The sequence below is a fragment of the Paenibacillus sp. 481 genome, from assembly GCF_021223605.1.
Lineage (GTDB): Bacteria > Bacillota > Bacilli > Paenibacillales > Paenibacillaceae > Paenibacillus_B.
The window spans coordinates 2,910,001-2,967,469 of the sequence record NZ_CP075175.1 but is presented as its reverse complement, the minus strand read 5'-3'; the positions used below and the strand labels follow the sequence as shown (position 1 = coordinate 2,967,469).

The window sequence follows — 57,469 nt, the reverse complement described above, 5'->3', positions numbered from 1 at the left end:
AGCCGCAGCTTCGCTTGCCAAACGGCCAAGCGTTTTGCCTTCAGCATCGATAACGTGCCATTGGCGTTCTACTTCAGCTGGCTTCGCCATGTATGTCGTACGCATGAAACATCCTCCTTAACATTCGCTCTTAAACTTACGTGTATATGTCGTTCATTCATCAATGTCAATTCACTAAGTGTCACATAATGTGACAACCGTGATTTCTTTCGGGGCTGTGGGAAAGCCTAAAGAAACACAAATATTATTTTACAATAGATTACGGCATTATGCAAGGTGTTTTTTAGGCTTACTAAGCTTTATAAATACCATAGTTAGCCTATCATTCACTTTCCAAGCAATCTTCCCCACCATACTCCACGCTCCACAATGTAAGAGCGTGTGGTACTGCCAAAGGCCCTGCAGCCTGGCGGTTCCGCGCATCCAAGATTGAAGGTATATCTGCGGGAGAAAATTTCCCTTCTCCTACCCAGATAAGCGTACCTGCTATAATACGCACCATATTGTAGAGGAATCCGTTGCCTGTCACGAACAAATGAATACGGCCACGTCCGGGTTCACCGTCTGCGTTCGGTTCATGTTCGATCCATGCACGATAAATGGTACGCACATTTGACGGTTTTGTCGATTTCGGCGAAGTGAAAGACGTAAAGTCATGTTCGCCCACAAGGTGGTTGAACGCTTCACGCATCGCATCGATATCGAGCGGCCGTGGATGATAAAATTCAAAGTTTCGCTGGAACACATCCGGTGTCCGCTCTGCCAGAATCGTATAACGATACGTCTTGCGCTTCGCCGAATACCGAGCATGGTACGAAGCAGATGCTTCCCACGCACTGCGAATGACAATGTCATCCGGCAAACGTGTATTCATAGCAACCATCCAACGCTCTACTGGAATCGACGATGTCGTCTGAAAATTAAATACTTGACCGTAAGCATGCACTCCAGCATCCGTACGTCCAGAAGCAAGTATAGAAACTTGTTCCTTCGTTAGCTTTTCAATCGCTTTTTCAAGTTGACCTTGAACCGTATTTAGTCCTGGCTGTACTTGAAAACCGCAGTATGCTGTACCATCATAACTTACTACCATCCCAATGTTACGCACTATATCCCTCCGGTGCCGATCCTGAACTGTTTATAGCCAAAGCTAGTAAACAGTCTGTCACGATAAAAAAGAAAAGCTCCTCAAGGGGAGCCTTCTTCCACAGCGCAATGCGCCGCTATCGTAATGAACGCGAATTGACGCGATTACGCGCGGTCAACGAGTTCCAAATACACCATAGGCGCGGAGTCGCCACGGCGTGGTCCAAGTTTCATAATACGCGTGTATCCACCCGGACGCTCTGCATAGCGCGGAGCCAGCTCCGAGAATAATTTCTGAATTGCATCCTGCTCACCGTTCAACGTTTCACGACGAACAAATGCTGCCACTTGACGACGCGCGTGCAAGTCACCGCGTTTAGCCAACGTGATCAACTTTTCAGCGATAGAACGAACTTCTTTCGCTTTCGCTTCAGTCGTTTGAATACGCTCATACAAGAACAAGTCAGTTACCATGTCGCGGAACAACGCTTTACGAGCGCTAGAATCACGACCTAACTTTTGGTATGCCATGTAGTTTCCCCTCCTTCGTTAGCAAAAGTCCCGATTAGTCTTCCATACGCAAGCCCAAACCGAGCTCTTCGAGTTTCTCTTGAACTTCTTCCAAAGACTTGCGGCCCAAGTTACGAACCTTCATCATGTCTTCTTCCGTTTTCGTGATCAACTCTTGAACGGTATTGATACCTGCGCGTTTTAAGCAGTTGTAGGAACGAACAGAGAGATCGAGCTCTTCGATTGTCATCTCAAGCACTTTCTCTTTTTTGTCTTCCTCTTTTTCAACCATGATTTCAGCATCTTTCGCTTCGTCCGTCAATCCAACAAAGAGCATCAAATGCTCAGTCAAGATTTTCGCGCCGAGGCTAACTGCTTCTTCAGGTCGAATGCTACCATCTGTCCACACTTCAAGGGTCAACTTATCGTAGTTTGTTACTTGGCCTACACGCGTATTTTCAACGCTGTAGTTTACACGCTGAATTGGCGTGTAAATCGAATCAACTGGAATTACGCCGATTGGCTGTTCTTCCTTCTTGTTTCGATCAGCTGCCACGTAACCACGACCACGATTTGCGAAAATCCTCATGTGGAGTCTGGAGCCTTGTGCTAATGTTGCAATGCGGAGATCCGGGTTCAAAATTTCCACATCGCTATCCGCACGAATATCGCCAGCCGTGATAACCCCTTCGCCTTCCGCATCGATTTCGAGAACTTTCTCTTCATCGGAGTGGATTTTCAGCGATAGGTTTTTCAAGTTCAATATAATTTCAGTTACGTCCTCATAGACTCCTGGAATAGTAGAGAACTCGTGCAGAACGCCGTCTATTTGAACGGAAGTCACTGCAGCGCCTGGCAAAGAGGAGAGCAAGATACGGCGCAGGGAGTTACCCAGCGTTGTTCCATATCCACGCTCCAGCGGTTCTACGACAAACTTGCCGTACGTACCTTCCTCATTGACATCCACGGTTTCAATCTTCGGCTTTTCGATTTCAATCACTGTATAACCCTCCTTCAAAACGTCGCTGGCGTTTATTACAGAAACACCTACGGTCGGTCGATTCATGCAGTATGCCTAAACAACCATTATTCCCAACAGGCGCTAGTTTAATACTACACGCATCGGTGTCTACACTATACGCGACGACGTTTTGGTGGACGGCAGCCGTTGTGCGGGATTGGCGTTACGTCTTTAATCATGCTGACTTCCAATCCTGCAGCTTGCAAGGAACGGATGGCAGCTTCACGGCCTGCGCCTGGGCCCTTAACCGTAACTTCAACCGATTTCATACCGTGTTCCATCGCTGCTTTAGCAGCAGTTTCCGCAGCCATTTGCGCCGCGAACGGCGTAGACTTACGGGAGCCTTTAAAGCCCATTCCGCCGGAGCTCGCCCAAGAAATTGCGTTACCGTGTGTATCCGTGATTGTTACGATCGTGTTGTTGAACGTAGAACGGATATGTGCCACACCAGTTTCAATATTTTTACGATCACGACGTTTAGTACGTACGACTTTTTTTGGTTTAGCCATTGCTACTTATCCCTCCTTACTTTTTCTTATTTGCTACCGTACGACGAGGGCCTTTGCGTGTACGAGCATTTGTTTTAGTACGTTGTCCACGAACAGGCAAACCACGACGATGACGGACACCACGATAGCATCCGATCTCGATCAAGCGCTTGATGTTCAAAGAGATTTCACGACGAAGGTCACCTTCAACCTTAACCGCTTTATCAATTGCTTCACGAACCTTGTTTACTTCCTCTTCCGACAAATCGCGTACGCGAGTATTCGGATTAACGCCAGATTCTGCGATGATCTTTTTGGATGTTGTTTTACCAATTCCGAAAATGTATGTCAAGGCGATCTCAACGCGTTTGTCACGTGGCAAGTCTACACCAGCTATACGAGCCATAGTACGCTACACCCCCTTCTTATCCTTGTTTTTGTTTATGCTTAGGATTCTCACAAATTACCATAACGTTGCCTTTGCGACGAATGACTTTGCATTTTTCGCAAATCTGCTTAACAGAAGGTCTTACCTTCATGACTGAATACCTCCCAGTTCATAAGTTGCACGTCAAACCGTCACTTGCTTCGCTGGACGGTCTGCAAGTGCGTTGCAAGCGCTACTCATCCGAGTGCTATTTCCGATATGTGATGCGACCTCTGGTCAAATCGTATGGCGACAGCTGTATGACCACTTTGTCCCCAGTCAGGATACGGATGAAGTGCATCCGCAGCTTTCCGGAAACGTGGGCAAGAATTTGATGACCGTTCTCAAGCTCAACTTTGAACATCGCATTCGGCAACGGCTCGATGACCGTTCCTTCAACCTCAATAACATCTTCTTTAGCCAACGTCATTCTCCTTTCTCAATCAGCAATGAAAGCGTCTTGTTCCTGAGCATGCTTAGATATAAAATACCGAAGCTTGCTGTTCGTAACTTGACCGCTTTCTTCTAAACTTCGGACAACTTCACTACAAATTGCAGACTGCAACTCGAGATGAAGCAAGTTTTTTCGTTTCGGCTGTTCAAACTTTCGTTTGTCCCCGTCTACGATATCGACGTAACGAGTATCTTCAACGCCAATGATGACTGCATACTTGCCGGCATCACGACCTCGAAGCACCTTGACGAATTGGCCGAGGGTTGGTATTCGAATATCATTCATCCTAATTACCTACTCATCCAGCTTCGTCAAAATTTCGCAACCGTCCGGCGTTACCGCCACCGTATGCTCAAAGTGAGCGCACAGCGTTCCATCCACCGTTACGACCGTCCAGTTGTCCGCGAGTGTCTTAACGTAACGCTCTCCGACGATAACCATAGGTTCGATCGCGAGCGTCATACCCGCTTTCAAACGTGGTCCACGGTTCGGCGGTCCGTAGTTCGGAATTTGAGGCTCCTCATGAAGAGAAGTTCCAATCCCGTGTCCAACATACTCACGTACGACAGAAAAACCTGCATCTTCGATCACGCGTTGAATCGCGTGAGATATCGTGTACAATCGCTCATCCGGCTTGACCAGTTCAAGTCCTGCATAAAGCGAACGCTCTGTTACTTCGAGCAGCTTTTGAGCGGTTTCTGAAATGGTCCCGACTCCATAAGTCCAAGCGGAGTCACCGTGATATCCGCGATATTCTGCACCGATATCAATACTAATGATGTCGCCTTCGTTTAATTTGCGATTGCCGGGAATGCCGTGCACCAACTCTTCATTGACTGAAGCGCAGATGCTGCCAGAAAAACCGTTATATCCTTTGAACGAAGGTATCGCTCCTTGGCTGCGAATGAATGTTTCTGCGATTGCGTCGAGCTCACGAGTAGTGATGCCCGCCTCAACCGAGTTAGCCATAAGACGGTGCGTTTCCGCTACAATCCGCCCAGCTTCCCTCATGAAGCCTAGTTCCACTTCGGACTTACAAATGATCATTCGTTTAACCTCGCAGTAAAGATACGATTTCAGATGTCACCGTATCGATTTCCTTCTCGCCGTCAACCTGACGCAACAAGCCTTTATTCTCGTAGTACGAAAGCAAAGGAGCTGTTTTGTTGATGTACTCATCAAGACGTGTGCCGACTTTTTCTTCGGAATCGTCCGAGCGTTGGTACAGCTCGCCTTGACATTTATCACAAACGCCCTCTTGTTGAGGCGGGTTAAAGATGACATGGTACGTCGCGCCGCAAGACTTGCAAATGCGTCGTCCGGTGAGACGTGCCAGCAACAAATCGCGGTCAACGCTCAGGTCGATGACGTGGTCGATTTTGTGACCCATCTCTGTCAACATAGCATCCAACGCCTCAGCTTGTGCCAACGTACGTGGGAAACCATCCAGCAGGAAACCTTTTGCGCAGTCTGGCTGCACGAGACGCTCTCGTACGATACCAACCGTCACGTCATCAGGAACAAGCAAACCTTGATCAATGTACTCTTTCGCCTTCAATCCGATGGGTGTGCCTTCGCCAATTGCAGCGCGAAACGCGTCGCCAGTCGAAATGTGCGGGATACCGAACTCGGTTACAATGCGCTCAGCCTGCGTTCCTTTCCCTGCCCCAGGAGGCCCCATGAATAGAATGTTCATCGAATGTCACTCCCCTTATGGTAAGCACAGGCTTAACTTCGTCGGAAGTGGATGCTTCGATGCCATTCGTTAAGCCTCTGCTCTACACGAAACAGCACAATAGGTGCCGATGAGCCGTTACCGGCCCGTCAGAACCTATTGACTATTTATTAATAAAACCTTTGTAATGACGTTTAATCAACTGGCTCTCAATTTGCTTCATCGTATCAAGTGCAACACCTACTACGATGAGCAACCCTGTTCCACCCAGTTGTACTTCACGTGGCAGCCCAGCAAGCGCCCCAAGAAATACTGGCATAACAGAGATAAGTGCCAAGAAGATCGAACCTGCTAATGTAACTCGTGTCATAACACGTGTCAAATACGTAGCAGTAGCTTTACCCGGGCGAATGCCTGGAATATAGCCACCGTTCTTCTTCATTTGATCCGCCATTTGCTGTGGATTCAACTGCACAAATGTGTAGAAGAAAGTGAAACCAATAATCATGAGCACAAACAATAACATACCAAGTGGCTTATCGTGGCTCATGTTATTAATTATCCAGTTAGCCCACGCCTTACCAGCCCAAAATTGTGCGATAGTAACCGGGAACATCAACAGCGATGAAGCGAAGATGACCGGGATAACGCCCGCAGCATTAACTTTAAGTGGAATGTGCGTGTTTTGCCCGCCGTACATTTTGTTGCCTACAACGCGCTTCGCGTATTGTACCGGAATTCGACGATTACCCTGATGGATAAAAATAATTCCGATAAGAATCAATACAACGACAAGCAAGATAATGACCATTTTCGCAATGCTTAAGAACAATTGTCCGTCAGTATTTACGAATTGGTCTTCAACTAGCGCACGAATCGTAAGAGGTAACGTTGCAATAATACCCGCGAAGATAATAATTGAAATACCGTTACCTATGCCCTTCTCGGTAATTTGTTCACCGAGCCACATCAAAAATGCCGTACCAGCTGTCAGAACAATGGCGATCAGAATATAATCTGCATAAGTCGCATTCGGAACCATTTGTGCACCGTACAAGCGGTTGAAACCAATCGCTGTACCGAATGACTGAATCAAGCCCAAAATTATCGTACCATAACGAGTAATTTGGGTGATCTTACGCTTACCTACTTCTCCTTCTTTAGCCCATTGAGCTAACTTCGGAACGACATCCATCGTTAGAAGTTGCACGATAATCGACGCCGTAATATACGGGAAGATACCAAGTGCAAAGATGGAGAATTGGAATAACGCGCCGCCAGAGAATGTGTTCATTAATCCGAACAATTCATTGCCAGCATTGTTGGTTGCCTCAAATACCGATTTATCGACACCAGGAACCGGAATAAAGGAACCTATCCGATAAATGATAAGGAGCATGAGTGTAAAAAGAATTTTACGTCTCAGGTCCTCGACTCGCCAAATATTCGAAACGGTCTTAAACATTAGATCACCTCGGATTTACCGCCGGCAGCCTCGATCTTCTCTACCGCAGTTTGAGAGAACTTGTTTGCTTTGACCGTCAATTTAACGGACAAATCACCGTTACCCAAGATCTTAATTCCGCTCAATGGGTTTTTAACGATGCCTTGTTCCATCAAAAGCTCTGGAGTAACTTCTGTACCAGCCTCGAAGCGGTTCAAATCCGTTACGTTCACAACCGCGTACTCTTTGCGAGTCGGGTTGATGAAACCGCGCTTAGGCACACGACGGTAAAGTGGATTTTGTCCACCCTCGAAGCCTGGACGCACGCCACCGCCGGAACGGGAGTTTTGACCTTTATGGCCACGACCAGCAGTCTTCCCGTTACCTGTAGCGATACCGCGACCAACGCGGTTACGCTTTTGACGAGATCCAGCTGCAGGAGAAAGTTCATTCAACTTCATCGTTCGTCGCACCTCCTTAAATATTTATGAAACACATATATATTGATTCGATCGTAATCTACGATGCGGAAGCAAGCAAGTTAGCAGTTAAGCTTAAGCTTGAACTTCTTTAACTTGAACCAAGTGGATTACTTGGTTTACCATGCCGCGAATCGCTGGGTTGTCGTTATGAACAACCGTCTGATTCAACTTACGCAAGCCCAAAGTGTTCACCGTTGTACGGTGAGTTTCTGGGCGACCGATCAGACTGCGAACGAGGGTAATTTCCAATTTTGCCATTGTAGTCCCCTCCTTATTTTAACAGTTCCTCAACGGATTTGCCGCGAAGTTTAGCTACTTGCTCAACAGTCTTCAATTGGGAAAGACCTTCGAGAGTTGCGTTAACCATGTTCATGGAGTTAGAAGAGCCTAGGGACTTCGTCAAGATGTCACCTACACCAGCCAATTCCAATACGGCACGAACTGGACCACCAGCGATAACCCCAGTACCTTCTGAAGCTGGCTTCAGAAGCACTCGGCCTGCGCCGAAGTGACCAATTACTTGGTGAGGAATTGTCGTTTTTACAAGTGGAACGTGAATCAAGTTTTTCTTAGCGTCATCGATGCCCTTGCGGATCGCGTCAGGAACTTCGGATGCTTTACCGATGCCTGCGCCAACCCAGCCCTTGCCATCGCCGACAACAACCAATGCACTAAAGCTAAAACGGCGTCCGCCTTTTACAACTTTAGATACGCGGTTAATTTGCACAACTTTTTCAGATAAATCTAATGTGTTTGGATCAACTCGCAAGTCACTTACCTCCTTCTAGATTGAATTCATTAGAATTCAAGGCCAGCTTCGCGTGCTGCGTCAGCCAACGCTTGAATACGGCCGTGATACAAGTAACCGCCGCGATCGAATACGATATTCTCGTAACCTTGTGCTTTCGCACGTTTCGCAACCAGTTCGCCCACTTTACGTGCCGACTCAACACTACCGCCGTTCTTGATGTCGCCAGAAAGTTCTTTGTCCATCGTAGATGCAGAAACGATTGTTACACCCTTCACATCATCGATCAACTGAGCGTAGATATGTTTAGAGGAACGGAATACGTTCAAACGAGGACGTGTTGTCGTTCCTTCGATTTTCTTACGGACACGAAGGTGTCTTTTAACACGAGCTTTATTCTTATCGCCTTTCGTGATCATTCGATTGTTCACTCCCTTCAGTTTAAGCGTTATGCTACAAAGGTAAGCGAGCTAGGCAAGATTACTTCTTCTTGCCAGCTTTACCTTCTTTACGAAGAATGCGTTCGCCTTCGTATTTAATACCTTTACCTTTATAAGGTTCTGGTTCACGAACGGCACGAATGTTAGCAGCATATGCACCTACGCGCTCTTTATCAATACCCTTAACGATGATCTTCGTTTGAACAGGTACTTCGAACTCGATGCCTGCTTCCGGTGTAATTTCAACCGGGTGAGAGTATCCAACGTTCAAGACAAGTTTGTCTCCAGTTTTGTTTGCGCGGTAACCGACGCCTACGAGTTCCAATGATTTGGAGAAACCTTCAGTTACTCCAGTAACCATGTTGCTCACGACGCTGCGTGTTGTACCGTGCAAAGAACGGTGAAGTTTATTTTCAGAAGGACGCTCGATCACGATTACGTTCTCTTCAATAGACACTTTCATGTCTTTGTGAAGTTCACGAGTCAATGATCCTTTAGGTCCTTTTACTGTAATAACGCTATTGTCCAAAGTAACTGTTACGTCACCTGGTACGTTAATTGGCTTGCGACCAATACGAGACATCTGTTGTTGCACCTCCAATCGTTATGACAATGGATTACCAAACGTAGCAAACTACCTCGCCGCCAGATTTAGACTGACGAGCTTCTTTATCTGTCATGACGCCCTTAGACGTCGAGATGATAGCAATACCAAGACCACCCAAAACGCGTGGTACTTCAGTGGACTTCGTGTAAACACGAAGACCTGGCTTACTGATACGCTTCAAGCCCGTAATAACGCGCTCGTTGTTTGCACCGTACTTCAAGAAGATACGGATAAGCCCTTGCTTGTTGTCATCGATATATTCTGCATCGCGGATAAAACCTTCACGCTTCAAAATTTCAGCGATTTGCTTCTTCATAGTCGAAGCAGGCACTTCCACGGTTTCGTGACGTACTGTGTTAGCATTGCGAATGCGTGTAAGCATATCTGCAATCGGATCGGACATAACCATTAGTGTAAACCTCCTTCCCGCAACAGGGTTGATTACCAGCTAGCTTTTTTAACGCCAGGAATCTGGCCTTTGTATGCCAATTCGCGGAAGCAAATTCTGCAAATTTTAAACTTACGCAATACAGAGTGCGGACGACCACAGCGCTCACAGCGTGTGTACGCCTGTACTTGAAACTTAGGCTTGCGTTGTTGCTTGACTTTCATAGAAGTCTTAGCCACGTGTTGACACCTCCTAGAAACTTGTATCCAAGTTATTCGGAACGATCACATCGCTCCGTTCTCAATAAACCGACCTTTGTGAATCTACTTCACGAAAGGCATGCCGAGTTGCGTCAACAATTCGCGGGACTCTTCGTCCGTTTTCGCCGTCGTTACGATGACGATATCCATACCGCGTACTTTATCTACCTTATCGTACTCGATTTCAGGGAAGATAATTTGCTCTTTCAATCCGAGCGTATAGTTACCGCGGCCGTCAAACGCTTTGTTCGAAATACCGCGGAAGTCGCGGACACGTGGAAGCGTAACGTTGAACAATTTGTCCAAGAAGTGGTACATGCGCTCACCGCGCAATGTCACTTTCACACCAATCGGCATTCCTTCACGAAGCTTAAAGCCCGCGATGGATTTTTTAGCACGCGTGATTACTGGCTTTTGACCTGCGATCAATTGCAATTCGGCTACTGCAACGTCCAATACTTTAGAGTTTGAAACAGCCTCACCCATACCCATGTTGATGACGACTTTTTCTACTTTAGGTACTTGCATTACCGTTGTATAGTTGAACTTCTGCATCAAAGCAGGAGTAATTTCGTTCAAGAAACGTTCTTTCATACGAGCTGCCATGTGAAATGGACCTCCTTTCCTAGCGATTAGTCAATAATTTCGCCGGAGCGTTTCGCGACGCGCACTTTTTTGCCGTTCTCGACTTTATAGCCGATGCGCGTTACTTTGCCCGACTTCGGATCCACGTGCATTACGTTGGAAACGTGAACCGGAGCTTCTTGCTCGACGATACCGCCTTGCGGGTTTTTCGCGTTAGGCTTCTGGTGTTTTTTAACCAAGTTAACGCCTTCTACGATTACACGGTTTTCACGTGGGAACGCAGCGATAACGCGGCCTTTTTTACCTTTATCTTTACCCGTGATTACGATGACAGTGTCATCCTTTTTCACGTGCAACTTGTTGTTGTGCGATTCAAGAACTTTCTTCATTCGTGGCATGTTTCACACCTCCTGGATCTTGCCTGGCTGGCAAGCTGATTAGATAACTTCCGGCGCCAGGGAAACGATTTTCATGAAGTCTTTTTCGCGAAGTTCGCGAGCGACAGGTCCGAAAATACGAGTCCCGCGTGGGCCCTTATCTTCTTTCACGATAACCGCTGCGTTCTCGTCAAACGCGATGTAGGAACCGTCTTTACGACGTACCGAACGCTTTGTACGAACGATAACCGCCTTTACAACGTCACCCTTTTTGACAACGCCGCCTGGTGTTGCTTGTTTCACGGAGCAAACGATTAAATCACCGATGTGACCTACGCGACGACCAGTACCGCCCAAAACGCGGATGCACATCAATTCTTTCGCACCAGAGTTGTCTGCCACTTTTAATCGAGTAAATGGTTGAATCATTGGATTATCCTCCTTTCGGTGAAACTAACCGTCCCTTAAACGAGTACCGCTTTTTCTACCACTTCAACGAGTCTCCAGCGCTTGTCTTTCGACAACGGACGCGTCTCCATGATTTTAACTGTATCACCGATCTTAGCTTCGTTGTTCTCATCGTGAGCTTTGAACTTCTTCGTGTACTTGATGCGTTTGTGGTACAAATCATGCTTTTTGTATGTTTCCACTGCAACTACGATAGTTTTGTCCATTTTATCGCTGACGACTTTACCGACTTGCACTTTACGAGCGTTACGTTGTTCACTCATTAGTGTTTTGCCTCCTTCCTGAAAAAACAGGATATCTATATTTCGTAACCGACATTTGTCAATTAGCTAGTAATACCCAGTTCTCTTTGACGCAGAACCGTTTTCGCACGAGCAATTGCCTTACGTACGTCGCGAATACGTGTTGGGTTGTCAAGCTGGCCAGTAGCCAATTGGAAACGGAGGTTGAAAAGTTCTTCCTTGAATCCTGCAATCTTCAGTTCGAGTTCAGCAGTGGTCAAGTTGCGGAATTCACTAGCCTTCATTTGCTTCACCACCCATTTCTTCGCGTTTCACGAACTTCGTTTTGATTGGAAGCTTGTGAGCAGCAAGACGCATTGCTTCGCGTGCTACCTCTTCAGGTACACCAGAAAGCTCAAACATAATCTTGCCTGGCTTAACTACAGCCACCCACTTCTCAACGTTACCTTTACCGCTACCCATACGAACTTCAAGCGGCTTAGCCGTAATCGGTTTGTCTGGGAAAATCTTAATCCATACTTTACCACCACGTTTGATGTAACGTGTCATCGCAATACGAGCTGCCTCGATTTGACGATTCGTGATCCAAGTAGGTTCCATTGCTTGCAAACCGTATTCACCAAAGTTAACAGTTGTGCCGCCTTTTGCGCGACCTTTCATGTTACCACGTTGTTGTTTACGGTGTTTTACACGTTTAGGTACCAACATGATTAGTTGCCTCCTTCCTCAACAGCCTTTTTCTTAGCCGTAGGAAGTACCTCTCCACGATAAATCCATACTTTTACGCCGATACGGCCGTAAGTTGTATGAGCTTCAGCTGTGCCGTAGTCGATGTCAGCGCGAAGCGTATGAAGTGGCACTGTTCCTTCGCTATAACCTTCCGAACGAGCGATTTCTGCTCCGCCCAAACGACCGCTAACCGCTGTTTTAATACCTTTCGCTCCAGAACGCATAGAGCGTTGGATCGCTTGTTTCAAAGCGCGGCGGAAAGATACGCGGCGCTCCAGTTGTTGTGCAATGCTCTCAGCAACGAGGATTGCATCCAAGTCTGGAGTTTTGATTTCCGAGATGTTGATGTGCACTTTTTTGCCGTTAGAGATTTTAGTAACCTCACGACGAAGAGCTTCAACTTCGGAACCGCCTTTACCGATTACCATACCTGGCTTAGCAGTATGAATCGTAACGTTTACGCGGTTTGCAGCACGCTCGATTTCGATGCGAGATACTGCAGAATCTTTAAGTTTGTTCTTAATGAATTCACGAATCTTTACGTCTTCGATCAGCAATGCGCCGAAATCTTTCTCAGCGTACCACTTGGATTCCCAATCACGGATAATACCGACACGAAGTCCGACTGGATTTACCTTCTGACCCACACGTTTTCCCTCCTTATTTCTCGGATACCACGAGCGTGATGTGGCTTGTTCTCTTATTGATACGGCTTGCACGTCCCATTGCGCGCGGACGGAAACGTTTCAATGTTGGTCCTTGGTTCGCGAATACTTGCTCAATAACGAGCTTGTTCACGTCCATTTGGTAGTTATGCTCTGCATTGGCAATCGCCGAATTCAACAATTTCTCAACCACTGGGGACGCCGATTTAGGCGTGTGGCGCAAAATCGCGATTGCTTCGCCCACTTGCTTGCCACGGATCAAGTCGATAACGAGCTTGATTTTACGTGGAGCGATGCGAATGTTATTCGCATGTGCTTTCGCTTGCATGGTAGTACCTCCCCTCAAATGCTAAAAGTTAAATTAACGTCTCGTTTTCTTATCGTCGTCCGAGTGACCTTTGTACGTACGTGTTGGAGCGAATTCGCCGAGCTTATGTCCAACCATATCTTCCGTTACGTACACAGGCACGTGTTTACGACCATCATATACCGCAAATGTGTGACCGATGAATTGAGGGAAAATTGTAGAACGGCGAGACCAAGTTTTGATAACAACCTTCTTGTTCGACTCGTTCAACACTTCTACTTTCTTCATCAAGTGACCATCGATGAATGGTCCTTTTTTCAAACTGCGACCCATGTGTGAATCCTCCCTTCAAGAGACCTGATATATCACTTTTACGCTGCTGCGTAATGAGCCGGATAAATATTACTTCGTGCGACGACGAACGATATATTTATCGGATTGTTTACCTTTTTTACGCGTTTTGAAGCCAAGTGTTGGTTTGCCCCAAGGGGACATAGGTGATTTGCGACCGATTGGAGCGCGACCTTCACCACCACCGTGTGGGTGATCAACAGGGTTCATTACTACACCGCGGACAGTAGGACGTTTGCCCAACCAGCGGTTACGACCTGCTTTACCGACTTTAATCAATTCGTGGTCTTCGTTACCAACGGAACCGATTGTAGCACGGCAAACACTTAGAACTTTACGAACCTCGCCGGAAGTCAAGCGAATTGTTACATAACGCTCTTCTTTACCAAGCAATTGCGCTTCCGTACCAGCGGCGCGAACCAACTGAGCACCTTTACCCGGTTTCAACTCGATGTTGTGGATAACTGTACCTACTGGAATGTTTTGAAGCGGCAATGCATTACCAATCTTGATGTCCGCAGACGGACCAGACATAATAACGTCGCCAACTTTCAAACCTTTAGGCGCGACAATGTAGCGCTTTTCTCCATCAGCATAGTTAATTAATGCGATGTTAGATGTACGGTTCGGATCATACTCAACTGTAGCAACGCGGCCTTGAATGCCATCCTTGTTACGTTTGAAGTCGATGATACGATATTTACGTTTGTGTCCGCCGCCATGGTGACGAACCGTAATTTTACCTTGGTTGTTACGGCCTGCTTTTTTGCTCAAAGGTGCAAGCAACGATTTCTCCGGCGTGCTAGTCGTGATTTCTTCGAACGTCGAAACGCTCATTGCACGACGAGCCGGGGATGTCGGTTTGTACTTTTTAATAGGCACTGTTTTCCCTCCTTACTTTAGGAATGATATATTTATACCGTCTCAAAGAATTCGAGCGGTTTGCTATCTTTAGCCAATGTTACGAATGCTTTTTTCCATTCGGACGTGTAGCCAGAGTGGCGACCGTAACGTTTTGGTTTAGCAGGAACACGAAGTGTGTTCACGTTCGCTACTTTAACTTTAAAGATTTGCTCTACAGCCTGTTTGATTTCCGTTTTATTAGCACGGATGTCAACCTCAAATACGTATTTAAGATCGTTCATCATGTCAGCTGTACGCTCAGTAATTACGGGACGCTTAATGATATCGCGAGGGTCTTTCATTATGCGAACACCTCCTCTACCTTCTGAACCGCATCTTTAGTGATGATGAGCTTCTGATGACGAAGAACGTCGTATACGTTCACACCGTCTGCTGCTACCAGCTTAACTGCTGGAAGGTTGCGAGCGGACAATGCTACGTTATCATTGTACTCAGGAATCACGACAAGAGCCTTGCGATCCACATTCAAGTTGTTCAATACAGCTGCAAATTCTTTCGTCTTCGGTGCGTTAAATGCCAACTCATCAAGAACGATGATTTGATTTTCCAACACTTTCGCGGAAAGTGCAGATTTAATTGCCAAACGACGAACTTTCTTCGGAAGCTTGTAAGCATAGCTACGTGGTGTAGGTCCAAATACTACGCCGCCGCCTTTCCATTGTGGCGAACGAATAGAACCTTGACGTGCACGGCCTGTGCCTTTTTGTTTCCAAGGTTTACGGCCACCGCCGCGTACTTCGGAACGACCTTTTACTTTGTGCGTACCTTGACGCATAGATGCAAGCTGCATAACAACTGCATCATGAAGAACGTGCTTATTCGGTTCAATACCGAACACGCTGTCAGCCAATTCGATCTCGCCGACTTGCGCACCACTGATGTTGTATACTGCTACTTTAGGCATTCTGAGCTCCTCCTTTCTTCACCAATTACATTTTTACTGCTTGTTTAACGTTAACGAAGCTATTTTTAGGTCCTGGAATGGAACCTTTAACGAGGATAACATTACGTTCTGTATCCACTTTAATAACTTCAAGGTTTTGAATTGTGATTGTCTCAGTACCCATGTGACCTGGAAGGCGTTTGCCTTTAGGTACGCGGTTCGCTTGAATGGAACCCATGGAACCTGGACCACGGTGATAACGGGATCCGTGAGCCATTGGTCCGCGGCTTTGTCCCCAACGTTTAATAACGCCGGCGAAGCCTTTACCTTTGGAAGTACCCGTTACGTCTACGAACTCACCTTCAGCAAACATGTTGGCTTTCAATTCTTGGCCAACTTCGTATTGCGAAAGATCCACACCACGAACTTCTTTAACGTAGCGCTTAGGAGTTGCGTTAGCTTTTTTTGCATGACCGATTTCCGGCTTGTTTGTACGGCTAGCTTTCTTATCAGCAAAACCGATTTGGATAGCTTCGTATCCATCGTTCTCAACGTCTTTCTTTTGAAGAACTACGCAAGGACCAGCTTCGATTACCGTTACTGGAATAACGTTACCTTCTGGAGTAAAGACTTGAGTCATACCCAATTTTTTACCTAAGATACCTTTCATGTTGACACCTCTTTTCGTTCTCAGATCCGTTCTTAATGAAGCAGAAACAAATTATTCAACTATAGTTGTGGATAACTGTTTCAAATTTCAAAGCTTACAGCTTAATTTCGATATCTACACCGGACGGCAGGTCCAGTCGCATCAACGCATCAACTGTTTGCGGCGTTGGATTCACGATGTCGATCAAGCGCTTATGAGTGCGCATTTCGAACTGCTCGCGAGAATCCTTGTACTTGTGTACCGCACGCAAAATCGTGATGATTTGCTTCTCAGTTGGCAACGGGATTGGACCGGATACACCTGCACCGGAACGTTTTGCCGTTTCAACGATTTTCTCAGCCGATTGGTCGAGAACTCTGTGATCGTACGCTTTCAAGCGAATACGAATTTTTTGCTTTGCCATTTTAGTCCCTCCTTTTTTCGCCCAATTTTGCATCGGACATACTCCGTGAAAATTTTCCGTGCACACCGCCATGGCAAAGGGGCCGGGTGTGTCGGTAACCTCTCACTTCATCGCAACGTCGACGAACAACATTCATTATTATACATAAATGTCCCGACTAATGCAAGCTTTTGTTCAAATTTCACATCTTACAAACAGAAAGAGGTTTGAACAATCGTGCACATCAATCGGGACGCCGTCGCCATCTGTAATGCTATGTCATTATATAATGAATGTTTGTAATAGATCCACGGAAATTGATGGCACTAAATTTGCAGTGCTACCTGATTTAAACGTTCTGCCGAATCCGCAACATGAGCTGTTCCATCGCCGATGTTTTTAATAGAAGAAAGCAATGTTTCCATTTCACCTTGTACATGCTTCATATGCTCAACCCCTGTATCAGCTTGCTTCAATATATCCTCGAATGTATGTATCGTCTCCTCGGCCTGAGCTTTAACAGCAGTGACATTCGTTTGTACGTTTACTATGGTATATACGACAGAGTTTGTAACTAAGTTAGAATTGCCGATTAGTTCTTCAATATCTGCTAATGTTCGTTTGGTATTGGCTGCTAACTTGCTCACTTCTTTTGCAACTACAGCAAAACCTGCTCCGTACTCACCAGCTCTAGCGGCTTCAATCGATGCATTGAGTGACAATAAATTCGTTTGTTCTGCAATTTCCTTTACCGCATCAATTATCGACCGGATTCGCATGGAGGTCTCTTTAAGGTCTTTAATTTGTGTCTGCATTTCTTGAGTTAACGCATCAATATTATGAATACGCTCAACAAACTGCGTCATCATTTTTCCGCCTTCTATAGCTTTGTCTTGATTCACCATCGCCGATTCATTTGATTCCTGCACGGAATGACTAACAGATATGCTTCGCTCAATCAATTGCTTGATTGTACCATTCGTTTCAAAAGTGAGCTGCGCCAGATTCATACTGAGCTGTGATATATTTTCCTTCAACTCACTTTTCACTTTATCGTACTGCATCTCCCGTTCAACACGTAAACGATCTTCATCGTACGCCTCAAGCACCAGTTGCTGCTCTAAATTCATCATTTTATTAATGGCATGTATAAATGGAACTCGTTCAGTTGAAGAAGAAACACATTCATGTACTTTATCTATAATGAATCTTTGTAGATTTTGAAATGCCCCCATATACCACTTGGATTCAAGTCCAATCCGTCTGTGTACTTCAGCAATTTTTACTCGCTTCTGTACATATGCCTCATCAATAACACCGTCAAACATTTCTTCAATATGATTGCGTAATGTAATTTTCAATCGATCAATGGAGCTGTTTGTTTCAATAATATCCTTTAAGTGCTCAATACTAAGAACAGTCTTATAAAAAACTTCTGTGAGTTCGTCCATATGTGGAATTAGGACTGGTTTAAGTTTTTGGAGTAATGTTAAATCCAATTCAGTTAACGCTATAATTTCCATTTGTTTACGAAGTTCATGATGAAGAGGAATGTTAATGACGCCTAAAGCAACGACCTCATTAACGCTAAATTGCGCTTGCTCATTTGTTGAATGTTTACGGTTTCGAAAGCTTTCAATCCACTTTTTTATAACCATTAGTATGTATCCCTTCAGCATGATTTATTTTATTTCCTGTTACAAAAATAAATGAATCGAGGAACAGCAACTGGGCAAATTCAATATGTAAATAATTCGAAAGAGCAATACTAATTATGAGTATGTATAAAACCCCCTATCCACATGGGATAGAGGGTCTATTCAACACTGACTTACGTCAGCGTTATTATTATTTAATGATAGATGCTACTGCGCCAGCACCAACTGTACGGCCACCTTCGCGGATCGCGAAGCGAGTACCTTCTTCAATCGCGATTGGATTGATAAGGTTAACTGTTACAGTGATGTTGTCGCCTGGCATAACCATTTCTGTGCCTTCTGGCAAGTCGATGATACCAGTTACGTCCGTTGTACGGAAGTAGAACTGTGGACGGTAGCCAGTGAAGAACGGCTTGTGACGGCCACCCTCTTCTTTAGTCAAAACGTACACTTGAGCAGAAAACTCAGTGTGTGGTTTAACTGTGCCTGGCTTAACCAATACTTGACCACGCTCGATGTTGTTGCGGTCTACACCACGAAGCAATGCGCCAACGTTGTCACCTGCTTGAGCGGAGTCAAGCAATTTACGGAACATTTCAACGCCCGTAACAACGGATTTGCGAGTTTCTTCTTGGATACCAACGATTTCGATCTCGTCGCCAACTTTGATAGTACCACGCTCTACACGACCTGTAGCAACTGTACCACGGCCAGTGATGGAGAATACGTCCTCAACAGGCATCAAGAAAGGCTTGTCAGTGTCGCGCTCTGGCGTTGGGATGTAGCTGTCGATTTGCTCGAACAATTCTACGATCTTGTCAGCCCACTCACCATCGGAGTTTTGCAACGCTTCGCGAGCAGAACCACGGATGATTGGAGTGTCGTCGCCTGGGAATTCGTACTCGGACAACAAGTCACGAACTTCCATTTCTACCAACTCAAGCAACTCTTCGTCCTCAACCATGTCGCATTTGTTCAAGAATACAACGATGTAAGGAACGCCTACTTGGCGGGAAAGCAAGATGTGCTCACGTGTTTGTGGCATTGGACCGTCAGCTGCAGATACAACCAAGATCGCGCCGTCCATTTGAGCAGCACCTGTAATCATGTTCTTAACGTAGTCAGCGTGACCTGGGCAGTCTACGTGTGCGTAGTGACGGCTTGGAGTCTCATACTCAACGTGTGCAGTAGAGATTGTGATACCGCGCTCGCGCTCTTCAGGAGCTTTATCGATTTGGTCGAATGCTACAGCAGCACCACCGTATTTTTTAGATAATACTGTTGTGATTGCAGCAGTCAATGTTGTTTTACCGTGGTCAACGTGACCGATAGTACCGATGTTAACATGCGGTTTATTACGTTCAAACTTAGCCTTTGCCATTGGAACTAGTTCCTCCTTCAATAAGTGGAATATTTATGGTTTGGCTGAAGCACATGAACAAGTCATGTGCTTCAGCCTGTATTAATGAGTTAAGCGTCAAATGATTAGTATCAATTAAGCGCCTTTGCTCTTAGAGATAATCTCTTCCGCGATGCTGCGTGGAACTTCTTCATAGTGAGAAAGTTCCATTGCGAATACACCACGGCCTTGAGTACCGGAACGAAGTGTTGTGGAGTAACCGAACATTTCCGCCAAAGGTACCTTAGCACGGATAATTTGTGCACCTGCACGGCTATCCATACCTTCGATACGTCCACGACGGGAGTTCAACATACCCATAACGTCGCCCATGTACTCTTCAGGAACAGTAACTTCAACTTTCATGATTGGCTCAAGCAAGACAGGATTACACTTCTCTTTAGCTGCTTTAAGTGCCATGGAACCAGCAATCTTAAACGCCATTTCACTGGAGTCAACATCATGATAAGATCCGTCGAAAATAGTCGCCTTAATATCAACGAGCGGGAAGCCAGCAATTACGCCGTTCTTCATCGACTCTTCGATACCAGCTTGAACTGGAGCGATGTATTCACGAGGAACAACACCACCGACAACTTTATTTTCGAACACAAAGCCTGTACCTGGTTCTTGTGGTTCGAAGTTAATCCAAACGTGACCGTATTGACCACGACCACCGGATTGACGAACAAATTTACCTTCTACTTTAGCAGCAGATTTGAACGTTTCACGGTAAGCAACCTGAGGTTTACCTACGTTTGTTTCTACTTTGAACTCACGACGCATACGGTCAACGATGATCTCCAAGTGAAGCTCACCCATACCAGCCAAGATTGTTTGGCCAGTTTCTTCGTCCGTATGTGCACGCAATGTTGGGTCTTCCTCTGTCAACTTGGACAAAGCTACACCCATTTTATCTTGGTCAGCCTTAGTCTTAGGCTCAACTGCGATTTGGATAACCGGATCAGGGAAGTTCATGGACTCCAAGATAACCGGGTTCTTCTCCTCACAAAGTGTATCACCTGTACCTGTATCTTTCAAACCTACAGCAGCTGCGATGTCACCGGAATATACAGTGTCGATTTCTTCGCGGCTGTTTGCATGCATTTGAAGGATACGGCCGATACGCTCACGTTTGCCTTTTGTTGCGTTCAATACGTAAGATCCGGAGTTCAATACACCAGAGTATACGCGGAAGAACGTCAACTTACCAACGTAAGGATCCGTCATAATCTTAAACGCTAGAGCCGAAAACGGCTCAGAGTCAGAGGATTTACGGATTGCTTCTGTACCATCTTCAAGAGTACCTTTAATGTCAGGTACATCAATTGGAGCTGGCAAGTAGTCAATAACTGCATCCAACATAAGTTGAACACCTTTATTTTTGTAAGAAGATCCACAGATAACTGGGAAGATTTGAACGTTTACTACACCTTTACGGAGACCAGCTTTGATTTCTTCAATCGTCAGCTCTTCACCTTCGAGGTATTTCATCATCAATTCTTCGTCAAGTTCGGAAACCTTCTCGACCAATTCCATACGAAGTTCAGCAACTTGCTCTTTGAACTCTTCTGGAACTTCTACAATGTCAACATCACGGCCAAGGTCATCTTTGAAGATGTGAGCTTTTTGCTCTACCAAGTCAATAATACCCGTGAAGTCGTTCTCTGCGCCGATTGGCAATTGAATTGCTACAGCGTTCGCTTGCAAACGGTCTTTCATGGACTGGATAACGTTGAGGTAATCAGCGCCAATGATGTCCATTTTGTTTACGTAAGCAATACGAGGTACGCCGTAACGGTCAGCTTGACGCCAAACCGTCTCGGATTGAGGCTCAACGCCTTCTTTAGCAGAGAATACACCTACTGCTCCGTCCAATACGCGCAAGGAACGCTCAACCTCTACCGTAAAGTCAACGTGACCCGGAGTATCGATAATGTTAACACGGTGTTCTTTCCAAGCTGCTGTTGTAGCAGCGGAAGTAATCGTGATACCACGCTCTTGCTCTTGTTCCATCCAGTCCATAGTTGCTGCACCTTCGTGCACCTCACCAATCTTGTGAGTACGGCCTGTGTAGAACAAGATACGCTCCGTAGTTGTTGTTTTACCGGCATCGATGTGAGCCATGATTCCGATGTTACGCGTATTTTTCAAGGAGAACTGTCTAGCCATTGTTGGGAGTCTCCCTTCAAATATAAAAGTTCGCTGAAACGAACTACAAATTCGTTAATCCTACCAACGGTAGTGTGCAAACGCTTTGTTTGCTTCAGCCATTTTGTGCGTATCTTCACGTTTCTTAACTGCTGCACCAGTGTTGTTGGAAGCATCGATAATCTCTGCTGCCAAACGCTCTTGCATAGTTTTTTCTCCGCGGTTACGCGAGTAGTTAACCAACCAGCGCAATCCTAAGGATGTGCGGCGTTCTGGTTTAACTTCGATCGGCACTTGATAGTTAGCACCACCTACACGGCGAGCTTTAACTTCAAGTACTGGCATGATATTTTTAATTGCTGCTTCAAACACTTCCATAGGCTCTTTGCCTGTACGCTCATTGATAAGGCTGAATGCATCGTACAAAATTGTTTGAGCAACACCACGTTTACCGTCAAGCATAATGCGGTTGATTAAACGAGTAACCAACTTGCTGTTATATACCGGATCCGGCAATACGTCACGTTTTGTAACTGGACCTTTGCGTGGCATGTGTATCCCCCTTTCCAAAATCATTTATGATGAAAAAATATTATTTTTTCACTTTAGGACGCTTCGTACCGTATTTGGAACGAGCTTGCATACGGTTGTTCACACCAGCAGTGTCTAATGCACCGCGAACGATATGGTAGCGAACACCCGGAAGGTCTTTTACACGACCTCCACGTACGAGAACGACGCTGTGCTCTTGCAAGTTATGACCGATACCACCGATGTAAGCCGTTACTTCAATACGGTTCGTCAAACGTACACGAGCGTATTTACGAAGTGCGGAGTTCGGTTTTTTCGGAGTCATAGTACCTACACGAGTGCAGACACCGCGTTTTTGAGGCGCGCTTAAATCCGTTTCAACACGATGCAACGCGTTGAATCCTTTCTGCAATGCAGGGGACTTGGATTTAGTAACTTTAGCTTTACGGCCTTTACGTACCAATTGGTTAATTGTTGGCATTGATGCCACCCCCTTCCCATGATAATAACACCTTCATATTTCATTCAATTCATGCCCTTAAATCCAGGTTTTTAAGTCCACAGATCCAGGTGGTTCATAAATGAACAAATGAAAAGTTTTTGTATCGAATATTCATCAAGTGTAACATCCTTAACAAAAACATGGGTTAAAATTATTCATCTTCAATGACAGCTGCTGTAGCCGCTCCAACTTCAATGTTGCATGCTTTGCCAAGTTCCAGCATTGTACTTACATAAGTAAGCTTAACGCCTTGCTTCTGACAAAGTGCAATGACTTTGGAAGTGACTTTTGGTTCAGCATCTTCTGCCACAAACACCTGAATGGCTTTGCCTAGCTCCACCATTTTCAAGGTCTGCTTGGCCCCGATTCTGACATTAGAATCCTGAATCCCTTTATCATTCCACATAGTTAAGTTCCTCCCTATGTTCCTTATAAAGTACAGGCTAACGTCTCGGGCACACTACGATATATTAGCACTTCGAAAAATTAATGTCAAGCGTGAATTTTACTATATCTATTTTAATTTTGGTCTTATTTGATCTCTTTAATACTAGATCTGCTCGCGTAGAACACGATAACTAGTGAAATTAATGCTGATATTAAAAAATATATTTAATTTTTATGTATTCTCCCATTAGACCGTCAACGCTAAATGACAGTGGTGTCGCCATTTTATAACTATTGAAGATGCGCCTGCAACTTCACCTAGTAGATGCTTAGGTGTCGATTGCTATCTGAAAGTTAAGTAAAAATATAAATTATGCTGAGAAAATAAGCTCATTATGAAACCTTTTGCGAGCGCATAAACATTTTAAGATACAAAAAGAATCATTTGGCTTTCTCTTGGTTATCCAAACACAAAATCATAATCCTCCCCAATATATTTAATGACATTAAACATAAACGTTTGTATTGTGTTGATTTTCCGATATGGATATAAATAATAATATTGGATGACACCTGATTTAGGGAAAAAGTATAAAGCAAAAAGCCGACAGTGCGCATTACTTTACGTAATACGCGCCTGTCGGCTTTTTTAATAGGCTTAACTAATGTTATAGCCCTAGTTTATGCAGTTTACTCAGCTACGCCTACAGCAGCAGAATCCACTAGTTCTTCGGTTTCTTCCTCATGCAACGGATTAATAATCTTAACGCTGCGATATCGGTTCATACCTGTACCAGCTGGAATCAACTTACCGATAATAACATTTTCCTTCAAGCCGAGCAATTTGTCGACTTTACCTTTGATAGCTGCGTCCGTCAAGACACGAGTTGTCTCTTGGAAGGATGCCGCTGACAAGAAGGAATCTGTCTCAAGCGATGCTTTTGTAATACCAAGCAATACTGGCTTCGCAACAGCCGGCTCGTTGCCGGACAAGATTGCTTCCTTGTTCGCTGCTTCGTATTCGTGAATATCTGCAAACGAACCTGGTAGAAGCGTCGTGTCACCCGCATCGACGATGCGAATTTTACGCAACATTTGCTTGATCATAACTTCAACGTGCTTGTCGTTGATTTCTACGCCCTGGTTACGGTAAACGCGCTGAACTTCTTGCAAGATATAGTTCTGCACGCCACGAATACCTTTAATGCGTAGCATTTCTTTCGGATCGATCGAACCGTCCGTAATTTCGTCACCAGCTTCAAGTACTTGGCCTTCGTATACACGGATACGTGATCCGTAAGTAACGGAGTAGACTTTCGTCTCTGCTTCACCTTGTACTTCGACTTCGCGACGATCTTTAGCCTCACGAATTTCTTTCACGACACCGTCGATTTCAGAAATAATCGCTTGACCTTTCGGATTACGCGCTTCGAACAACTCTTGGATACGCGGCAAACCTTGTGTAATATCGTCTCCCGCAACACCACCGGTATGGAACGTACGCATCGTCAACTGTGTACCTGGTTCACCGATCGATTGCGCTGCGATAATACCAACAGCTTCACCGATCTCAACGTGTTTACCAGTTGCCAAGTTGCGTCCGTAACATTTCTTACAAACCCCGTGACGAGCACGGCAGCTGAGTACGGAACGAATTTGCAAACGTTCAACGCCAGCTTCCACGATCGCATCCGCTTTGTCGGAATCGATCAGCTCATTGCGGTGAGCAATAATGTCACCTGTTTCCGGGTGGCGAACAGTCTCGAAGCAGTAGCGACCTTCAATACGGTCGTACAAGCCCTCGATAACCTCTTTGCCGTCCGTAATGTTGGAAACGGTAAAGCCTTTATCTGTGCCACAATCTTCTTCTCGTACGATAACGTCTTGTGCAACGTCAACGAGACGACGAGTCAAGTAACCCGAGTCCGCTGTACGAAGCGCCGTATCTGCGAGACCTTTCCGCGCTCCGTGAGTGGAGATAAAGTACTCCAAGACCGTCAGACCATCGCGGAAGTTAGATTTGATTGGCAATTCGATAATACGACCAGACGGGTTGGCCATGAGACCACGCATACCGCCCAGCTGTGTAATCTGCGATTTGTTACCCCGTGCTTTGGAGTCTACCATCATCATGATGGAGTTGAAACGATCCATGGATTTCATCAAAATACCTGTGATCTTGTCTTTTGACTCGGACCATACTTCAATAACACGGTCATAACGCTCTTCGTTCGTGATAAGACCACGACGATATTGGTTCATAATCACTCTAACTCTTTCGTCGGATTCCCTCAGAATTTCATCCTTCTCTGGAGGAACGACAACGTCTGCCACAGCGATTGTAATACCAGAACGAGTGGAGTACGTAAAGCCTAACTGCTTGATATCGTCCAAAATAATCGACGTTTTTGTCGTATGGTACGTTTCAAAGCAGCGCGCGATAATTTGACCAAGATAATCTTTGCCAACTGCCCCAGTTTCAGGTAGAGTTTGCAAGATCTCTTTAATATTCGCGCCTTTTTCATATATGAAATATTGATCAGGTGTTCCCTCAAACAAGTTACGCTTTGTCGGCTCATTGATGTAAGGGAAGTTCTCTGGGAATATTTCGTTGAAAATGATGCGTCCTACCGTTGTTACGATAAGCGCGCCTTGTTGTTTTTCTGTAAAGCAAGTCTTACCAAGCTCTTTAGCCGGAATGACACAACGTGCATGCAGCGATGCTGCGCCGCGTTGGTATGCGGACACGGCTTCGTTTACAGATGCAAAGATTGTACCAGAACCGAGTGCATCCTTGTTGTCCACCGTCAAATAATACGATCCTAAAACCATATCCTGAGATGGTGTAACGACAGGCTTACCGTCTTTAGGGTTCAAGATATTACCGGATGCCAACATGAGCAAGCGAGCTTCTGCTTGTGCTTCTGCGGACAACGGTACGTGAACCGCCATCTGGTCACCGTCGAAGTCAGCGTTATACGCTGTACAAACGAGCGGATGCAACTTAATTGCGCGACCTTCTACCAAAATCGGTTCAAATGCTTGAATACCGAGACGGTGAAGAGTTGGTGCGCGGTTAAGAAGAACTGGGTGTTCACGGATAACTTCCTCTAGAACGTCCCATACCTCAGGGCTTACGCGCTCAACTTTACGTTTCGCGCTCTTGATGTTGTGTGCCAAACCTTTGTTCACGAGTTCTTTCATCACGAACGGTTTGAACAACTCCAACGCCATTTCCTTCGGCAAACCACATTGGTACATTTTCAAGCTAGGACCAACTACGATAACCGAACGGCCAGAGTAGTCTACACGCTTACCTAGCAAGTTCTGACGGAAACGTCCTTGCTTACCTTTCAACATGTGGCTAAGCGATTTCAACGGACGGTTACCTGGACCCGTTACTGGGCGACCACGGCGACCGTTGTCGATGAGCGCATCCACAGCTTCTTGGAGCATACGTTTCTCGTTCTGTACGATAATGTCCGGTGCGCCCAAGTCAAGCAAACGCTTCAGACGGTTGTTACGGTTAATGACACGACGGTACAAATCATTCAAGTCGGAAGTCGCGAAACGACCGCCATCCAGCTGTACCATTGGACGCAATTCCGGTGGAATAACCGGCAATACGTCAAGTATCATCCAATCCGGGCTATTGCCAGAGTTACGGAACGCCTCAATAACTTCCAAGCGCTTAATCGCACGGTTACGACGTTGACCTTGAGCTGTACGAAGTTCCTCTTTGAGGTGTACAAGTTCTTTATCTACGTCCAAGTCTTGCAAAAGCTTCTTAACAGCCTCTGCACCCATACCCGCTTGGAATGCGTGTCCGTATTTCTCACGATAGCTGCGGTACTCTTTCTCCGACAGCAATTGTTTCTTTTCCAATGGCGTGTCGCCTGGATCTGTTACCACGTAGGAAGCGAAGTAAATGATCTCTTCCAAAGAACGCGGTGACATATCAAGCCCCAAGCCCATACGGCTTGGAATACCTTTGAAATACCAAATGTGCGATACTGGAGCAGCCAATTCAATATGGCCCATCCGTTCGCGACGTACTTTTTGGCGTGTTACTTCAACGCCGCATCGATCACATACTACACCTTTGTAACGAACGCGTTTATATTTACCGCAATGACACTCCCAGTCTTTTGTCGGTCCGAAAATTTTCTCACAGAACAAGCCTTCTTTCTCAGGCTTGAGTGTACGATAGTTTATCGTCTCCGGCTTTTTGACTTCGCCACGCGACCAAGAACGAATCTTCTCGGGAGAGGCCAGCCCAATTTTCATAAATTCAAAATTGTTGACGTCCATCAAGGAGCAACCTCCTTAATTTGTACTTGAGTTCACCGCCATGCACGCAGAGGACGGATTAGAATGTTTGATACGTTAACTGAAACAAAGTTATCTATATGGATTGACGATGATCAGTGACAGTCGCCACTGATCATCGTCACAACTATATTTGAGCTGTCATCTTATGCGCTTATTCAGCGTCAGCAGCAACAGTTCCCTCTTCCAAGTCAAGATTCAGCTTGTCTTGCGGAACTTCGTCGTCTTCGTCGTATTCACGCATTTCGATTTCTTCTTCGTTCTCAGTAAGGATTTTAACGTCCATACCTAAACTTTGAAGCTCTTTGATCAATACTTTGAACGACTCAGGAACACCTGGTTCTGGTACGTTCTCGCCTTTAACGATTGACTCGTACGTCTTCACGCGGCCAACAACGTCATCAGACTTAACCGTAAGGATCTCCTGCAACGTGTAGGCAGCACCGTATGCTTCGAGTGCCCACACCTCCATCTCACCGAAGCGCTGACCACCAAATTGAGCTTTACCACCCAATGGCTGTTGCGTAACGAGTGAGTATGGTCCTGTAGAACGAGCGTGAATCTTATCGTCGACCATGTGCGCCAGTTTGATCATGTACATGACACCGACTGTAACTTCACGTTCAAACATTTCACCTGTACGTCCATCGTAGAGGCGTGTTTTACCGTTGCGTTGCATACCTGCTTCTTCCATCGTATCGAATACGTTGAACTCAGTTGCACCGTCGAATACTGGCGTCGCCATGTGCATACCAAGGTAACGCGCAGCCATACCTAAGTGTACTTCCAACACCTGACCGATGTTCATACGAGAAGGTACGCCCAATGGGTTCAATACAACTTGAACAGGTGTGCCATCTGGCAAGAACGGCATATCTTCTTCAGGCAAAATACGTGCGATGACACCCTTGTTACCGTGGCGTCCCGCCATTTTATCGCCTTCAGAGATTTTACGTTTTTGCGCAATGTAGCAACGTACGAGCTGATTAACGCCTGGCGGCAATTCGTCGCCATTGTCGCGTGTGAATACTTTTACGTCAACAACGATACCGTCAGTACCGTGTGGAACGCGCAAGGACGTGTCACGAACTTCACGCGCTTTTTCTCCGAAGATTGCGTGCAAGAGACGCTCTTCAGCAGTCAATTCCGTAACACCCTTAGGCGTTACTTTACCAACGAGGATATCGCCTGCTTTAATCTCAGCACCAACACGGATAATACCGCGCTCGTCGAGGTTCTTCAGCGCTTCTTCGCCGACATTCGGAATGTCGCGTGTAATTTCTTCAGGTCCAAGCTTCGTATCACGAGCTTCAGACTCATATTCTTCAATGTGAATGGACGTATAAACGTCCTCTTTCACCATTTTTTCGGATAGCAAAATCGCATCCTCATAGTTGTAGCCTTCCCACGTCATAAACGCAACGACAACGTTACGACCGAGTGCAATTTCACCCATCTCAGTGGAAGGACCGTCCGCTAGAATATCGCCTGGTTTGACGATTTCACCTTTTCTGGCAAGTGGACGTTGGTTAATGCAAGTTCCTTGGTTGGAACGCATAAACTTCTGCAACTTATGTTTAACGAGATCGCCTTTAACTTCTTTACCGTCAACATTTTCGATACGGCGAACTTGAATTTCATTCGCTGTAACTCGCTCAACAACACCATCGACTTTGGATACAATACATACACCAGAGTCTTTAGCTGATTTGTGTTCCATACCTGTACCAACGAATGGCGCCTGCGGTATCAACAACGGTACCGCCTGCCGCTGCATGTTTGATCCCATGAGCGCGCGGTTGGAGTCATCGTTTTCCAAGAATGGAATAAGCGCTGTTGCAACGGATACAACCTGTTTCGGCGAAACGTCCATGTAGTCTACACGTTCCGTCGGCATGGTCAAGATGTTATCCGATTGTTTATTGTAACGAACGATAACCGTGTCATCTCTAAATGAATTGTCATCATTCAAAGGCGCATTTGCTTGTGCGATAACATAGTTATCTTCTTCGTCTGCTGTCAAGTAATCGATATTCTCTGTTACTTGACCCGTCTTCGGATCAACCCAACGATATGGTGCTTCAATGAAGCCGTACTCGTTCACACGTGCAAACGTGGACAAGGAGTTGATCAAACCGATGTTCGGACCCTCTGGAGTCTCGATCGGGCACATACGACCATAGTGTGAGTGGTGAACGTCTCGAACTTCAAAGCCCGCGCGCTCACGCGTCAAACCACCAGGTCCGAGTGCAGACAGACGACGTTTGTGCGTCAGCTCTGCCAATGGATTCGTCTGGTCCATAAACTGCGACAACTGGGAGCTTCCGAAGAACTCCTTGATCGAAGCGATAACTGGACGAATATTGATCAGGGCTTGCGGTGTAATCACATTCGCATCTTGAATGGACATACGCTCACGCACAACACGTTCCATACGGGATAAACCGATACGGAATTGGTTTTGCAACAACTCACCTACGGAACGTAGACGACGGTTACCAAGATGGTCAATATCGTCTGTGCTTCCGATGCCGTGCAGCAAGTTGATGAAATAGTTGATGGACGAGATAATGTCCGCCGATGTAATGTGCTTCACGTTTTTGTCGATAATACCGTTAGCAATCAACTTGGTAACTTTATTATCTTCAAGCGGTGAGTACACACTAATTGTTTGCAACGGAATGTCATCTGCATCCAATACGCCGCCAGCAACGTGGTAAGTCTTGAACCCAACATTGCTTTCCAGACGCGGCAAAATTTCGTCGAGCAAACGACGGTCAATCATTTGACCCTCTTCTGCGAGAATTTCTCCCGTATCCGGATCAACGAGCGTTTCCGCCAAACGTTGATTGAACAAGCGGTTTTTGATGTGAAGCTTTTTATTAATTTTGTAACGACCGACGTTCGCCAAGTCGTAGCGCTTCGGGTCGAAGAAACGAGCAATCAGTAAGCTCTTAGCATTCTCCAACGTCGGTGGCTCGCCTGGACGCAAACGCTCATAAATCTCGATGAGCGCTTTCTCTGTCGAATCTGTATTGTCTTTATCTAGGGTATTGCGAATATATTCGTCATGACCGAGCAAATCTAAGATTTGTTCGTCTGTGCCAAATCCGAGTGCACGCAGCAATACTGTGACTGGAATTTTACGTGTGCGATCAATACGAACATAAATGATGTCCTTCGCATCCGTCTCCAACTCCAACCATGCTCCGCGGTTCGGAATTACCGTCGCCGTATATGTCTTCTTCCCGTTCTTGTCAACTTTAGTGCTGAAATAGACACTTGGGGAGCGGACCAACTGGCTGACGATGACGCGTTCTGCACCGTTGATAATGAATGTCCCGGTTTCCGTCATGAGTGGGAAATCACCCATAAACACTTCCTGTTCTTTCACTTCACCGGTCTCTTTATTGAGCAGGCGAACTTTAACGCGAAGTGGTGCTGCATAAGTAACGTCGCGTTCCTTCGATTCATCAACCGAATATTTTGGTTCACCTAAGCTGTAATCGACAAACTCCAGAACCAAATTACCTGTGAAATCCATAATCGGCGAAATGTCTTGGAACATTTCACGCAATCCTTCGTCCAAAAACCATTCGTACGATTTCTGTTGGATTTCTATCAAGTTCGGAACTTCGAGTACCTCTTTGATGCGCGCATAGCTGCGCCGAGTGCGTCGACCATACTGAACAAGATGTCCTGCCAACTTAAACTCACCCCTCATGTCTACTCAAAAATATGGATTGCGAATCCTTTTCGGTATCCTTTATAATAAAGTCCTCGAAAGAGACTCCAAAACAGTATAAAATGTAAAAACCGCGACAAAAAGAAAAACGCACGCTCACGGCAAAAACATCTATCCAGATGGACGCCGTTTCCCCGTGCCGTCGTTTCGAGTTGTCATTCCACCTTCATAACGATAGATTTGCCCAAAATGTAAACATTATACGTCAAGTGACGAAAATATATGCATCCTTTTCAAAAAAAGGCTTGACATTTTAGCGAAATAAAGACATGAAGGCCATCCTAATACTGACATTCTATAATATTATCATATTGGTCATATGAAGTCAACAAAAAATCATTTTTGCGCTCTGAAAATACGATAACCTTTATCTTTTGTTACTTCTTCTACAGACTCTTCCCCAAACAACGCGATCAATTTTGCCTCCGCGGAGGGTGCACCTTGTTTCTTTTGAATAACGATCCACAAGGAACCACCTTGTTGCAAATGAGTGTAGGATTGTTCAAAAATACGGTGTACAACTTCTTTACCTGCACGAATTGGCGGGTTCGTTAGAATAACATCGAACATTTCTCCATCCAACGCAGCCAACCCATCACTCTCACGGATGACCACGTTTGTGACGCCGTTCAAAGCTGCATTTTCACGAGCTAGGTCTAATGCACGTTCATTCACATCAACCATAACGACCTCACCAGCTGTCGCTAGCTTTGCAGCTGTTATGCCAATAGGACCATAACCGCAGCCAACGTCTAGCACTCGCGCTTGTTCTGGTATATCCATAGCATCAATGAGCACACGGCTTCCATAATCAATGTCACTCTTTGAAAATACACCCGCATCAGAGTTGAAACGCAATGTAAAACCACGCAACTCCATTTGAAGCAATTTACGATCATTTGCTACGCTTGGCTGTTTGCTATAATAATGATTAGCCATTCGTAAACCTCCATTTCAGCTCTATCGTGTGCTGTCGTTCATTGTCTAGCATGCGCTAGTCAAAGTGACTTCATCACAAGTCGAATCTGATGTCGTATCCTAGACAACGAACCCCTTGAAGTAACTTCAAGGGGTTCGCACATCGAGAAGCTGAAATTACTTCACTTCTACAGTCGCGCCAGCTTCTTCAAGCTTCGCTTTTACTGCTTCTGCTTCTTCTTTGCTTACTTTTTCTTTCAACGCTTTAGGAGCGTTGTCTACCAAGTCTTTCGCTTCTTTCAGGCCAAGACCTGTGATTTCGCGAACTACTTTGATTACGTTGATTTTGCCAGCGCCAGCGCTGTTCAAAATTACGTCGAATTCAGTTTGCTCAGCAGCTTCAACAGCACCGCCAGCTACTACTGCAACTGGAGCTGCAGCTGTTACGCCGAATTCTTCTTCGATTGCTTTAACAAGATCGTTCAATTCCAATACGGACATGCCTTTGATGGCTTCCAAGATTTGCTCTTTGCTCATGGTTGAACCTCCATATTAATGATTTAATAGTATTTTGCATAACGTTCCATCGCTGAAACGGTATAATTATTGAGCTTCCGCTTCTTTCTTTTCGCCGACTGCTTTGACAGCCAAAGCGAAGTTGCGAACAGGTGCTTGAAGCACGCTGAGCAACATAGACAACAAACCATCGCGTGAAGGCAATGCTGCCAACTCTTGAATTTGCGCTACATCAACTACGCGACCTTCTACGATACCACCCTTAATTTCAAGAGCGTCGTTTTTCTTCGCGAAGTCAGCCAAAATTTTCGCAGGAGCTACTGCGTCCTCACGGCTGAATGCAATCGCCGTCGGACCAGTCAACGCACTGTCCAATTCCGTCAACTCTGCTTGCTCAGTTGCACGACGTACCAAAGAGTTTTTCAACACTTGGAATTCGATGCCTGCCTCGCGCAATTGCTTACGGAGTTCAGTCACTTGCGAAACGTTCAATCCACGGTAATCAGCAACAACTGTTGTTACGCTACCGCGCAATTTGTCAGCAATTTCTTGAACTGCTTGTTGTTTAGATTCGATTACTTTTGCGTTTGCCACTTGTTCCACCTCCTACAAGTATGGTTCACAACCGCATCTTGTGTTCGTCATCCTACGCGAGCATAAGAAAAGCCTCTGTATGAAGTACAGAGGCATTACGAAAGCGAATGGTGTACGGCCACGTCTTATGACGTACACCATCGCACTCAGTCTATTCGAACACCTCGGTAGGAGATTAAGCCTTTCGGCGCCTACTGTCTACGGTATGATTATTCAATGTTTAGTACACGCTGCTTTCAGCAACTCCATAAGGATAGCATAAATGGTCGAACAATGTCAACTCATCCCTTTACTTACCAAATGGCTAAGTGAATCTTAGCGGAAAGATGCTGTGTTAACGCGTGCTGCAGGGCCCATCGTCGATGATACCGAGATGTTCTTCATGTAAACGCCCTTAGCCGCTGCCGGCTTCGCACGGTTCAAAGCGTCGATCAATGCTGTCATGTTGTCGTTCAACTTGTCAGCGTCGAAAGATACTTTACCGATTGGCGCATGAATTTGACCTGCTTTGTCTAGACGGTACTCGATTTTACCAGCTTTGATTTCTTGAACAGCTTTAGTAACATCAAAAGTAACCGTACCAGCTTTAGGGTTTGGCATGAGACCTTTACCACCAAGGATACGTCCCAATTTACCAACTTCGCTCATCATGTCTGGCGTAGCTACGCAGACATCGAACTCGAACCAGCCTTGTTGAATTTTGTTGATAAGATCTTGATCACCAACAAAGTCAGCACCTGCTGCTTCTGCTTCTTTAGCTTTATCGCCTTTAGCGAATACAAGCACGCGCTTCGTTTTACCTGTGCCGTGAGGCAGTACAACGACGCCACGAACTGCTTGGTCTTGTTTACGTGGGTCTACACCCAAACGAACTGCTACTTCAACAGTTTCGTCGAATTTAGCTGTTGCCGCTTTTTTCACCAATTCAATGGCTTCAGCTGGCTCATAAGTTGCTTCTTTATCGAACAACTTAGCAGCTTCGATATATTTCTTGCCGTGTTTTGCCATGTTATTTCCTCCTCATGTGGTATTAGCGGATTAACCTCCCACTAACGTCAAGAAGACTAAGAATTAGTCTTCAACGACGATGCCCATGCTGCGGGCTGTGCCTTCGATCATGAGCATAGCTGCCTCAACGGAAGCTGCGTTCAAGTCAGGCATTTTTTGTTCAGCGATTTCACGAACAACAGAACGTTTAACAGTAGCAACCTTCTTCTTGTTCGGCTCACCGGAACCTTTTTCAACCTTAGTTGCAACTTTCAGCAATACAGCTGCAGGTGGAGTTTTCGTGATGAACGTAAAGGAGCGGTCTTCAAATACAGTGATTTCAACCGGGATAATCAAACCCGCTTGATCAGCTGTTTTTGCGTTGAACTCTTTACAGAACGCCATGATGTTAACGCCTGCTTGACCCAATGCAGGACCTACTGGAGGTGCTGGATTCGCTTTACCTGCTGGAATTTGCAATTTAACCATTTTAATGACCTTTTTTGCCATGTGGTACACCCCCTTGCGCTAATAATATGGATTCTAAATGCGGCAAACCGCATTTTAATCCATAAAGAAACCTCAAAGATTAAATCTTCTCTACTTGGTGGTAATCCAACTCAAGTGGGGTTTCTCGTCCAAACATGTTTACGTGGACCTTCAACTTCTCTCTGTCTAGTACGATTTCTTCAATCGTACCGACGAAGTTGGCGAAAGGTCCTACCATAATACGTACCGATTCCTTCAGTTCGAACTCAATCGTGGTCTTCGGCTGTTCCATACCCATTGTTTTCAGAATCTGTTCAACTTCATCTGGCAACAATGCAGTAGGTTTAGAACCGGAACCAGTAGAGCCAACGAACCCTGTGACCCCTGGCGTGTTGCGAACAACATACCAAGATTCATCAGTTTGAATCATTTCGACAAGAACATATCCCGGGTAAACTTTACGCATGACAGTCTTTTTCTTACCGTCTTTGTTTACGATTTCTTCTTCCATCGGAACAAGAACGCGGAATATCTTGTCTTCCATGCCCATAGATTCGACACGTTTTTCCAAATTGGCTTTCACCTTGTTCTCATAACCTGAGTAGGTATGAACAACGTACCATCTTTTTTCCATATTCAAGCCACCTTGGGACTTTATTAAATAATCGCTTCGACAATCGCGGAAATCCCGATGTCAAGGACCCAGAAATAGAACGTCATAAAGATGACCGTGGCTAATACGACGATCGTGTAGCTTGTCAGTTCTTTACGATTGGGCCAGCGAACCTTTTTCAATTCGCCCCAGCTGTCGCCGAAAAAGGAAAACATTGAACCGAAACTTTGTTTCAGTTTCCCGAAGAAAGCCACGGACTACACCTCCATCAGACTTATCTTGTTTCGCGATGAGAAGTATGCTCGTTGCAGAACTTGCAGAATTTCTTCAACTCGATGCGGTCTGGGTGATTGCGTTTATTCTTCGTTGTTGTATAGTTGCGCTGTTTGCAACCCGTGCAAGCCATCGTAACGATTACCCGCATGTTGTACACCTCCTGAAGACACCTTTTGATAAGAAGCGTCGTAATTCAACCTAAAAAACGTCGCATATTTAGGGCTACCCAAACACTTTATCATACGGGTCATTTCATGTCAATGAAAAGATGTTGACGCCGTGGGGGTTTATGCCCTTTAATCTATCACATAGGCAGCTGGTTTGACAAAGGAAATGATCGCTAAGCGATAGCTTAATAACTAGTATAGAACAGTTCCAATAGAACTAAACGTCAACTTGTTTTTACTCTATTACTTCAGCATTACAAAAGGCGCTAGCAATCACACTGTTATACAACAATTCCGAATACAATAAAATGCCCGTCATCCGTATTCAACGGCTACGAGCATCTTTTATTGTTATAGCGGTTTAACCACAACGTTAGCTTTCTTCTTCATCACGTAGTTCTAAGTAACGCTCCAACTTACGCTTAACTCGCTGTAATGCATTGTCGATTGATTTTACGTGTCTGTCTAAATCAACGGCAATTTCCTGATAGGAACGACCATCTAAATAAAGCATAAGCACTTTACGTTCTAAATCACTTAATATTTCGGCCATCTTATCTTCGAGTCCGATAAACTCTTCCTGATTAATAATCAACTCTTCAGGATCGGATACACGAGAACTGCCGATAACATCAAGCAACGTACGGTCGGAATCTTCATCATAAATAGGCCTGTCCAATGAGACGTATGAGTTGAGTGGAATATGCTTCTGACGCGTGGCCGTCTTAATGGCCGTAATAATCTGACGTGTTATACATAATTCCGCAAACGCCTTGAACGACGCTAACTTATCTCCTTTGAAGTCACGAATTGATTTATATAAACCAATCATGCCTTCTTGTACGATATCCTCACGGTCAGCTCCTATTAAAAAATAAGAACGTGCCTTCGCCCGTACGAAATTGCGATATTTATTAATTAAGTATTCAAGCGCTTCATTGTCACCCTCACGGACCGAGTCGACTAATAGTTCATCTGTCAACCGATCATATGGGGAAGTGCTCAATACTTTGAGGTCGACACTCACTAGCAATCCCTCCGGCCTGCAACGCAATCCACCCGTTACATCACAAATGATAGATTCAGTATATATGAATTGGTCTAGCAGCGTCAACCGAAGGAATCCTTATTGCAGAGCGGATTTTCGGCATTTTAATCAAAAAAATTGTTGTCGAAAAAAATGAAAACGAAGGCTAAACATCTAGTTTGTGTAAATATATGACGGCATTTGTCGAAGTACCCTGTTATAAAACAGTTTAAACACAATGTAATTAGCTGTCTTTGTCGAATCGTTCTCCTCGACGCATACGCTCCATTATTTTTAATTGTTCCAGACTAAGCTTGCCCTCAATAGGGTTTTTCTTAATCGGAAATAACGTTTGTTCGCGAATACGCACTTCGACCTCTTTGCGTGCTTGTTCTATGATAATGAGTAGCTCACGTGCTGAAATACGCAGTGCCCCATGGCCAAAGGCGACATGTTGCTCGGTACTGTCAGAAGTCGCCACATAAATTTGACGGCGGCGATGTGTCAGTTCCTTAACTAAACGCTCAATACATTCATCCGCCGTCTCTTTTTCTTTTGTAAAATAAACACTCACTTTACCTTGCGAGTATTTCACTCCAAGCCCTGGCACAAGATACGCATCAAATACTACAACGACACGACGTCCAGAATAAGCTTGATAATCAGCTAGCATATGAAGCAATCGGTCACGCGCCTCTTCCAGCCCACTATCAGCCAGCTGACTTAGCTCCGGCCAAGCGCCGATCATGTTGTAGCCGTCGACCAATAACACGTCGCGCCAATCCTGCTGCTTCATTCATGTACTCCTTAACCGCGACGACGGCGTACAACCTCGTACATGAAAATGCCAGCGGCTACCGACGCATTTAATGAATTAATTTGCCCGGACATCGGCAATTTTAATAATACGTCGCATTTTTCGCGTACAAGACGCCCCATCCCTTTGTTCTCGTTACCGATGACGAGTGCGACCGGAAGATTGAATACGTCCGCATCATAAATGTCTTGCTTAGCAGACACGTCTGTGCCGACGATCCAAACTCCGCGCTCTTTTAGTTGCTCCATCGTTTGCGCCAAGTTCGTAACGCGTGCGACTGGAACATATTCTACGGCACCTGCCGATATTTTGGATACTGTTGCGGTCAAGCCTACCGCACGACGCTTCGGAATCACAACACCGTGTACGCCTGTGCAATCTGCTGAACGTAAGATCGATCCCAAATTGTGTGGGTCCTCGATTTCATCAAGCAGTAGGATAAACGGCGTCTCGCCTTTTTGTTCTGCACGTGCCAAAATATCTTCCAGCTCAACATAGGCATAGGCTGCAACTTGTGCGACAACACCTTGGTGTTGAACGCCTTCAACCATTTGGTCCAACTTACGCTTGTCAGCCGTTTGGACGATGACACCCACTTTTTTCGCTTCAGCGATAATAGGCAGCGTCAAATGTTTTTGCGCGTTGTCAGCGATCCATATTTTATTAATTGCTCTACCAGAGCGAAGCGCCTCGGTGACCGAGTGCTTTCCGGCAATGTATTCTGCTTCTTCGTGGTTCTCTTGCATACGATTATTGTCCTCCTGTTAAAACAACCTGCTTTATGCCACATTGCTGCGATAATAAATGATTTGGCTGTAGTGGTATTGTTCTATTGATGTTTGTTGTGATTAAATTTTAAGACATAGGTACCATTGTTGTCACTGCGTCATGACTCCTGATCTTCGGTAACTTGTGTAACTGCCTGATCCTGCTCCTCATCACTGTGGACAATGATATCCAGCAACTCACGTAGACGTTCATGGCGACGGCTAAAGTATAAGTAGCCAATCAACGACTCTAATGCTGTTGCTTGGCGGTACTCGCTCATATTAGCACTTCTCGGCACACTCGATTTCGTGTTGCGGCCTTGTCTCACGACGTCCGCTTCCTCTTCAGTGAGAAGCGGTGTGATCCGCATCAAAAATCGTGCTTGAGCTTTGGCTGACACATAACGTGTCGCTTCGCGATGCAAATGGTGTGGCCGATGATTCGCCTTAGAAATTAAATATTGGCGAATCGCTGTCTCATAAATGGCATCGCCCATGTAGGCGAGCACGATAGGATGCAGCAAATGTGCATCCTTCTTCGGCGCAAATGGAAAGAGCCAGTCTGCTGACTCTTCCCCTTCTTTATTGTGACTAAGTTGCAGTTGATTATCTTCCTTTTTCATTCCTGCTGCTAACGCTCCTCTCATTTCCGGCGCCAGCGCAAACCTTGTGGCGTATCCTCCAGCAAAATCCCTTGCTCGGTCAGCAAATCGCGAATCTCATCTGCACGCGCCCAATTTTTCGAATTGCGTGCATCTGTGCGCTCTTGAATCAGTCGATCCACATCGGCATCCAACAATTGCTGCTCCTGTTCACTTACAAGCCCTAGCACTTCGTTCATTGCGTCAAATGCGTCCAACAACGCCTGCAGATCTGCGGCGCTAAACGATTGTGTTGCTGTTCCTTTTTGCAAATAAACATTCGCCTCGCTCACCCAATCAAACAGCGCGGTAATCGCATCCGCTGTATTGAAATCGTCCTGCATTTTAGCATCGAACTGATCTAGGATTTCAGCCAATTTCGCTTGCAGCTCTTCGTTCGGCTCAAGGTTCAGGCTTAGGCCTAACAGCTCATCATGTTCAGCATTCGCATCCGAACGTACCGGATCGCTACTTGCTTCCAACGCGGACTGTAACGCATGCTTCACATTGGCTACCGCATTGGCAATTCGTTCAACACTTTTTTCAGCCTGCTTGAGTGCCTCTTCGCTGAAATTAAGTGGATTCCGATAATGGGAAGAAAGGATAAAGTAGCGAATCGCGTCCGGATTATACGTTTGACGCAAATCTTTAACTAACCAGCCGTTGCCCAATGACTTCGACATTTTCTCATTATCTATATTGATGAATCCGTTGTGCATCCATACATTTGCAAACGGCTTACCTGTTAATGACTCAGACTGGGCCACTTCACATTCGTGGTGCGGGAATTGCAAATCTTGTCCGCCGCCATGAATATCAAGCGTATCTCCTAAGTACTTACGCGCCATCGCAGAGCACTCAATGTGCCAGCCTGGGCGTCCTTCCCCCCAAGGGCTAGCCCATGCAATTTCGCCTGGCTTCGCGCCTTTCCAAAGGACAAAGTCTTCTGGCTGCTCTTTACGCGCATCTACTTCAATACGGATACCGAATTGAAGCTCTTCCAAGTTCTGCTGCGACAACTTGCCGTACTCAGCGAACTTCTTGGTACGGAAGTAAACGTCACCGCCCGATTCATAAGCAAAGCCACGCTCTTCCAAATCCGCGATAAAGCGGATAATCTCTTCCATGTGCTCGGTAACACGCGGGTTCATCGTTGCACGGCGAATGCCGAGCCCATCAGTATCAGCATTGAAAGCTTCAATAAACAAGTCAGCTGCTTCTGGCACCGTTATGTTCATTTCTGCTGCCTTGCGAATCAGCTTATCATCAACATCTGTAAAGTTTACGATGTAGTTAACTTCATAACCTGTCGTCTCTAAATAACGACGCACGACATCAAAGACCATCATCGGCCTTGCGTTTCCAATATGAATATAACCATAAACCGTAGGACCGCATACATACATGCTTACCTGTCCTGATTTTATAGGCTGAAACTCCTCTTTACTGCGTGTCATCGTGTTGTAAATGTGTAACGTCATGCACGCTACCTCCTCATCATTTAATAAACTTATACTTTGACTGCTACTTTATTTCTCTGCGAACTATCCTCGTCATCAGCTTCGCCACTGCTCTCACTATGCGAGAAGGAGTCTGAACGACCCGACTCTGTTCCCGCTCCATCTGTAGAACGATTCGAAGAAGAAGTAGAAGAGCTTTCCCTTATTCTTGGTAATGCTCCAACGGTCCCAGTTCCAGCACCGGTTGACTTGTTGTTTCTGTCCACCTTCATCTGTTCCATTTCAGCCTTTAGACGATCGATCTCCGTCTGCATCGAGCGAAACATATCGATCACTGGATCGGGTAGCTGTCCGTGATTCAACCTATCAATACGAATGCCATCCTGCTTCACTATTCGCCCTGGTATACCTACCACTGTACAGTGCGGAGGCACTTCACGAAGCACAACCGAATTCGCACCGATATTCGAATGTTCCCCTACTTGGAAGGAACCAAGTACTTTGGCCCCGGAAGCAATAACGACGTTGTTGCCGATAGTCGGGTGCCGCTTGCCTTTTTCCTTGCCCGTTCCCCCCAATGTCACTCCTTGATAAATCACGACGTCATCACCGATTTCACACGTTTCCCCAACAACTACACCCATGCCGTGATCTATAAACAAACGCTGTCCAATGCGTGCACCAGGATGAATTTCAATCCCTGTCATAAAGCGACTTACTTGTGAAATAAGACGCGCTGGCGCAAACCATTTTCGCTTATAGAACCAATGAGCTACACGATGAGCCCAGATCGCATGAAGTCCTGAATACGTAAAAATGACCTCTAACCGACTGCGCGCAGCCGGGTCATTGTCGAACACCGCTTGCACATCTGATTGCATTTGTTTAATGATGCGCCGCATGACCGGTTCCCCCCTAGGAACATAGTAATAATAGTGCTGCGTTAGTTGTAAGCTCTAATTCAGTAAACTGTTGTGCTTATTCTCGTTGATTAGGTCGTGTCCTGCTAAAAAGTTCTGCTGTGTAGTTCTGTTGTGTAGTTCTGTTATATAGCCCTTCTATGAAGTCCCTCTATAAAAGCGAAAAAACGCCTCCGCAGCCGTAGCTGCAGAGGCGCTGTGCGCGGTCCCACTCTGCTTGAATCACAGACCAATATACACATGCAGCTAAATGCATGCCTATACAGATGTAATCCCTCTAACGTTCGATAACGTGAACGAAACGTTATTCTCTACCCGCATGTTGACATGCGCTCAAGAACAAAGCTACCGGGCGCAGTGCGTTCGACTCGAAACGGAACGACTTTCAGCCTATGCGCAAGGGCTCTGCTACGTTCGCTACCCCGTGGTGTCACGGCGAGCAGCATCGACGTATCCTTAAGATACGGATAGCCTTACGCATCGGTCGTTCTCTCTGTGCAATTTCTCACCGTCAAACGCTCTCCCGTTTAACGCCGTTACTATATTGTATGCTTAGTATACTGAATGCGCGCAACCATTGGCAAGGCTGACAGCACAAGCAGCTATTGTCCTATAAGCTGAAAAGCAGCTTATTGCGCATGTGCACGCAAGCGTGACAACACTTTGTCTTGACCGAGCAGCACAATCGTTTCGTTCAAATCACGTCCGTGCATTTGACCAGAAACGGCTACGCGAACAGGCATAAACAAACCTTTGCCCTTCACGCCAGTTTCCTTCTGCACTTCCTTAAGTGCTGCTTTCACCATGTCAACGCTCCATGCGTCAGCCGCTTCCAGCTTCGCAAGCAATGCGCTTAACACGATTGGAGCCTGCTCTTCGTTCACAACGGCTTGCGCTTCATCGTCCAACGTCAGTTCTTCACGGAAGAACACGTCAGACAGCTCAACGATATCAGAAGCACAGTTCATTTGCTCCTGATACAGTTTCACTAATGCTTTAGCCCAATCAAGCTGATCCTCGCTCAACGTCGTTGGCAACTGACCTGCTTTTTGCAAATGCGGGATAGCCATATCCGCGACAAGCTCTAGATCGGCTTTTTTCATATACGTATTGTTAAAATGCGACAGCTTATTCGTATCGAATACAGCTGGGCTCTTTGATAGACGATTTGTATCAAAAATGCGGATAATCTCTTCACGAGAGAAGATTTCCTCTTCTCCTTCTGGCGACCAGCCCAGTAGAGCGATATAGTTGAACAAGGCTTCAGGCAAATATCCAAGCTGATCATATTGCTCGATAAACTGGATAATCGACTCATCGCGTTTGCTTAGCTTTTTGCGATTCTCGTTAACGATCAGCGTCATATGACCAAACGTTGGTGGCTGCCAATCGAGTGCTTCATAAATCATAAGCTGACGCAATGTGTTTGTAATATGGTCCTCGCCACGAAGTACGTGTGAGATGCGCATCAAATAATCATCGATAACGACCGCAAAGTTGTAAGTCGCAATGCCATCCTTTTTCACGATTACCCAATCGCCTGTCGTTTCGGACTCGAACGTAATTTCGTTCTTAACGACATCATTAAATGTATAAGAACGATTGTTCGGCACACGGAAACGAATGCTCGATTGGCGGCCTTCTGCCGCAAGCTTCGCCTGCTCTTCCGCACTCAGACCAAAGCATTTGCCCGAGTACTTCGGTGTCTCGCCTTTTTCCATTTGTGCTTCGCGCTCTGCTTCCAGCTCTTGCTCCGTACAGAAGCAGCGATAAGCCAACCCGCGATCCATCAAATCTTGTGCATGCTTCATATAAATATCAAGACGCTCTGTTTGACGATACGGGCCATACTCGCCACCCACGTCGACACTTTCATCCCATTCGATGCCGAGCCATTTCAAATATTTAAATTGGCTCTCTTCCCCGCCCTCGATATTACGCTTGATGTCTGTATCTTCAATACGAACAATAAATTTACCGCCATGATGGCGGGCAAATAAGTAATTGAATAATGCCGTACGCGCGTTGCCGATATGCAAATGTCCGGTTGGACTTGGCGCGTAGCGCACGCGAATTTCGTTACTCATAATCGTTCCCTCCCAAGTTGAAACGGCCGTGCCAGTCAGTTTCTATCGAGTTATCATACCATATCTCGAATTAAGCATACAACAGCTTGTGCCGCGATACCTTCGCCGCGTCCTGTGAAACCGAGCTGTTCCGTCGTTGTTGCTTTTACATTTACTTGCGACTGCTCTGCTTCCAATATGCGCGCAATATTCGCAACCATCGCTGGAATATGCGGTAGCATTTTAGGCTTCTGCGCAATGATCGTGCAATCAACGTTGCCTAAACGATAACCGCGTTCCTTAGCCAACGCCCACACATGCTCCATGAGCTTCACACTGTCTGCATCTTTGAATGCAGGATCCGTGTCCGGAAAATGCTTGCCGATGTCACCAAGCGCCAATGCCCCTAGCACGGCATCGCTTATCGTATGTAGCAACACATCAGCATCTGAATGACCTAGCAACCCTTTTTCATAAGGTATCGTAACGCCACCAATGATACACGGACGTCCTTCTACTAATTGATGAACGTCAAACCCTTGCCCGATTCGAATCACGCCATTCCTCTCCCCATATACCTTATTAAGATTTACGCTTGGACAAATTCCAGAGAGCCAGATCCAAATCATCCGGCGTCGTCAACTTTACGTTCGTGTAATCCCCTTCCACGACATGTACAAGTTGTCCCATACGCTCAACGAGCATCGCATCATCTGTCCCAAGCACCTGCTGCTCCTGTGCATGTTCATGCGCACGTATCACATCCGAAAGACGAAAAGCTTGTGGGGTCTGAATCGCCCACAAGCTGCGTCGGTCCGGTGTTGCTGTGATCACACCGTCTCCGTTCACTTGCTTAATCGTATCTTTAACAGGAACAGCCAACACCGCCGCTCCGTACTGCCTTGCAGCGTCGAAACACGCAATCACTTTATCCCGCTCCACAAATGGTCGTACACCGTCGTGAATAAGCACATAATCCAAGCCGCGCTGTTGAATGGCCTGTAACCCAGCATACACGGAATGCTGACGCTCTGCCCCTCCGGCAACAACATCAGTCACTTTCTGTAGACCATATTCGGCTATCCATGCAGCACAACGTGCGTGGTCCTGCGGCGCAGTAACTAAAGCAATGGCCGCACACTCCGGCATCGCCTCAAAGCGCTCCAACGTATGAACAATAACTGGCTTGTCCTCTAGCATAAGAAATTGCTTACTCTCACGCGTGCCCATACGCGTCCCTCGTCCTGCCGCGACAATAATAAGGCCGAAGCGTTGCTCCATCGCTGCCAACCCCCTGATGGTTTCCTTTTACTATCCCCATCATACCTGTTTATTGGGCTTTTTCCAACAGTTTTGGCTTTGCGAAAATCATTCTTCCTGCCGATGTTTGCAACACACTCGTCACGAGAACTTCCATCGTCATTCCGATAAAATCACGCCCGCCTTCAACGACAATCATTGTACCGTCATCCAAATAAGCCACACCTTGTCCGTGTTCCTTACCATCCTTAATGACTTGCACTACAATTTCCTCGCCTGGCAACACAACAGGTTTGACTGCATTAGCCAAATCATTAATATTTAACACTGATACACCTTGTAACTCACACACTTTATTCAAGTTAAAATCATTCGTTACGACTTTTCCTTTTAATACTTTTGCCAGTCTTACAAGCTTGCTATCTACTTCGGATATTTCTTCGAAATCCCCTTCATAAATGAGCACTTTTACTTCCAGTTCTTTTTGAATTTTGTTTAAAATGTCGAGACCTCTACGCCCCCGATTTCGCTTCAATAAATCCGAAGAATCTGCAATATGCTGCAACTCTTCCAGCACAAACTCTGGGATGACAATCGTTCCTTCAATAAATCCCGTCTTGCAAATGTCTGCAATCCGACCGTCTATGATGACACTTGTGTCTAAAATTTTGTGTTCTTCAAACCGATACTCCGACTCCTCTGCCTGATTATCGCTGCGGCGCAACGATTCGAGCCATGAACGCAGTTGATTCTGCTTCATTAAAGTCAATTGCATACCAGCTGCACCGCTTAACACGACTAACAATAACGAAAACATATGTCCAAACGTTCCAAAGTCATGAAGCAGCGGCATTAACAGTGCAGCAAAACAAAGGCCAAGTAATGTGCCGCCAATACGAGCGGCTAGTTCCATCGTAGGCATTTGAGCGATATGTTCCTTCCAACGATTACACACACGAGTGCATGGAACGAACATCGCATTAAACAAGGCAATAAAAATAAATGCTCCACCGATCGTCCAAAATAAACGTCCAAAAGCCGAACTACCGTTTATCCCAGCGAACTCTATTGTACGCGCATACCACGAAGTGTATAATTCGCTCCCGCACCACGCGCCGAGCACCCCAGAGACACCTAACATGATCCGTTTAAACACGTTCGCTCACCTCCTTACTCTATTTTCATTTCATTACAATTATGGCCCAACGAAACCGCTCCTAATCCCTCATTTCATATTTTTACCTGTTTTTCAGTTGAAAAGTGGCATTTGATAACCGTATAATATTCCTGAATAATCGAGGAGCGAACTGCGAAATAGATGAAGTTGCGCCAAAACAATGAATGGGGTGAACGGAACGATGAGCAAACCAAATTTGCAAACGCTGCAAGACCAAGTATCCGGATTGCTGCTTAGGCATCGCAGCTTATTGGATGTCTTATCAAAACACAGTCAAGCTAATGCCTCAGTAAATCGTGCTGTTACTAAAGCGATTACCGAATGCGGATGCCTTGAACTGCATGCCAAAAGACAACCATATAACTCTGAAATGGATGTCGAACAAGCAAAAGAACGATTAGAAAGTCATGTTCAAGGTCAGCTTTGCGAGCATTGCAATGAGGTTATTCGTACCGAATTAGGTAGACATTTGTTCTATATGTCCGCGCTATGCAACTCATTGAATATTCCGTTGAACGAAGTTGTGACAGAGGAATCCAGTAAATGCAGTACGCTAGGTATTTTCAACTTGTCGTAAATGAAATATAATTTTCAAAATCTGAACCTACACCGTTTATGCCTGTACGTGCGTAGAGGAACATTTATTCAAGTTCCTTTACGCCGTTCACATGTCATCCGTGCTGGGTTCGTTTTTTGTGTATAAAAAAAAGCATTTGCTCCAATGTGGGAGCAAATGCTTTCGTTGTTCGCTTATATGCTAGTCCGTACTAGGCACTACGTGGTATCACGTGCTATCCATTACCTACCCCGTATTACGAGTGTTTGGAATGGATATAGTCCTCGTCTCGATTTTTACGACGGCGGTTTAGCATTCTAACGTTTTTTTTTATGCCGAGCAGCGCGTACAAGACGAGCGGCACGAATATTAGTTTAGGCGTCTGTTCTGGCTTCCACAATGCGATTCCAACTGCCACCGCGATTACGATTGGCGTGATCCACAAAGCTTTTTTCGGAATGCCTACTTTTTTGAAATTCGGGTATTTAACTGTACTAACCATTAAGTACGACACAAGCAGCATTGCGATAATTAAGTACACCGGTGGAATGCTTTCATGGAACAGGGCTAGCGTACACACTACGCCACCTGCAGCAGGAATAGGCAAGCCGATAAAGTACCCTGGAGCGCCCTCAATAACATTGAAACGCGCTAGACGAAGCGCACCACAAATCGGGAAAATCGCTGTCACGACCCAAGCCAATGCAGGGTTCAGTTCTGTAAATGCCACTACGTACATAATAAATGCCGGCGCAACGCCGAACGAAATAACATCAGATAAAGAGTCCAACTCTTTACCGAAATCACTCTGCGCATTTAATGCACGGGCTAGACGTCCATCTAAACCGTCAAGAAGCATCGCAATAATAATCATTAGCGCAGCTAAATTGTACTTTTCCTCAAACGCTAGCATGATAGCTATAATTCCGAGAAACAAGTTACCGATGGTAAACAGGTTCGGAATGGACTTTGTAATCATAGGTTCACCTCTAAATTTACTATGCCCAACGTTCGCACATTGCTTACAAGTAGATTACACAAATGACTTCCTGTTTGCAAATGTACGTTAAATCATATCTGTCGGTCAATAAATACTTGCTCCTGAATACGTTTCAATCCTTCTTTAATCGTACGCGCTCGGACTTCGCCAATACCATCAACATCATCCAATTCCTCAATCGTAGCCATCATGACATGTGGCAAGTAACGGAATTGCTCCACCAAATTATGAATAATAACGTTTGGCAAACGCGGAATCTTACTTAACACACGATATCCTCGTGGAGAAATAGACTCGTCATGCGCCGTGCTTGTCGCTGGATAACCGAGCAGTCGAATAATATGTTGCACATCAAGCAGCTCGTCAGCTGAGCATTTTTTAAGCTGGTTCAAAATTTCACGGATTTTGTCGTCACTATCGTCGCGAGCATAATCCTTAAGCAATAGCCAAGCCTCTTCTTCTGTGTTGCTCACTAGCTCTTCCAGCTGCATACTAATTAGACGGCCTTCAGTACCTAGTTCGTTAATATATCTCTTTATCTCCATCTTAATACGTAACACCATCTCATTACGTTGCACAACATTTACAACCTCAGACAATGTCACAAGCTCTTCGAACTCTGAAGCCGTTAAATTCGTCAGTCCTTGTGTTAGAACTGCCTTGTAGCGCTCCAGCGTTTGTATCGCTTGGTTAGCCTTCGTCAATATAACGCCCATTTCTTTCAGCGCATATCTTAGACTGCCCTGATATAGCGTAATTACATTGCGTCGCTGTGAAATCGATACGACAAGTTTACCCGTTTGCTTTGCTACCCGCTCCGCAGTACGGTGACGAATTCCTGTCTCAATCGACGGTATAGACGAATCAGGAATGAGCTGCGTATTAGCATACAGAATGCGCTTAACGTCCTCACTCAATATAATAGCGCCATCCATCTTCGCCAACTCATACAAATAGCTTGGAGAGAAGTCGCAGTTGATGGAAAATCCACCGTCGACAACATCCATTACTTCTGGACTGTAGCCAACTACGAGTAGCGCTCCCGTCTTCGCTCTAAGTACGTTCTCCAGCCCGTCACGGAAAGGAGTCCCTGGTGCGACTAATTTCAGCAAATCATTCATAATATCTTGCTGACTTTCTTTCATTCTGTATCTATGCCCCCTAACCTAACGCCACTGCTAAAGCTTGCGCTACCGTATTCACGCCAACAATCTCAATATGTGCAGGCGGTTTCCAGCCTCGTAAACTGCTCTCTGGCATAATAATGCGCTTGAATCCAAGCTTCTCTGCCTCTTTAACACGTTGTTCAGCACGCGATACGGCGCGAACTTCTCCAGTCAGCCCGATTTCGCCAAATACAGCGTCGAATGGCTGAGTAGACACATCGCGGAAGCTCGACGCGATGGCGACAGCTATCGCCAAGTCAACAGCCGGCTCATCCAGCTTCATGCCACCTGCTACATTCACATAAGCATCTTGATTTTGCAGGAACATGCCCATTCGCTTCTCAAGCACAGCGATGATAAGAGCAAGCCTATGATGGTCAATTCCCGTAGCCATGCGCCTTGGAGACGGGAAATTAGTAGCCGAGACAAGTGCCTGCATTTCAACTAGCACTGGTCGCGTCCCTTCTATGCTGGCAACAACGGTAGAACCAGCTACGCCAAGCGGACGCTCTTGTAAAAACATCTCGGATGGGTTCTTTACTTCAACGAGACCGCCTTCACCCATCTCAAAAATGCCGATCTCATTCGTAGAGCCGAATCGATTTTTAACAGCGCGCAATATGCGATACGAATGGTGCCGCTCACCTTCAAAATAAAGCACGCAGTCAACCATATGCTCCAACATGCGCGGTCCAGCGATAGCGCCTTCTTTGGTCACATGTCCAACCAATACAGTAGCGATACCTTTTCCTTTGGATACGCGCATAAAAGCACTCGTACACTCACGCACTTGAGCTACGCTGCCTGGTGCAGACTCAACTGATGGCTGATAAACAGTTTGTATAGAATCAATTACGAGGAAATCGGGCTGCATAGCCTCGATGGCTTCCTCAATAAAATGCAGATTCGTCTCGCTTAGAACGAACAAACGTTCTGATAAAGCACCCAAACGATCAGCACGCAGCTTCGTCTGACGCATCGACTCCTCACCAGACACATACAGTACTTTTAAACCACTTGTTGCAAGTGCATTTGAGGTTTGCAACAGCAAAGTGGACTTACCAATACCCGGATCTCCACCTACAAGAATGAGCGAGCCAGGTACAACTCCACCGCCTAATACGCGGTTCAGTTCGCTTAACGTTGTTGATATGCGCGGTTCGCGCCCACTTTCTATGTGTATGATCGATTGTGGCTTTTCTTTCGCCGTAAACAAGGAAGATTGTACGCCCGCAGTCTTTACAATCGTTTCCCGTTCTTCAACCATCGTGTTCCATTGATTGCAGCCAGGACATTTTCCCATCCACTTCGCTGTTTCATATCCACATTCTGTGCAATTGAACTTCGTCTTTACTTTGGCCATCTCAGCCAACAACTCCTAGCTTGTCAATAATCCTTAACTTATTATATACGCGATAAACAGCTTGTCGTTTCGATCATGACCGCATTTTCGCAAGCAATGACTTGATAACCTTCACCGCATACTTATAAGTTTACCATTTTTAAGAAAGAGGATAAAGGTGTTACGCTTGGAATTATGTTTGCTAATTGTTATTTCTTATCGGTTGGACAGTAAAAAATATGAAGAGACGCGATTTTATATATGTTTCCCCGTTTTGCTAGTTCCATGATCACCTTCCCGATAGCCGCATAAAATGAAAAGGCACATCCCCTGTAATACACAAGGAATGTGCCTTTTTCTTAAATCTATGCGCAATTGGCATCAATTATAGCGATTAAGCGTTAGCTGTCTCTTCATTGCCTAGACTGCTGTCACTGTTATCATTGTTGCTACTGCTGCTACCACTGTTAATCACAATGAGTTGCCCGTCTTGCTCATCAATCGTAACTGAATCGCCTTTGCTAATTTGACCTCTTAGCAACTCTTCGGACAAGCGATCCTCGATATGCTTCTGAATAGCACGACGCAGCGGGCGTGCACCGTAAGCCGGGTCATACCCTTCCTTAGCGAGGAAGGCTTTCGCCGTATCCGTTAATTGGAAGTCCACATCTTGCTCTTTTAGGCGCTTGCGCAATTCGTCTGCCATAAGCGTAACGATTTCCGCAATGTGTTTCTTTTCGAGCGAGTGGAAGACGATAATTTCGTCAATCCGGTTCAGGAACTCTGGACGGAAGCTCTTCTTAAGTTCACCCATCACTTTGTCTTTCATGTTGTTGTAATCGCGACCGGAATCCTCTGTTGCCGTGAATCCAAGCGTAGAATTACGCTTAATCGCTTCAGCACCAACGTTAGACGTTAGGATAATAAGCGTGTTGCGGAAATCAACAACTCTGCCTTTCGAATCGGTCAAGCGTCCATCTTCCAGCACTTGCAGCAAAATGTTGAACACTTCTGGGTGCGCCTTCTCGATTTCGTCCAGCAAGACGACCGAATACGGCTTGCGGCGTACTTTTTCGGTAAGCTGGCCGCCCTCTTCATAACCAACATAGCCTGGAGGCGCTCCGACGAGACGAGCTGTCGAATGCTTCTCCATATATTCGGACATATCGATGCGGATAACTGCATTGTCATCACCGAATAAGGCTTCAGCAAGCGCACGTGCCAATTCTGTCTTACCGACACCTGTAGGGCCGAGGAAAATAAACGAACCCATTGGGCGCTTCGGATCTTTCAATCCCGCACGCGCACGACGAATCGCACGGCTAACTGCCTTAACTGCTTCATCCTGACCGATTACGCGCTCATGGAGAATCTCCTCCATTTTCAACAAGCGCTCCGTTTCTTCTTCCTTCAGCTTGAGTACCGGAATACCCGTCCAGCTTGCCACTACATGTGCAATATCTTCTGGCGTAACCTCAGAGTCCATACGCCCCTGCTTTTCTTTCCATTGGTTACGAACTGTATCCAGTTCTTCGCGCATCTTTTGCTCTGTATCACGTAAAGCAGCTGCTTTTTCAAATTCTTGGCTCTGTACAGAAGCATCCTTTTCCTTACGAATATCTTCTAAGCGAGCTTCAAGATCTTTTAAGTTAGGCGGTACTGTGTATGAGTTCAAACGCACTTTTGAGCTTGCTTCGTCAATCAAATCAATAGCCTTATCTGGCAAAAAGCGATCTGGAATATAGCGGTCCGATAATTTCACCGCAGCATCAATGGATTCATCGGTAATTTTGACCCGATGATGCGCTTCATAACGGTCACGCAGCCCTTTTAGAATAAGCACCGCTTCTTCTGGCGTAGGCTGGTCAACCGTAATCGGTTGGAATCGACGTTCCAACGCAGCGTCTTTTTCAATATATTTGCGGTATTCGTCCAACGTTGTCGCACCGATACATTGCAATTCACCACGCGCAAGCGATGGCTTCAATATATTCGAAGCGTCAATTGCACCTTCCGCTCCTCCTGCCCCGATAAGCGTATGCAGCTCATCAATGAAGAGGACGATGTTACCGGCTTGACGAATCTCGTCCATAATCTTTTTCAAGCGGTCTTCAAACTCACCGCGATACTTAGTACCTGCTACGACTGAGCCCATATCGAGCGTCATTACACGCTTATCGCGCAGCGTTTCCGGAATTTCATTATTAATAATTCGTTGTGCTAATCCTTCTGCGATAGCCGTTTTACCTACACCTGGCTCACCAATGAGTACAGGGTTGTTTTTCGTACGGCGGCTAAGCACTTGAATAACTCGTTCGATTTCTTTACTGCGTCCAATAACGGGATCCAGGTTGCCCTCTTTCGCGTATGCCGTCAAATCGCGTGCCAAGCTATCAAGTGTTGGCGTGCTCACATTTTGCGAAGAGCCATGATGGCTTGATACTGCCTCACTGCTGCCGAGCAATTGCAATACTTGTTGACGGGCTTTGTTCAAGCTAATACCTAAGTTGTTAAGGACGCGTGCCGCAACTCCCTCACCTTCACGAATAAGGCCAAGCAAAATATGCTCTGTACCTACATACGTATGGCCTAGCTTGCGAGCCTCGTCCATGGACAGTTCAATCACTTTTTTCGCTCGTGGCGTGTAAGCGATATTAGTTGGCTGTTCTTGTCCGCGACCAATCAACGACTCCACTTCGTCCTGAATCTTTTCCAAGCCTAAGCCAAGCCCAACAAGCGCTTTAGCGGCTATGCCTTCTCCTTCACGAATCAGACCGAGTAAAATATGCTCTGTCCCAATATTATTATGCCCCAATCGAACAGCTTCCTCTTGAGCTAAAGCCAACACCTTTTGCGCACGTTCTGTGAATCTACCGAACATCATTTTCTTGCACCTCCACATTAAAGTTAGGATTTTGATTTTGTTAAGGACTCCCGTATGAGACGAGCCCGATATACGTCCCGTTCATCCGCTTGTAGCGGCTTATTGAAAATGTGTTGCAAAAAACCTGGCTGCGTCATCACTAACAATTCGTTCAATATTGGAGCTGAAATATCGTGCAAAATACCAATATCAGAGCCCAATCGAATGTCGGATAAGCGCTGTGCAGCCTCTTTTGTATCCATTATAGCAGCATGTTTCAAAATACCGTATGAGCGACACACTCGATCGGTCAATCTCGTCCGATTATCTGTGAGGAGTTGCTCACGTGCTGCCTTCTCATGCTCAATAATTTGCTTCACGACGCTGTACAAGTTGTCGATAATTTCATCTTCAGATTGGCCAAGCGTAATCTGGTTCGATACTTGAAACAGATTACCTATCGCTTCGCTGCCTTCACCGTACAATCCTCTCACGGCTAATCCAACCTGCGTCACCGCTTGCAAAATACGGTTTATTTGCTGATTTAGCACTAATCCAGGCAGATGCATCATCACGGATGCACGAATACCTGTACCCACATTTGTCGGGCAACTTGTTAGATAACCACGTCTCTCATGGAAAGCGTAATCTACATGTGCCTCGAACACATCATCGATACGGTTAGCCTGTGCCCATGCTTCGCGTATTTGCAGACCAGGGTATAAACATTGTATTCGCAAATGGTCCTCTTCGTTTACCATGATGCTAACAGCTTCATTGTCGCTTAAAATGACCGCACCGTTACGAGCTTCGTTTGCCAAGTTCGGTGAAATCAAATGTTTCTCCACAAGAACTTGCTTCTCCGTTTCATTCATATCAACGAGACGAATACTTTGAAACGACCCGAGTGATATAAAACCTTGCTCATTCAAGACAGAAGACAGACGTTGCAGCACTTCTGCAGATTGCTGGTTTGTCGCTAAGAGCGGAAACGGCAATGCGCTAAGATTCCGTGCGATGCGTATACGGCTGCTGATGACGATATCGGAGTCCGGTCCGGTACCACGCATCCAGTCACTTAACGGTTGCTCCATAAAATGATAATTAGACATGTCACCATCTCCTTTCCTTGTCCTGAATTAATCCGAGCTCTCGGAAGAATGTTGTTCAATCTCTCGAATACGGTCGCGTAGCTGTGCTGCATGTTCAAACTGCTCATTCATAATGCTGTATTGTAATTGCCTCTTAAGTTCATCTAATTCACGGCGGCGTTGGATAACTCCTCCTCCACGTCGAGGAATTTTACCGATGTGCACCGTATTGCCATGCACACGCTTCAAGAGCGGATCCAAACGTTCGCCAAAAAAATTGTAACATTCATCACAACCAAAACGGCCTAGTTTGCTAAACTGTGCAAACGTAAGTCCACACCTGTCACAACGCGTGGATTGCGGTTTAGGAGGAACAGGAGGGCCTCCACCAGTCATCATTCCGCCGCCTGCGGCTAAATCGAAATCAAGCAATCCAGACAACAAATTATGAATTGAGAAGCCATTCGTTGTACCAGGAATCCATTCTCCTTTTTCCCGTGCGCACGATTCACATATGTGAAACTCTGTCTTTTGGCCATTAACGATTTTCGTAAAATGCAGCGTGGCTGGCTTTTGACCGCACTGTTGACATATCATCTCCGTTCCTCCTTCTTCATCATATAAATAATTGCAATGTTGTTAAAATTGATTACTTACTAAGTAGTGCAACGAGCATTGCTCGCATTAATCGTGCTCTTACTTCATCCCTAAGCGGGAGCTTCATCGCTAAATTATCGCGTGAAACAACAGCCCTAAGTAAGTTTGCCTCACGTCGGGAGATGACTTTCGCTTCTTCCAGCTGATAAATGAGCCCTTCTGCAGCAGATTGACCAATTCGTTCACCAATGTTATCGCATAAATGGTTCTGGATTGCTAAATGTGAAGGAAGCTCAATCCGTTGAATACGGATATACCCACCGCCACCACGTTTGCTCTCCACGACGTAACCTTTTTCCAACGAAAAACGAGTGCTAATAACATAATTAATTTGTGAAGGTACACATGAGAACTTATCCGCTAACTCATTTCGCTGAATTTCTACCGTTCCTTCTGGACTGTCAACTAGCATATGCTTCAAGTAATGCTCAATTAAGTCAGAAATATTGCGCATCTTCTCCCTCCCTTCAGCGCTTCTTATATTAGGTTTAACCCATTTTAACTGTCAAATATTCGTGTTGTTGACTTTGACTTTCTTTGACTTTAACTATATTATATGCATTTCTTCTCAATTTGCCAATACCCCTTCTTACAATAAACAGTTGTAAACTTGTACAAAGTGGTTTCTCCCGAACCATTGTCAACGAAAAAGCATTAAATTTCTACTAACTAACATACAGTATTCCGGTTAAAAGCGCATATTAAACATTTTTATCGTGATATATCTTAATATTACGTTGAAATATTATGGAATTATACTGGAGTCTTAATGATTAACGTGGTTATTAATTAATGCTATAAGTAATATACAGAGGTAATTAAGTGCGAAATACAATCTAAAATCACAAAAAAGCCCACCGACATATCGTCAGTGGGCTTTGCTGCTTGGCAACGTCCTACTCTCCCAGGACCCTGCGGTCCAAGTACCATCGGCGCTGGAGGGCTTAACGGTCGTGTTCGGTATGGGAACGCGTGGAACCCCTCCGCCATCATCACCAGACAGCTTGGCTCGTTAATACTCGCCAATATTTTGTTCAGGCCAGCACCGCCAAGTGCTGTGCGCTACCGATTCCACCAAACTTGTTGGCTTCTTCAGCATTTGCACCCTGAAAACTGATCGTGAAAGGTAAATCGTTATTTCGAATCATCTTGCTTATTTAGGATAAGCCCTCGACCTATTAGTATTCGTCAGCTCCATACATTACTGTACTTCCACCCCGAACCTATCAACCTCGTCGTCTTCAAGGGGTCTTACCAAAAGTGGGAAATCTCATCTTGAGGGGGGCTTCACGCTTAGATGCTTTCAGCGCTTATCCCTTCCATACTTGGCTACCCAGCGATGCTCTTGGCAGAACAACTGGTACACCAGCGGTATGTCCATCCCGGTCCTCTCGTACTAAGGACAGCTCCTCTCAAATTTCCTACGCCCGCGACAGATAGGGACCGAACTGTCTCACGACGTTCTGAACCCAGCTCGCGTACCGCTTTAATGGGCGAACAGCCCAACCCTTGGGACCTACTTCAGCCCCAGGATGCGATGAGCCGACATCGAGGTGCCAAACCTCCCCGTCGATGTGGACTCTTGGGGGAGATAAGCCTGTTATCCCCAGGGTAGCTTTTATCCGTTGAGCGATGGCCCTTCCATGCGGTACCACCGGATCACTAAGCCCGACTTTCGTCCCTGCTCGACTTGTAGGTCTCGCAGTCAAGCTCCCTTATGCCTTTGCACTCTTCGAATGATTTCCAACCATTCTGAGGGAACCTTGGGGCGCCTCCGTTACTCTTTAGGAGGCGACCGCCCCAGTCAAACTACCCACCTGACACTGTCCCCGAACCGGGTAACGGTCCTAGGTTAGAACTCCGATACGAACAGGGTGGTATCCCAACGGTGCCTCCACCTAAGCTGGCGCTCAGGTTTCTAAGGCTCCCACCTATCCTGTACAGTCCGTACCAAAGTCCAATATCAAGCTGTAGTAAAGCTCCATGGGGTCTTTCCGTCTTGTCGCGGGTAACCTGCATCTTCACAGGTATTAAAATTTCACCGGATCTCTCGTTGAGACAGCGCCCAATTCGTTACGCCATTCGTGCGGGTCAGAATTTACCTGACAAGGAATTTCGCTACCTTAGGACCGTTATAGTTACGGCCGCCGTTTACTGGGGCTTCGGTTCATAGCTTCGCCTTGCGGCTAACCACTCCCCTTAACCTTCCAGCACCGGGCAGGCGTCAGCCCGTATACTTCGCCTTGCGGCTTCGCACAGACCTGTGTTTTTGCTAAACAGTCGATTGGGCCTATTCACTGCGGCCCCCTCGGGCTATTAACCCTACCGAGGCACCCCTTCTCCCTAAGTTACGGGGTCATTTTGCCGAGTTCCTTAACGAGAGTTCTTCCGCGCGCCTTAGAATTCTCTTCTCGCCTACCTGTGTCGGTTTGCGGTACGGGCACCTTCTCCCTGGCTAGAGGCTTTTCTCGGCAGCATGAAATCAAGACCTTCGGTACTATAAATTTCCCTCCCCATCACAGCCCAGCCTTAATGATGTGCGGATTTGCCTACACATCGGCCTCACTGCTTGGACGAACTATTCCATCAGTTCGCGTCCCTATCCTTCTGCGTCACCCCATTGCTCATAACGGTTCACGGTGGTACAGGAATTTCAACCTGTTGTCCTTCGACTACGCCTTTCGGCCTCGCCTTAGGTCCCGACTTACCCTGGGCGGACGAGCCTTCCCCAGGAACCCTTAGGCTTTCGGCGGACATGATTCTCACATGTCTTTTCGTTACTCA

The 57,469-nt window shown here is 45.9% G+C and carries 66 protein-coding genes, 2 rRNA genes, 1 pseudogene and 1 other annotated feature (2 of these 70 running past the window's edge); of the genes and pseudogenes, 1 reads left to right on the top strand and 68 read right to left on the bottom strand.

What is annotated here, in order from left to right; all coding sequences use genetic code 11:
* From rplM to KIK04_RS12730, 59 genes and pseudogenes are all read right to left on the bottom strand, one after another.
* Positions 1-105, bottom strand: the start of a protein-coding gene (gene rplM, locus KIK04_RS13020; RefSeq protein ID WP_232274135.1) for a 50S ribosomal protein L13. It extends 333 nt beyond the left edge of the window; only the first 105 of its 438 coding nucleotides appear in the window; its start codon is at positions 103-105; its stop codon lies beyond the left edge, outside the window.
* 217 nt (positions 106-322) lie between these two features.
* Positions 323-1,108: a tRNA pseudouridine(38-40) synthase TruA gene (truA, locus tag KIK04_RS13015; RefSeq protein WP_232274134.1), complete on the bottom strand. Its 786-nt coding sequence runs from the start codon at positions 1,106-1,108 to the stop codon at positions 323-325.
* 143 nt (positions 1,109-1,251) lie between these two features.
* Positions 1,252-1,617 carry a 50S ribosomal protein L17 gene (gene rplQ, locus KIK04_RS13010; RefSeq protein ID WP_232274133.1) on the bottom strand — a complete coding sequence of 122 codons (366 nt, stop codon included), beginning with the start codon at positions 1,615-1,617 and terminating at the stop codon, positions 1,252-1,254.
* Positions 1,618-1,651: 34 nt separating this feature from the next.
* Positions 1,652-2,596, bottom strand: coding sequence for a DNA-directed RNA polymerase subunit alpha (locus tag KIK04_RS13005; RefSeq protein ID WP_232274132.1), 945 nt, complete (start codon positions 2,594-2,596; stop codon positions 1,652-1,654).
* A 134-nt stretch (positions 2,597-2,730) separates the two neighbouring features.
* The gene (gene rpsK, locus KIK04_RS13000; protein WP_232274131.1) at positions 2,731-3,126 is read right to left on the bottom strand and encodes a 30S ribosomal protein S11; all 396 of its coding nucleotides are present in this window, start codon (positions 3,124-3,126) and stop codon (positions 2,731-2,733) included.
* A 16-nt stretch (positions 3,127-3,142) separates the two neighbouring features.
* On the bottom strand, positions 3,143-3,511 hold the full coding sequence (rpsM, locus tag KIK04_RS12995) for a 30S ribosomal protein S13 (RefSeq protein ID WP_232274130.1): 369 nt from the start codon (positions 3,509-3,511) through the stop codon (positions 3,143-3,145).
* Positions 3,512-3,530: 19 nt separating this feature from the next.
* Complete coding sequence (rpmJ, locus tag KIK04_RS12990; protein ID WP_232274129.1) at positions 3,531-3,644, bottom strand: 50S ribosomal protein L36; 114 nt, start codon at positions 3,642-3,644, stop codon at positions 3,531-3,533.
* A gap of 96 nt (positions 3,645-3,740) precedes the next feature.
* Positions 3,741-3,956, bottom strand: coding sequence for a translation initiation factor IF-1 (infA, locus tag KIK04_RS12985; RefSeq protein ID WP_035121186.1), 216 nt, complete (start codon positions 3,954-3,956; stop codon positions 3,741-3,743).
* Positions 3,957-3,971: 15 nt separating this feature from the next.
* Positions 3,972-4,271, bottom strand: coding sequence for a KOW domain-containing RNA-binding protein (locus KIK04_RS12980; protein WP_232274128.1), 300 nt, complete (start codon positions 4,269-4,271; stop codon positions 3,972-3,974).
* 9 nt (positions 4,272-4,280) lie between these two features.
* A complete protein-coding gene (map, locus tag KIK04_RS12975) occupies positions 4,281-5,033 on the bottom strand; it encodes a type I methionyl aminopeptidase (RefSeq protein WP_232274127.1) in 753 nt (250 codons plus the stop codon).
* 4 nt (positions 5,034-5,037) lie between these two features.
* Positions 5,038-5,682, bottom strand: a complete 645-nt coding sequence (locus KIK04_RS12970) for an adenylate kinase (protein ID WP_232274126.1) — start codon at positions 5,680-5,682, stop codon at positions 5,038-5,040.
* A 142-nt stretch (positions 5,683-5,824) separates the two neighbouring features.
* Entirely contained in the window at positions 5,825-7,126 is a 1,302-nt protein-coding gene (secY, locus tag KIK04_RS12965; RefSeq protein WP_232274125.1) for a preprotein translocase subunit SecY, read from the bottom strand.
* Positions 7,126-7,566, bottom strand: a complete 441-nt coding sequence (gene rplO, locus KIK04_RS12960) for a 50S ribosomal protein L15 (RefSeq protein WP_232274124.1) — start codon at positions 7,564-7,566, stop codon at positions 7,126-7,128. The genes secY and rplO overlap by 1 nt, the downstream gene beginning before the upstream one ends.
* Before the next feature lie 93 nt (positions 7,567-7,659).
* Entirely contained in the window at positions 7,660-7,845 is a 186-nt protein-coding gene (gene rpmD / locus KIK04_RS12955; protein WP_232274123.1) for a 50S ribosomal protein L30, read from the bottom strand.
* 13 nt (positions 7,846-7,858) lie between these two features.
* Positions 7,859-8,356: a 30S ribosomal protein S5 gene (rpsE, locus tag KIK04_RS12950; RefSeq protein WP_232274122.1), complete on the bottom strand. Its 498-nt coding sequence runs from the start codon at positions 8,354-8,356 to the stop codon at positions 7,859-7,861.
* A 29-nt stretch (positions 8,357-8,385) separates the two neighbouring features.
* Positions 8,386-8,754: a 50S ribosomal protein L18 gene (rplR, locus tag KIK04_RS12945; protein ID WP_232274121.1), complete on the bottom strand. Its 369-nt coding sequence runs from the start codon at positions 8,752-8,754 to the stop codon at positions 8,386-8,388.
* Positions 8,755-8,815: 61 nt separating this feature from the next.
* On the bottom strand, positions 8,816-9,358 hold the full coding sequence (gene rplF, locus KIK04_RS12940; RefSeq protein WP_232274120.1) for a 50S ribosomal protein L6: 543 nt from the start codon (positions 9,356-9,358) through the stop codon (positions 8,816-8,818).
* A gap of 34 nt (positions 9,359-9,392) precedes the next feature.
* Positions 9,393-9,791, bottom strand: a complete 399-nt coding sequence (gene rpsH / locus KIK04_RS12935; protein ID WP_232274119.1) for a 30S ribosomal protein S8 — start codon at positions 9,789-9,791, stop codon at positions 9,393-9,395.
* 32 nt (positions 9,792-9,823) lie between these two features.
* On the bottom strand, positions 9,824-10,009 hold the full coding sequence (locus KIK04_RS12930; RefSeq protein WP_232274118.1) for a type Z 30S ribosomal protein S14: 186 nt from the start codon (positions 10,007-10,009) through the stop codon (positions 9,824-9,826).
* Positions 10,010-10,093: 84 nt separating this feature from the next.
* Entirely contained in the window at positions 10,094-10,636 is a 543-nt protein-coding gene (gene rplE / locus KIK04_RS12925; protein WP_232274117.1) for a 50S ribosomal protein L5, read from the bottom strand.
* Between the two features lie 26 nt (positions 10,637-10,662).
* Entirely contained in the window at positions 10,663-11,013 is a 351-nt protein-coding gene (rplX, locus tag KIK04_RS12920) for a 50S ribosomal protein L24 (protein WP_232274116.1), read from the bottom strand.
* A gap of 39 nt (positions 11,014-11,052) precedes the next feature.
* Positions 11,053-11,421 carry a 50S ribosomal protein L14 gene (gene rplN / locus KIK04_RS12915; protein ID WP_028595138.1) on the bottom strand — a complete coding sequence of 123 codons (369 nt, stop codon included), beginning with the start codon at positions 11,419-11,421 and terminating at the stop codon, positions 11,053-11,055.
* 35 nt (positions 11,422-11,456) lie between these two features.
* Positions 11,457-11,723 carry a 30S ribosomal protein S17 gene (rpsQ, locus tag KIK04_RS12910; protein ID WP_232274115.1) on the bottom strand — a complete coding sequence of 89 codons (267 nt, stop codon included), beginning with the start codon at positions 11,721-11,723 and terminating at the stop codon, positions 11,457-11,459.
* 62 nt (positions 11,724-11,785) lie between these two features.
* Positions 11,786-11,986: a 50S ribosomal protein L29 gene (gene rpmC, locus KIK04_RS12905; RefSeq protein ID WP_232274114.1), complete on the bottom strand. Its 201-nt coding sequence runs from the start codon at positions 11,984-11,986 to the stop codon at positions 11,786-11,788.
* Positions 11,976-12,410, bottom strand: coding sequence for a 50S ribosomal protein L16 (gene rplP, locus KIK04_RS12900; RefSeq protein ID WP_232274113.1), 435 nt, complete (start codon positions 12,408-12,410; stop codon positions 11,976-11,978). The genes rpmC and rplP overlap by 11 nt, the downstream gene beginning before the upstream one ends.
* Before the next feature lie 2 nt (positions 12,411-12,412).
* Positions 12,413-13,078 (bottom strand): 30S ribosomal protein S3, encoded by a 666-nt coding sequence (rpsC, locus tag KIK04_RS12895; RefSeq protein ID WP_232274112.1) that lies wholly within the window; start codon positions 13,076-13,078, stop codon positions 12,413-12,415.
* A 13-nt stretch (positions 13,079-13,091) separates the two neighbouring features.
* Positions 13,092-13,424 (bottom strand): 50S ribosomal protein L22, encoded by a 333-nt coding sequence (rplV, locus tag KIK04_RS12890; RefSeq protein WP_232274111.1) that lies wholly within the window; start codon positions 13,422-13,424, stop codon positions 13,092-13,094.
* 33 nt (positions 13,425-13,457) lie between these two features.
* Positions 13,458-13,736 (bottom strand): 30S ribosomal protein S19, encoded by a 279-nt coding sequence (gene rpsS / locus KIK04_RS12885; RefSeq protein ID WP_232274110.1) that lies wholly within the window; start codon positions 13,734-13,736, stop codon positions 13,458-13,460.
* A gap of 69 nt (positions 13,737-13,805) precedes the next feature.
* Positions 13,806-14,636, bottom strand: coding sequence for a 50S ribosomal protein L2 (rplB, locus tag KIK04_RS12880; protein WP_232274109.1), 831 nt, complete (start codon positions 14,634-14,636; stop codon positions 13,806-13,808).
* A gap of 32 nt (positions 14,637-14,668) precedes the next feature.
* Positions 14,669-14,959, bottom strand: coding sequence for a 50S ribosomal protein L23 (gene rplW / locus KIK04_RS12875; RefSeq protein WP_232274108.1), 291 nt, complete (start codon positions 14,957-14,959; stop codon positions 14,669-14,671).
* Positions 14,959-15,582, bottom strand: coding sequence for a 50S ribosomal protein L4 (rplD, locus tag KIK04_RS12870; RefSeq protein WP_232274107.1), 624 nt, complete (start codon positions 15,580-15,582; stop codon positions 14,959-14,961). Before rplD ends, rplW begins: the two co-directional genes overlap by 1 nt.
* 25 nt (positions 15,583-15,607) lie before the next feature.
* Entirely contained in the window at positions 15,608-16,231 is a 624-nt protein-coding gene (gene rplC / locus KIK04_RS12865) for a 50S ribosomal protein L3 (RefSeq protein WP_232274106.1), read from the bottom strand.
* Positions 16,232-16,325: 94 nt separating this feature from the next.
* Positions 16,326-16,634 carry a 30S ribosomal protein S10 gene (rpsJ, locus tag KIK04_RS12860; RefSeq protein WP_006212922.1) on the bottom strand — a complete coding sequence of 103 codons (309 nt, stop codon included), beginning with the start codon at positions 16,632-16,634 and terminating at the stop codon, positions 16,326-16,328.
* A 305-nt stretch (positions 16,635-16,939) separates the two neighbouring features.
* Entirely contained in the window at positions 16,940-18,271 is a 1,332-nt protein-coding gene (locus KIK04_RS12855; RefSeq protein WP_232274105.1) for a globin-coupled sensor protein, read from the bottom strand.
* A 190-nt stretch (positions 18,272-18,461) separates the two neighbouring features.
* Complete coding sequence (tuf, locus tag KIK04_RS12850) at positions 18,462-19,652, bottom strand: elongation factor Tu (protein ID WP_232274104.1); 1,191 nt, start codon at positions 19,650-19,652, stop codon at positions 18,462-18,464.
* A gap of 114 nt (positions 19,653-19,766) precedes the next feature.
* The gene (gene fusA, locus KIK04_RS12845) at positions 19,767-21,842 is read right to left on the bottom strand and encodes an elongation factor G (protein ID WP_232274103.1); all 2,076 of its coding nucleotides are present in this window, start codon (positions 21,840-21,842) and stop codon (positions 19,767-19,769) included.
* Between the two features lie 60 nt (positions 21,843-21,902).
* Entirely contained in the window at positions 21,903-22,373 is a 471-nt protein-coding gene (gene rpsG / locus KIK04_RS12840) for a 30S ribosomal protein S7 (RefSeq protein WP_232274102.1), read from the bottom strand.
* A gap of 40 nt (positions 22,374-22,413) precedes the next feature.
* A complete protein-coding gene (rpsL, locus tag KIK04_RS12835; RefSeq protein WP_232274101.1) occupies positions 22,414-22,833 on the bottom strand; it encodes a 30S ribosomal protein S12 in 420 nt (139 codons plus the stop codon).
* Positions 22,834-23,005: 172 nt separating this feature from the next.
* Positions 23,006-23,260 carry a ribosomal L7Ae/L30e/S12e/Gadd45 family protein gene (locus KIK04_RS12830; protein WP_232274100.1) on the bottom strand — a complete coding sequence of 85 codons (255 nt, stop codon included), beginning with the start codon at positions 23,258-23,260 and terminating at the stop codon, positions 23,006-23,008.
* A 671-nt stretch (positions 23,261-23,931) separates the two neighbouring features.
* Entirely contained in the window at positions 23,932-27,552 is a 3,621-nt protein-coding gene (rpoC, locus tag KIK04_RS12825) for a DNA-directed RNA polymerase subunit beta' (protein WP_232274099.1), read from the bottom strand.
* A 172-nt stretch (positions 27,553-27,724) separates the two neighbouring features.
* A complete protein-coding gene (gene rpoB / locus KIK04_RS12820) occupies positions 27,725-31,294 on the bottom strand; it encodes a DNA-directed RNA polymerase subunit beta (RefSeq protein ID WP_232274098.1) in 3,570 nt (1,189 codons plus the stop codon).
* A gap of 357 nt (positions 31,295-31,651) precedes the next feature.
* Positions 31,652-32,254: a class I SAM-dependent methyltransferase gene (locus KIK04_RS12815; protein ID WP_232274097.1), complete on the bottom strand. Its 603-nt coding sequence runs from the start codon at positions 32,252-32,254 to the stop codon at positions 31,652-31,654.
* 156 nt (positions 32,255-32,410) lie between these two features.
* The gene (gene rplL / locus KIK04_RS12810) at positions 32,411-32,770 is read right to left on the bottom strand and encodes a 50S ribosomal protein L7/L12 (protein ID WP_232274096.1); all 360 of its coding nucleotides are present in this window, start codon (positions 32,768-32,770) and stop codon (positions 32,411-32,413) included.
* A 66-nt stretch (positions 32,771-32,836) separates the two neighbouring features.
* Positions 32,837-33,343: a 50S ribosomal protein L10 gene (gene rplJ, locus KIK04_RS12805; RefSeq protein ID WP_232274095.1), complete on the bottom strand. Its 507-nt coding sequence runs from the start codon at positions 33,341-33,343 to the stop codon at positions 32,837-32,839.
* 56 nt (positions 33,344-33,399) lie between these two features.
* Positions 33,400-33,565: a sequence feature (ribosomal protein L10 leader region), on the bottom strand.
* A 93-nt stretch (positions 33,566-33,658) separates the two neighbouring features.
* On the bottom strand, positions 33,659-34,351 hold the full coding sequence (gene rplA / locus KIK04_RS12800) for a 50S ribosomal protein L1 (RefSeq protein ID WP_232274094.1): 693 nt from the start codon (positions 34,349-34,351) through the stop codon (positions 33,659-33,661).
* A gap of 63 nt (positions 34,352-34,414) precedes the next feature.
* Complete coding sequence (gene rplK / locus KIK04_RS12795) at positions 34,415-34,840, bottom strand: 50S ribosomal protein L11 (RefSeq protein WP_232274093.1); 426 nt, start codon at positions 34,838-34,840, stop codon at positions 34,415-34,417.
* Positions 34,841-34,919: 79 nt separating this feature from the next.
* Positions 34,920-35,453, bottom strand: coding sequence for a transcription termination/antitermination protein NusG (nusG, locus tag KIK04_RS12790; protein WP_232274092.1), 534 nt, complete (start codon positions 35,451-35,453; stop codon positions 34,920-34,922).
* A gap of 23 nt (positions 35,454-35,476) precedes the next feature.
* Positions 35,477-35,668 carry a preprotein translocase subunit SecE gene (secE, locus tag KIK04_RS12785; RefSeq protein ID WP_232278718.1) on the bottom strand — a complete coding sequence of 64 codons (192 nt, stop codon included), beginning with the start codon at positions 35,666-35,668 and terminating at the stop codon, positions 35,477-35,479.
* Between the two features lie 38 nt (positions 35,669-35,706).
* Positions 35,707-35,856: a 50S ribosomal protein L33 gene (gene rpmG / locus KIK04_RS12780; protein ID WP_028543492.1), complete on the bottom strand. Its 150-nt coding sequence runs from the start codon at positions 35,854-35,856 to the stop codon at positions 35,707-35,709.
* A 392-nt stretch (positions 35,857-36,248) separates the two neighbouring features.
* The gene (gene sigH, locus KIK04_RS12775) at positions 36,249-36,902 is read right to left on the bottom strand and encodes an RNA polymerase sporulation sigma factor SigH (protein WP_232274091.1); all 654 of its coding nucleotides are present in this window, start codon (positions 36,900-36,902) and stop codon (positions 36,249-36,251) included.
* 244 nt (positions 36,903-37,146) lie between these two features.
* Positions 37,147-37,698, bottom strand: a complete 552-nt coding sequence (locus tag KIK04_RS12770; RefSeq protein WP_232274090.1) for an NYN domain-containing protein — start codon at positions 37,696-37,698, stop codon at positions 37,147-37,149.
* 11 nt (positions 37,699-37,709) lie between these two features.
* Positions 37,710-38,465: a 23S rRNA (guanosine(2251)-2'-O)-methyltransferase RlmB gene (gene rlmB / locus KIK04_RS12765; RefSeq protein WP_232274089.1), complete on the bottom strand. Its 756-nt coding sequence runs from the start codon at positions 38,463-38,465 to the stop codon at positions 37,710-37,712.
* Between the two features lie 140 nt (positions 38,466-38,605).
* Positions 38,606-39,133: a Mini-ribonuclease 3 gene (locus KIK04_RS12760; protein ID WP_232274088.1), complete on the bottom strand. Its 528-nt coding sequence runs from the start codon at positions 39,131-39,133 to the stop codon at positions 38,606-38,608.
* Positions 39,130-40,608, bottom strand: coding sequence for a cysteine--tRNA ligase (gene cysS / locus KIK04_RS12755; protein WP_232274087.1), 1,479 nt, complete (start codon positions 40,606-40,608; stop codon positions 39,130-39,132). Before cysS ends, KIK04_RS12760 begins: the two co-directional genes overlap by 4 nt.
* Positions 40,609-40,841: 233 nt before the next feature.
* A pseudogene (cysE, locus tag KIK04_RS12750) lies at positions 40,842-41,489 on the bottom strand (serine O-acetyltransferase); the annotation flags it as partial.
* 647 nt (positions 41,490-42,136) lie between these two features.
* Complete coding sequence (gene gltX, locus KIK04_RS12745) at positions 42,137-43,594, bottom strand: glutamate--tRNA ligase (RefSeq protein WP_232274086.1); 1,458 nt, start codon at positions 43,592-43,594, stop codon at positions 42,137-42,139.
* A gap of 53 nt (positions 43,595-43,647) precedes the next feature.
* Positions 43,648-44,130: a 2-C-methyl-D-erythritol 2,4-cyclodiphosphate synthase gene (ispF, locus tag KIK04_RS12740; protein WP_232274085.1), complete on the bottom strand. Its 483-nt coding sequence runs from the start codon at positions 44,128-44,130 to the stop codon at positions 43,648-43,650.
* Between the two features lie 25 nt (positions 44,131-44,155).
* Positions 44,156-44,854 (bottom strand): 2-C-methyl-D-erythritol 4-phosphate cytidylyltransferase, encoded by a 699-nt coding sequence (gene ispD / locus KIK04_RS12735; RefSeq protein ID WP_232274084.1) that lies wholly within the window; start codon positions 44,852-44,854, stop codon positions 44,156-44,158.
* Positions 44,855-44,903: 49 nt separating this feature from the next.
* Positions 44,904-45,989, bottom strand: a complete 1,086-nt coding sequence (locus KIK04_RS12730; RefSeq protein WP_232274083.1) for a PIN/TRAM domain-containing protein — start codon at positions 45,987-45,989, stop codon at positions 44,904-44,906.
* A gap of 202 nt (positions 45,990-46,191) precedes the next feature.
* Here KIK04_RS12730 and KIK04_RS12725 point away from each other — a divergent pair, with 202 nt between their 5' ends.
* Positions 46,192-46,587, top strand: coding sequence for a nucleoside triphosphate pyrophosphohydrolase family protein (locus KIK04_RS12725; RefSeq protein WP_232274082.1), 396 nt, complete (start codon positions 46,192-46,194; stop codon positions 46,585-46,587).
* Between the two features lie 235 nt (positions 46,588-46,822).
* Here KIK04_RS12725 and pssA read toward each other — a convergent pair whose 3' ends face one another.
* From pssA to KIK04_RS12680, 9 genes are all read right to left on the bottom strand, one after another.
* Complete coding sequence (gene pssA / locus KIK04_RS12720) at positions 46,823-47,545, bottom strand: CDP-diacylglycerol--serine O-phosphatidyltransferase (protein ID WP_232274081.1); 723 nt, start codon at positions 47,543-47,545, stop codon at positions 46,823-46,825.
* A gap of 92 nt (positions 47,546-47,637) precedes the next feature.
* Positions 47,638-48,711: a DNA integrity scanning diadenylate cyclase DisA gene (gene disA, locus KIK04_RS12715; RefSeq protein ID WP_232274080.1), complete on the bottom strand. Its 1,074-nt coding sequence runs from the start codon at positions 48,709-48,711 to the stop codon at positions 47,638-47,640.
* A gap of 16 nt (positions 48,712-48,727) precedes the next feature.
* The gene (gene radA / locus KIK04_RS12710) at positions 48,728-50,095 is read right to left on the bottom strand and encodes a DNA repair protein RadA (RefSeq protein ID WP_232274079.1); all 1,368 of its coding nucleotides are present in this window, start codon (positions 50,093-50,095) and stop codon (positions 48,728-48,730) included.
* A gap of 373 nt (positions 50,096-50,468) precedes the next feature.
* Positions 50,469-52,958, bottom strand: a complete 2,490-nt coding sequence (clpC, locus tag KIK04_RS12705) for an ATP-dependent protease ATP-binding subunit ClpC (protein ID WP_232274078.1) — start codon at positions 52,956-52,958, stop codon at positions 50,469-50,471.
* 23 nt (positions 52,959-52,981) lie between these two features.
* The gene (locus KIK04_RS12700) at positions 52,982-54,049 is read right to left on the bottom strand and encodes a protein-arginine kinase McsB (RefSeq protein WP_232274077.1); all 1,068 of its coding nucleotides are present in this window, start codon (positions 54,047-54,049) and stop codon (positions 52,982-52,984) included.
* Between the two features lie 27 nt (positions 54,050-54,076).
* Entirely contained in the window at positions 54,077-54,625 is a 549-nt protein-coding gene (locus KIK04_RS12695) for a protein-arginine kinase activator protein McsA (protein ID WP_232274076.1), read from the bottom strand.
* Between the two features lie 52 nt (positions 54,626-54,677).
* Positions 54,678-55,139, bottom strand: coding sequence for a CtsR family transcriptional regulator (locus KIK04_RS12690; RefSeq protein ID WP_232274075.1), 462 nt, complete (start codon positions 55,137-55,139; stop codon positions 54,678-54,680).
* A gap of 429 nt (positions 55,140-55,568) precedes the next feature.
* Positions 55,569-55,685: ribosomal RNA gene (gene rrf / locus KIK04_RS12685) — 5S ribosomal RNA — on the bottom strand.
* A 158-nt stretch (positions 55,686-55,843) separates the two neighbouring features.
* Positions 55,844-57,469 (bottom strand): 23S ribosomal RNA (locus tag KIK04_RS12680) (it continues 1,308 nt past the right edge of the window).

Bases quoted from the DNA above. Each gene is read 5' to 3' on its own strand.
- rplQ (WP_232274133.1), bottom strand. From the start codon at position 1,617: ATGGCATACCAAAAGTTAGGTCGTGATTCTAGCGCTCGTAAAGCGTTG.
- rpsK (WP_232274131.1), bottom strand. From the start codon at position 3,126: ATGGCTAAACCAAAAAAAGTCGTACGTACTAAACGTCGTGATCGTAAA.
- rpsM (WP_232274130.1), bottom strand. From the start codon at position 3,511: ATGGCTCGTATAGCTGGTGTAGACTTGCCACGTGACAAACGCGTTGAG.
- rpmJ (WP_232274129.1), bottom strand. From the start codon at position 3,644: ATGAAGGTAAGACCTTCTGTTAAGCAGATTTGCGAAAAATGCAAAGTC.
- KIK04_RS12980 (WP_232274128.1), bottom strand. From the start codon at position 4,271: ATGAATGATATTCGAATACCAACCCTCGGCCAATTCGTCAAGGTGCTT.
- map (WP_232274127.1), bottom strand. From the start codon at position 5,033: ATGATCATTTGTAAGTCCGAAGTGGAACTAGGCTTCATGAGGGAAGCT.
- KIK04_RS12970 (WP_232274126.1), bottom strand. From the start codon at position 5,682: ATGAACATTCTATTCATGGGGCCTCCTGGGGCAGGGAAAGGAACGCAG.
- secY (WP_232274125.1), bottom strand. From the start codon at position 7,126: ATGTTTAAGACCGTTTCGAATATTTGGCGAGTCGAGGACCTGAGACGT.
- rplO (WP_232274124.1), bottom strand. From the start codon at position 7,566: ATGAAGTTGAATGAACTTTCTCCTGCAGCTGGATCTCGTCAAAAGCGT.
- rpmD (WP_232274123.1), bottom strand. From the start codon at position 7,845: ATGGCAAAATTGGAAATTACCCTCGTTCGCAGTCTGATCGGTCGCCCA.
- rplR (WP_232274121.1), bottom strand. From the start codon at position 8,754: ATGATCACGAAAGGCGATAAGAATAAAGCTCGTGTTAAAAGACACCTT.
- rplF (WP_232274120.1), bottom strand. From the start codon at position 9,358: ATGTCTCGTATTGGTCGCAAGCCAATTAACGTACCAGGTGACGTAACA.
- rpsH (WP_232274119.1), bottom strand. From the start codon at position 9,791: ATGGTTATGTCCGATCCGATTGCAGATATGCTTACACGCATTCGCAAT.
- rplE (WP_232274117.1), bottom strand. From the start codon at position 10,636: ATGGCAGCTCGTATGAAAGAACGTTTCTTGAACGAAATTACTCCTGCT.
- rplX (WP_232274116.1), bottom strand. From the start codon at position 11,013: ATGCCACGAATGAAGAAAGTTCTTGAATCGCACAACAACAAGTTGCAC.
- rplN (WP_028595138.1), bottom strand. From the start codon at position 11,421: ATGATTCAACCATTTACTCGATTAAAAGTGGCAGACAACTCTGGTGCG.
- rpsQ (WP_232274115.1), bottom strand. From the start codon at position 11,723: ATGAGTGAACAACGTAACGCTCGTAAAGTGCAAGTCGGTAAAGTCGTC.
- rpmC (WP_232274114.1), bottom strand. From the start codon at position 11,986: ATGAAGGCTAGTGAATTCCGCAACTTGACCACTGCTGAACTCGAACTG.
- rplP (WP_232274113.1), bottom strand. From the start codon at position 12,410: ATGTTGGTACCTAAACGTGTAAAACACCGTAAACAACAACGTGGTAAC.
- rplV (WP_232274111.1), bottom strand. From the start codon at position 13,424: ATGCAAGCGAAAGCACATGCGAATAACATTCGCATCGCTCCACGTAAA.
- rpsS (WP_232274110.1), bottom strand. From the start codon at position 13,736: ATGGGTCGCAGTTTGAAAAAAGGACCATTCATCGATGGTCACTTGATG.
- rplW (WP_232274108.1), bottom strand. From the start codon at position 14,959: ATGAAAGACCCTCGCGATATCATTAAGCGTCCCGTAATTACTGAGCGT.
- rplD (WP_232274107.1), bottom strand. From the start codon at position 15,582: ATGCCTAAAGTAGCAGTATACAACATCAGTGGTGCGCAAGTCGGCGAG.
- rplC (WP_232274106.1), bottom strand. From the start codon at position 16,231: ATGAAAGGTATCTTAGGTAAAAAATTGGGTATGACTCAAGTCTTTACT.
- rpsJ (WP_006212922.1), bottom strand. From the start codon at position 16,634: ATGGCAAAGCAAAAAATTCGTATTCGCTTGAAAGCGTACGATCACAGA.
- KIK04_RS12855 (WP_232274105.1), bottom strand. From the start codon at position 18,271: ATGGTTATAAAAAAGTGGATTGAAAGCTTTCGAAACCGTAAACATTCA.
- tuf (WP_232274104.1), bottom strand. From the start codon at position 19,652: ATGGCAAAGGCTAAGTTTGAACGTAATAAACCGCATGTTAACATCGGT.
- fusA (WP_232274103.1), bottom strand. From the start codon at position 21,842: ATGGCTAGACAGTTCTCCTTGAAAAATACGCGTAACATCGGAATCATG.
- rpsG (WP_232274102.1), bottom strand. From the start codon at position 22,373: ATGCCACGCAAAGGTCCAGTTACAAAACGTGACGTATTGCCGGATCCG.
- rpsL (WP_232274101.1), bottom strand. From the start codon at position 22,833: ATGCCAACAATTAACCAATTGGTACGTAAAGGCCGTAAAGCTAAAGTT.
- KIK04_RS12830 (WP_232274100.1), bottom strand. From the start codon at position 23,260: ATGTGGAATGATAAAGGGATTCAGGATTCTAATGTCAGAATCGGGGCC.
- rpoC (WP_232274099.1), bottom strand. From the start codon at position 27,552: ATGGACGTCAACAATTTTGAATTTATGAAAATTGGGCTGGCCTCTCCC.
- rpoB (WP_232274098.1), bottom strand. From the start codon at position 31,294: ATGAGGGGTGAGTTTAAGTTGGCAGGACATCTTGTTCAGTATGGTCGA.
- KIK04_RS12815 (WP_232274097.1), bottom strand. From the start codon at position 32,254: ATGGCTAATCATTATTATAGCAAACAGCCAAGCGTAGCAAATGATCGT.
- rplL (WP_232274096.1), bottom strand. From the start codon at position 32,770: ATGAGCAAAGAGCAAATCTTGGAAGCCATCAAAGGCATGTCCGTATTG.
- rplA (WP_232274094.1), bottom strand. From the start codon at position 34,351: ATGGCAAAACACGGCAAGAAATATATCGAAGCTGCTAAGTTGTTCGAT.
- rplK (WP_232274093.1), bottom strand. From the start codon at position 34,840: ATGGCAAAAAAGGTCATTAAAATGGTTAAATTGCAAATTCCAGCAGGT.
- nusG (WP_232274092.1), bottom strand. From the start codon at position 35,453: ATGGAAAAAAGATGGTACGTTGTTCATACCTACTCAGGTTATGAGAAC.
- rpmG (WP_028543492.1), bottom strand. From the start codon at position 35,856: ATGCGGGTAATCGTTACGATGGCTTGCACGGGTTGCAAACAGCGCAAC.
- KIK04_RS12770 (WP_232274090.1), bottom strand. From the start codon at position 37,698: ATGAAGCAGCAGGATTGGCGCGACGTGTTATTGGTCGACGGCTACAAC.
- rlmB (WP_232274089.1), bottom strand. From the start codon at position 38,465: ATGCAAGAGAACCACGAAGAAGCAGAATACATTGCCGGAAAGCACTCG.
- KIK04_RS12760 (WP_232274088.1), bottom strand. From the start codon at position 39,133: ATGAGAGGAGCGTTAGCAGCAGGAATGAAAAAGGAAGATAATCAACTG.
- cysS (WP_232274087.1), bottom strand. From the start codon at position 40,608: ATGACGTTACACATTTACAACACGATGACACGCAGTAAAGAGGAGTTT.
- gltX (WP_232274086.1), bottom strand. From the start codon at position 43,594: ATGAGTAACGAAATTCGCGTGCGCTACGCGCCAAGTCCAACCGGACAT.
- ispD (WP_232274084.1), bottom strand. From the start codon at position 44,854: ATGGAGCAACGCTTCGGCCTTATTATTGTCGCGGCAGGACGAGGGACG.
- KIK04_RS12725 (WP_232274082.1), top strand. From the start codon at position 46,192: ATGAGCAAACCAAATTTGCAAACGCTGCAAGACCAAGTATCCGGATTG.
- pssA (WP_232274081.1), bottom strand. From the start codon at position 47,545: ATGATTACAAAGTCCATTCCGAACCTGTTTACCATCGGTAACTTGTTT.
- disA (WP_232274080.1), bottom strand. From the start codon at position 48,711: ATGAAAGAAAGTCAGCAAGATATTATGAATGATTTGCTGAAATTAGTC.
- radA (WP_232274079.1), bottom strand. From the start codon at position 50,095: ATGGCCAAAGTAAAGACGAAGTTCAATTGCACAGAATGTGGATATGAA.
- clpC (WP_232274078.1), bottom strand. From the start codon at position 52,958: ATGATGTTCGGTAGATTCACAGAACGTGCGCAAAAGGTGTTGGCTTTA.
- KIK04_RS12700 (WP_232274077.1), bottom strand. From the start codon at position 54,049: ATGTCTAATTATCATTTTATGGAGCAACCGTTAAGTGACTGGATGCGT.
- KIK04_RS12695 (WP_232274076.1), bottom strand. From the start codon at position 54,625: ATGATATGTCAACAGTGCGGTCAAAAGCCAGCCACGCTGCATTTTACG.
- KIK04_RS12690 (WP_232274075.1), bottom strand. From the start codon at position 55,139: ATGCGCAATATTTCTGACTTAATTGAGCATTACTTGAAGCATATGCTA.